Origin of the sequence: Burkholderia sp. MBR-1 (genome assembly GCF_013822785.1) — a bacterium.
GTDB classification, from domain to species: domain Bacteria; phylum Pseudomonadota; class Gammaproteobacteria; order Burkholderiales; family Burkholderiaceae; genus Burkholderia; species Burkholderia vietnamiensis.
In genome coordinates, this window is sequence record NZ_CP053611.1 from 737,992 (window position 1) to 795,662 (window position 57,671).

A 57,671-nucleotide genomic window follows, 5' to 3' on the forward strand; every position below is an offset into this window, starting at 1 on the left:
CACGCGCTGCCGAGCGTGTGCACGCGCAGCGCCTCCATCCGGCCGAGCCGCGCACGCGCGGGGTACAGCGGCGTGCCGCCGACCGAGCGCCCCGACACCATCCAGTACAGCGCGACGAACGGGTTGTAGCCGGCCGTCTGCGTCGCACCGGAGCCCGCGCCGACCGGCAGCCCGGCCGCGAGCATCGCGCGGATCGGCGGCGCGCGGCGCGCCGCGGTCGCGCCGTAGCGCGCGATGAACGCCTCGCCCTGGAACGCCATGCGCGGCTGCACGGTCACGCCGCCGCCGAGCGCTGCGATCCGGGCGATATTGGCGTCCGACAGCGTTTCACAACGGTCGAAGCACCAGCGCAAGCCGTCGAACGGCAGCTCGCGATTCACCGCTTCGAAAACGTCGAGGAAACGGCCGATCGACTCGTCGTAGGTCGCATGCAGCCGGAACGGCCAGCGGTGGCGCACCAGCAGCCGCACGACGGCCGCGAGATCCGCCTCGAGCGACGCCGGCAGCTCGGTGCGCGGCTCGAGGAAGTTGCCGAGATCGACCGCCGAGAACAGCAGCCGCTCGCCGGCGCCGTGCGTGCGCAGGAACGCGTCGCCATCGCCGGGCGCCGTCAGCGCGATCCATTTCGCGAAGTCGTCGACTTCGCGGCCCGCATGCCGCGCGCCGAGCGCGTAGGCGATGCGCGTCGTCAATTCGCCGCGCCGCGCGAGCGTCATGACGGCCGCATAGTCGTCCGGATAGACGAGGCCGTCGCCGCCCGCGTCGATCGCGCTCGTCACGCCGACGCGATTCAGCGCATGCATGAACTGTTGCGTCGAGTTGAGCCGGTCGCCGTCCGACAGCGCCGGCGCTGGGTCGAGCGCCGCGCTCAGCACGGCCGGGTCGGGCCGCGCGAGCAGCAGCCCGGTCGGTCGCCCGTAGCGGTCGCGCCGCAGTTCGCCGCCGCCCGGATCGGGCGTGTCGCGGTCGTAGCCGAGCGCGCGCAGCGCGGCCGCGTTCAGCCACGCGCTGTCGCCCAGGTGCTGGACGAACACGGGCGTATCGGGCGCGATTGCATTGAGCTCGGCCAGCGTCGGCCCGCGCTTTTCCGCGAACTGCAGCGCGCTCCAGCCGCCGGCGACGCGCACCCACTGCGGCGCAGGCGTGCGCCGCACCTGCCGGCGCAACCGGTCGAGCGCGTCGGCGAGCGACGGTATGCCGTCCCAGCGCAATTCGAGGTTGAAGGTCTGGCCGCCGCGGATCGCCTGCAGATGCGCATCTACGAGGCCGGGAATCACGGTGCGGCCGTGCAGGTCGATGCGCGTCGTGGCGACGTCGGCATGACGCAGCACGTCGCGATCGTCGCCGGTCGCGACGATGCGCCCGTCCTTCACCGCGAGCGCGCTGACGAACGCGCCCCGCTCGTCCTGTGTCGCAATCTTGCCGTTGAAGACGACGAGATCCGCCGAGTGCGCGGGTTCCGTCGCTCTAAGCACTGTCGGGCCTCCGGTGCGCGGCGCGCCGCGCGGTCCGCGGCTCGTACGCACTCGCCAATGCGGCCGGCACGCGCACGGCGGCACGCATGCCGCCGACGCACAGCGGCCCCGCCGCCCCGAATGCGCGCATCGTCATGCCCCCTGCTGCGCCGCGTCGACGGCGTCGTGTCGGGCGCGCGCGCGGGACGGCACGGGCGCCGCGTCCTGACGCACGAAACTCTGCACCCGCAGCAGCCTGCGCACGTCGTGCGCGCGCGAGCGCGGGTCGAAGTCCTGCACGATGCCGGCGACCAGCGTCGAAGCCTGCGCGGTACGCCCGCGCTCGATCAGGTGATCGGCGAGATCCAGCGAGCTGCGCAGCGCCCACATCCCGGCGCCCTGCGCGTTCGCGGTCTCGATCGCCATCTGCAGATGACGCTGCCCGTCCGCCTCGCACGCGACCGAGAGGTCGGCGCCGACGGTACGCGCGTGCTCGAGCATCGCGACGCCGCGCACGCGCAGCAGTTCGGGGACGAACAGGTGCTCGCCGTGCGCGCGGCAGCGCGCGAGCGTCGCGTCGAGCAGCGCGCGCGCCTGCGCCGCGCGGCCGGTGCGCACCAGCCCTTCCGCATACGCGACGTTCAGCGGCGCGAGCAGCCTGCGGAACCCGCTCGCGTCGACACGCTGCAGCGCCGGCTCGAGCCGCGCGAGCCCCGCGCCCGGATGGCCGGCCTGGATGTCGAACTGGCCGGTCAGGCATTCCGCGTGGCTGCGCCAGATGTCGAAGCCGTGCGCAGCGGCGCTCGCGCGCAGCGTCGCGAGATAGTCCGACGTGATGTCGTGATCGCCGTAGCGCAGCGCGATCGGCACGGCGGCCGCGCCGAGCACGATGCACAGCGCGAGCGGCGAGCCCGCGCGGCGTGCGCACTCGACCGCCTGCGCGGCGAAGCGCATCGCCGCTTCCGGCTCGCCCTGCATCCACACGAGCCGCGTGAGCATGGTGCGCGCGAGCGTCGCCACGTCGACGCCGAGCGCCGCCTGCGCGCACGGCGGTTCGCCGGCGTCCGCGAGGCCGGCCGTGGCCGCCTCCAGCCGCTCGCGCGCCTGCGCGTGCTCGCCGAAATAGTGCAGCGAGGTCGCGACCATCGCATGCGCGAGCAAGCGCTGCGACGGGTCGCCGCGCCGCTCGGCCGCGCGCTCGAAGCGCATCGCGTAGCGCAGCGATTCGTGGATGTCGGACAGCGTCAGCATCGTGTTCCACAATCCGACCAGCGCGCGCGCGTCGAACGCGTCGTCGCCGCTGCGGGCCGCGAGGCCCAGCGTGCGGTCCCACATCGCGGCCGCGGCCAGCGCATCGCCGTCGGTGTGCAGCACCGCCGACGCGCATGCAGCGCGCAACCGCATCTCGCGGCCCGCGTCGAGCGGGGCGGCGGCGCCTGCGTCCAGCGCGTCGAGCAGCTGTCTCGCGTGCGCGGCGGACTCGCGCATCCGCGCGGGCTCCTGCAATGCGTGCGTCAACAGGTCCAGGTCGGGGTCGGGAATGGCGGCGGCCGGCGGCGCCGGGTCGGTCGTGGCTTGGGCTTGGGCTTGGGCTTGGGCTTGGGCTTGGGCTTGGGCTTCGGCTTCGGCTTCGGCTTCGGCTTCGGCTTCGGCTTCGGCCGCTGCCATGATCCGGGCTTGCGCGTGGGCCTGCGCATGGACTTGCGCATCCGCCCGCGCATCGTCCGCGTGCGCCGCGCGCCCGTCCGCGTCCGTGTCCGTGCCCGCTTCAGCGCCGACACCCACACGCGCCGGCGCATGTTCGCGCTCGTACAGCGCGTGGCGCGCGGCGATCCGCTCGAACTCGCCCTCGTTGTGCAGTTTCTCCAGCGCATAGGCGCGCGTCGACTCGGTAAGCCGGTAGCACACGTATGCGCCATGGAATTCGACGCTCACCAGCGATTTCGCGACCAGTTCGCCGAGCACCGCGATCGTGTCCGACGCCGACGTGTCGGGCTCCGCGGCGACCGCGCGCGCGGCATCGAACGAGAACGGCCCGATGAAGCAGCCCATCCGGCGAAACAGCGCACGCGCGGTCGGATCGAGCAGCACGTAGCTCCAGTCGAACGTGGCGCGCAGGGTCTGATGGCGCGGCAGCGACGACCGCAGGCCGCCGGTCAGCAGGTTCAGCCGGTCGTCCAGCCGCGACGCGACGACCGCGAGCCCGAGCGTCGCCACCCTTGCCGCGGCCAGCTCGATCGCGAGCGGCAGCCCGTCGAGGCGCCGGCAGATGTCGCCCATCAGCCGCACGGCCGCTTCGTCGATCGGGCACTCCGGCGCGGCGGCGCGTACGCGTTCCAGGAACAGCGCGACGGCCGAGCACCGGGCGATTTCGTCGAACGACGCATCGCTTGCCGGCACCGCGAGCGGGCTCATCCGCAGCACCGCTTCGGCCGAGATGTGCAGCGGCTCGCGGCTCGTGACCAGCACGCGCAGCGACCCGGCAACGGAGGTGAGGGTTTCGACGAGCTTCGCGACCAGATCGACGATGTGCTCGGCGTTGTCGAGCACGAGCAGGCTGCGCGACTCGGCGAACGCGGCGCCGACGCACTCGACGGCCGGTACGCCGTCGACGCCGAGCGCGAGTTCGGCCGCGATCGCGATCAGCATGTCGTCGTGCGTCGACGCGGCTGCGAGCTCGACGAACAGCACGCGCTCGCGTCCGTGGCAGCGCGCATCGTGCGCCACATGCGCGGCGAGGCTCGTCTTGCCGATGCCGCCCGCGCCCACGAGCGTGACGACCGGCGTGCGCGCCAGCATGGCGACGATCTGCGCGAGCTCGGCATCGCGCCCGACCAGCGGCGGGGTCGGCACGGCGTGGGAGGCGTCGGGCAGCGCGGCGAGATCGGGGGCTGCGGACTCCACGAGCGCAACGGATCCAGCGGGCGCAGCGGCCGCGGACATGCCCTGCCCAGGCTCGCCGCCCTCTGGGACGTCCGGCGCCGGCCCGGCCGCGGCCGACGCGCTCGCGACGAGCAGATAGCCGCGCCCGGGAACCGTCTTGATCAGATCGCGATTCGCGCCGAGCGCCTTGCGCAGCGTCGCGACGTGCACCTGCAGCCGGTTTTCCTCGACGATCAGGCCCGGCCAGACCGCATCCATGATGTCGTCCTTCGACACGACCGAACCGCTCGCGCGGTGCAGCACTTCGAGGATGTCGAGCGCACGCGCGCCGATGCGCAGCGACGCGCCGTGACGACGAATGTCCCGCTGCTCGAAATCGACCGACAAAGTACCGATCTGGATCATGGCCGCCTCCGGGTACCTCAGGATGACCGCCGCATGAGCGCGGCAGCTCACGCGGCAGGAAGTCGGAGCCCGGCGCGCGATCGCGCCGGGCGGGGAAATATCGAATTGACGGCCCAGTGTAAAAGGACGGCCGGCGGAAATCTTGAAGGAAAATGCGCTGCGCGGGTGCCGGCGCGCCGCTCGGCGCGGTCACTTGCGTGTCGGGCAGCGCCGCTATACTGTGCCGGGCCCCGCGCACACGTGCCCCGCGCGGGCGTTCGGGCGTGCGGCCGTCGCGCCCGCGCATCGAAAGTCAATCGTCAGGGTCGCGAGCGGACCTTTGTACAAATTCATTTTGAATGCACGCGTGCCCGTATAAACTCGACTCGTCGTAACGCGCCACGAGTCACTCGCAGGAAAACAATCCATGCCCGACCTCGTCATCGCAGCGCCGGACGCCCCGGTCGCGCCAACGCCGAAAGACACGCTCGGCTGCGCGGCAAGCCTGCTGTCGAAGGACATCGAAACGGCCGCCGGCGGCCTGAAGCTGCACCGCAAATGCATGCGCGAGGCGCACGTCGAGCATATCGACATGCCCGCATGCGATCGCGGCTTCCTGGTCGGCGTATCGCTGAACGGCGGCCACCGCCGCACGCTCTACGGGCGCGCGGGCGCGAGCGAGCGCCGGTTCCAGCAACACTCGATCTACATTCGCGACTTCTCGCGCCATTTCCGCGCCGACCTGTACGGTAATTTCGACTTCGTGCTGGTCGAGCTGCCGCCCGCGTATCTCGAACGCGTCGGCCGGGAGCATGGCGGCAGCGCGGTCGGCGGCCTGACCTCGCGGCCCGACGTGCGCGACCCGGTGCTCGGCCATCTCGCGCACGCCGTCGCCGACAGCCTCGACGCGCCCGGTCCGCTCGATGCGCTGTTCATCGAGCAGATCGGGCTGGCGATGGGCACCCATCTGCTGCGCCGCTACGGCGCTGCGCGCGTGCGCGACCTCGAGCGCAAGGGCGTGCTGTCGCCGGCAAAAGTGGCGCTCGCGAAGGAACTGCTGATGGAGAAGGCGAACCTCGGCGTGTCGATCGAGGAAGTCGCGAACGAATGCGACCTGTCGCGCGGCTATTTCATCCGCGCGTTCTCCCGCACCACCGGCCGCACGCCGCACCAGTGGCTGCTCGAACAGCGCGTGACGCGGGCGCGCCATCTGATCGAGACGTCCGACATGACGCTCGCCGAGATCGCCGCCGATTGCGGGTTCTCCGACCAGAGCCATCTGAACCGCGTGTTCCTGCGCGTGATCGGCCATCCGCCCGGCGCGTGGCGCCGCGCGCGCTCGCGCTGATCGCGTCGGCCTGGCAACGGCGTCGGCGCGCAGCGCGCCATGCGAGGCTCATGAAACAGTTCAACGTCGACAGCGTGGCCGAGCTGCTGCGCCTCGCGCCGTCGAAGCAGCGGGCCTGACGTTGCGCGAAGCCGTCAGGCGTGCGCGTCGCAGAATGCACGCGCACACCTCACAACCCTCCTCCCACCCCGCCCCTGAATCGTCCTGAAGATCGCCCACGCCGCCGCTGCGCCCCACGCAGCCGACGCTAGAATGCGAACCGCATGCAACGCGACGTTGCGACACGCACGAGGGCGACCCGATGGACAAATTCTCCGCGCTGCGCGCGTTCGTTGAAGTGGCCGAAGCCGGCGGTTTCTCGAGCGCCGGACGGCGTCTCGAACTCGCCGCTTCGTCGGTGGTGCGCGCAGTGGACGCGCTCGAGGCATCGCTAGGCACGGTGCTGTTCAACCGCACGACCCGGCAGGTCACGCTGTCCGATGCCGGCGTCGTCTACTACGCGCGGGCGAAGCGCGTGCTGGAGGAACTGGCCGATGCGGATGCGCTCGTCGCCGACCGCGGCAGCGAGCCGTCCGGGCCGCTGCGCGTGTCGGTGCCGGTCGCCTACGGGCTGCGCCGCATCGCGCCGCACGTCGCGGCGTTGCTCGCGCGCCATCCGAAGCTCGACATCGACCTGCAGCTCACCGACGAACGCGTCGACCTCGTGACGAGCCGGATCGACGTCGCGATCCGGCTCGGCGACGCGGCGCCGAGCGCAGACGTCGTCGCGCGCCCGCTCGGCACGTTCCGGCGCCACGTGGTCGCCAGCCCCGGCTACCTCGACGCGCACGGCACGCCGGCCACGCCCGGCGACCTGGTCGACCACGCGTGCCTGCGCTTTCACTTCGGCGTCGACCAGCAGGCGTGGACCTTCGTCGGCGCGCAGGGGACCACGCAGGTCGTCGTCGCCGGCCGGCTCAAATCGAATCACAGCGAAGTGCTGCGCGAAGCCGCGCTCGACGGCGCGGGCATCGCGCTGCTGCCCGACTGGCTGGTCGATGCGGACGTCGAGGCCGGCCGCCTGCGGCGTCTGTTCGACGACTACGACGTCACGCCCGGCGCCGCACGCGCGGTGATCACCGCGCTGTACCTGCCGAACCAGCGCGGCTCGAAGCGCGTCGCCGCGTTCATCGACTTCATCGCCGCGCTCGCCCGCGCGCCGGCATGACGCGTCCCGCGTCACACGTCGGCCGTCACGCGCGTCACCAGCCGAACTTCGCTTCCATGCCGACGTAGTCGGCATTGCGCGCGCCGAGCGCGCGAATCGACGAGCCGAGCTCGAAGTGCACGGCCTCGAGCGCGAGCGCGAGGTTCGCGTTGACCAGCCAGTCGACGCGCGCCTGCGCGTACATGCCGGTCCACGCGCCGCCCTTGCCCGCCGTGCCCGGCACGGCCGACATCCCCTGCCCGTAGATCGCGTCGGCCGTGGTCTGCCGCCACTGGAAGCCGACGGCCGTGAGCACCGTCACCGAGCTGGACGGCTTGAACGTCAGCGACGGCTTCACGTGGATCAGGTTGCTGTACCCCGTGTAACCGGCGAGCGTGAAGTAATAGCCGTTCGGAAACATCGGGTTGAACGTGCCGACGCGGTGGTCGCCCGGATGCGCGTCGCCCGACGCGCCGTCGACCTGGATGCCGACGCGCGGCGTGCCGGGCGTCTTCGCGAACGTATAGCCGCCCAGTGCGCCGAACGCCCACGCGCCGACCGTGTCCTGTCCGACGTGACCGGTCTGCAGCATCGCCTCGACGTCCCAGTCGAGCGAGTCGGCCTTGCCCGCGTAGCGCACGTCGAACACGTCGCGGCGCTCGGTGCCCGCCGCGTCGGCGAAGCGCGCGTTGTCGCGCGTATAGCGCGACCAGTACGCGGACAAGTCGCCGGGCCCCGTGCCGTTGCGCTCGACGCGCACGCCGTCGAAGCGCAGATGCCGGTTCGACACGTCGTCGAACGCCGCGTCGTCGCGGTACTGCACGGGCCGCGTCACATAGCCGATCAGCCGCCACTTGCCGATTTCGTAATCGGCCCACAGGCCGTCGTAGGCCTGCCGCACGTTCGGACCGTCGCGCACCGACACGAAGCGCTGCAAGTCGAACGCCATCTCCTGCCGGCCGATGCGCGTCTTGATCGTGCCGGGCCCCACCTGATCGACGTACGCGACGAACGCCTGTTCGAGATCGAGCTGATCCTTGTCGACCGGGCCGACCGTGTTCTTGCCGAACGGCCGCGCGTCGACGAACTGCACGAACGCCTGCAGATGGCCGCGATAGCGCAGGTCCGCATGGACGTTCGCGCGCTGGATCACGTAGTTGTCGTCGTGCGCCGCGCCCAGCCCGAACAGCGGCGCGTTGTTCAGCTCGAAGCGCTCGCGCAGGCTCGCGCCGAGCGACAGGTAGGTCGACGGGTCGTCGCCGAGCGGCACGTATTTCAGCGAGTCGAACGGCTTGCGCGGCACGCACGGGTTCGCGAGCACCGACCAGTCTTCCTGCCAGCGGTTGAACAGCACGACGGGCCGCTTCGCGGTACACGTCGCAGCGGCCGCGGCTGCGGGTGTCGCAGGGGGCGTGGCGGCCGGTGCGGCCGCCGGGGCCGTCGCGTCTGCCGCTTCGGCGCCGGCCGCCGCGCCCGCGTGCAACGCGACGCCGCCCGCCAGCACGACGCACGGCAGCGCGCCGCGCCACGCTCGGTTCATCGGGCGGCGCACGGTTATTTCGTCCGCGCGTGGATCTCGGCGACGTAGCCGCCGGGGAACTGCACCAGCGCCGCCTCGCGGCCGTCCGATGCGAACGGCGGCACGAGCACGGTCACGCCGGCCGCTTCGGCCTTCTTCAGCGTCGCGGCGAGATCAGTCACTTCGTAGCCGGTCATCTCGCGGCCGAACGGATAGGGCAGATGGCCGTCGGTCGCCAGCACGGTCATCTTGCCGAAGCCCGATTCGATCCGGATGCGGCGATACGTGTCGTTCGGCCGGCCGATCTCGACGCCCGGCGCATGGCGCACGTCCGACACGATCTTGCCGTGCGAGAACGCGACGAAGTCGCGCGCGAGCTTGCTCGCGCTTTGCGGCGACACGTACACGCGATTCTCCGGCACCGTCTGCAACGGGTCGTAGTTCGGCGCCTGCGTGTGCCAGTAGAGCTGCATGTTCACGCCGCCCGGCCAGCGGACGATCGCGTCGCGCCCGATCGGATCGGGGAACGTCGCGACGATGACGTCGGCGCCGTGCGCGCGCGCCGACTTCACCGCCACGTCGATGTCGCTGACCAGATAGCCGGTGCGCTCGTCGCAGAACGGATACGGGATCGGCGTCTTGAAGCCGAACACCGAGATCGTGCCGACCGGCGTCAGCACGAGTTGCGACATCGTCTGGCTCGGCGTCGGCGTGACCTGGAACACGCCCTGCTGCGATTTCTTGCCGCCGAAGGTCGCGACGAAGCTGTCGGTGAAGCGGTCGAAGTCTTCCGGCGCCACGCACACATGGGTCGTGTCGTACTGCGGGCCTACGGCGACGGCCGGCAGGCGCGTCGAGGCGGCCGGCGACGCGATGTCGTCGAGATGGGTTTCGTCGGCATGGGCGGGCGCGCCGACCAGCAGCGCGGCGAGTACGGCCGACGCCGCGGCGGTCGAGCGCAGCATGCTGCGCAGATTCAGTGAACTCATCGGGTTTCTCCTTGATGGTGACGCGCGGGGCGTGGCGCCGCGCGCGGATTCGGATTCAGCGGGATGCGGGCCGCGCGTCGCGGCGGCCCGCGCGACAGGCAAGAAACACCAGCACCGCCAGCGGCAGCGCGAGTGCCCAGAATCCCGCATACAGATACGCGGTCGCACCGGCGCCCGCGCCGAGCGCAAAACCGGCGACCGGCGGCAGCGTGCGCCGCAACCGGGCGCGGGCGGCTTCCCGCTCCGCGGGCGCGGCGATCGGCACGAGCCAGTCGAATGCGTCGATGACGGCCTGCGTGACGTTGCCGGTCATCACGGTGTTCGCCACCACCGAGCGCGCGGTCAGCCGGCCGTGGGCGTTCTGCACGCCCATCGCCGCGGCGCCGAGCAGCCCGCAGAGGATCGTCGCGGGCGCATCGGCGCTCGCGATCGGCGACGCCGCCACCCCGGCCAGCATGAAGCCGGTCAGCAGGATCGCCTGCATCGCATACAGCGAGCACGCGCGCGGGCCGTGGCCGCGCACGCGCATCCGGTGATCGAGCAGGCGGGCGGCGACGATCCCGGCGATGAACGCGGGAAACGCGAGCCACTTGATCACGAGGCCCTGCCCGACGCCCGCGATGCCGGAGCCGATCAGGATGAAGTTGCCGGTGACGTGCGCGGTGAACAGCCCGAACAGCGCGACGAAGCCGAGCGTGTCGACGTAGCCCGCGATCGACGCGAGCATCACGTCCTCGCCGGCCACGTGATCGGGCGCGCTCGCGCCGCTTGCCGCTAGCTGGCCGGCTGGCATGACGCACCTTCCTTCATGTTCTGCGGCGCGCGCATCGGCGCGGCCATCAAGGGAAGCGCGGGCTCGCCCGCGACGATGACGATGTCGAGCGGCCCGGCGGGCGGGAGCGACGACGGCACGAGCGACGGCACGCGCGCCAGGTGGTACGGCGGGCCGGCTGCGATGCCGGCTCCCAGCGAGATCAGATGAGGCATGGTCCGTTTCGGTTGCGGCGCACGGGCCGGCGCCGGGCGGCGTCCGATGCGTGCGGCGATCACGGAGCAGCCTAAGGAACGCCATCCTTAAAGTCATGGCGGCGAACTTAAATCTTCTGAATCCGGCGGCCGGCTCGCCTTGCTATTTTTCGACCGATAAGTGCAGAATGGGCGCCACTCAGGAGCCGATGGATGACCGAAACCAAGCGCAAAGCAGCGTCCCGCCCGAGCCGGACGGCGGCCGCCGAACCGGCCGCCACGCCGGGCCGCCGCCTCACGCCGGAGGCTCGCGAGCGGCAGATCGTCGAAAAGGCGGTCGAACACTTCGCGACGCACGGCTTTTCCGGCAGCACGCGCGAGCTGGCGCGGCAGATCGGCGTCACGCAGCCGTTGCTGTACCGCTACTTCCCGAGCAAGGAAGCGCTGATCGATCGCGTGTACGACGAGGTCTACACGTGGAATCCCGATTGGGAAAAACTGATCGCCGACCGGACGATTCCGCTGCAACAGCGGCTCGTCGCGTTCTATCGTTCGTACGCGCAGACGATCCTGCGGCGCGCATGGATCCGCACCTTCATCTTCGCCGGCCTGAGCCGCGAAGGGTTCAATACGCGCTATCTGTCGCGGCTGCGCGAGCGCGTGTTCCTGCCCGTGCTGCGCGAGCTGCGCCATGAATACGACATCCCGACGCCGGCGTCCGACGCGCAGCGCAATGCGGAGATCGAGCTGGTGTGGAGCCTGCACGCGAGCATCTTCTATCTCGGCGTGCGCAAATGGGTGTACGGGCTGCCGGTGCCCGACGACGTCGACGCCGAGATCGAGCGGCAGATCGACGCGTTCCTGAACGGCACGCCGGCCGCGCTGAAGCGCGTGGCGGCGGACACGCCGCCGACGACGACTACACCCGCCCCAACGCCCACGCCCACGCCCACGCCCGCGCCCACACCCACACCGCGCCGCAAGCGCGGGTAGCGCAAACCCCGCCCGCCGTCCGAGCGCTTCAGAACGATTCAACTCGCGCACGCCCATCCTGCCCTAAGCTCGGTGCGATATCGGCGCTACGCCGCAGCGCGCGGCCGCCCGCCGTGCGCATGGATCTTCGTCGGGAGCACACATCATGGAACGCGCATCGGGCCGCAAGGCCGTCATCGTCGGCGGATCGGTCGGCGGCCTGTTCGCCGCGACTGCGCTACGCGCGCGCGGCTGGCACGTCCGCGTGTTCGAGCAATCGGCGCGCGAGCTCGACAGCCGCGGCGGCGGCATCGTGCTGCAACCGCCGATCGAGCGCGCGTTCGCGTTCGGCGGCGTCGCGCTGCCCGCCAACGCGGGCGTCGATTCGATCGAGCGCATCTACGTCGACGCGCAGGATCACGTCGTGCAACGCCTGACCATGCCGCAAACGCAAACCGGATGGAACGTGATCTATACGGCGCTGAAGCACGCGCTGCCGGACGACGTGATCCATGCCGGCGACGCGTTCGAGCGGTTCCAGCAGGACGGCGACCGGGTCGTCGCGCATTTCGCGAGTGGCCGCGTCGAGACGGCCGATCTGCTGATCGGCGCCGACGGCGCGCGCTCGACGGTGCGCGCGCAATTGCTGCCGGACGTGCGGCCCGCGTATGCCGGCTACGTCGCGTGGCGCGGACTCGTCGACGAACACGCGCTGCCCGAGCAGGTGCTGTACCTGCTGCGCGAGCGCTTCACGTTCCAGCAAGGCGGCGCGCACCTGTTCCTGACCTATCTGGTGCCCGGCGCGGACGGTGCGATCGAACCCGGCAAGCGGCGCGTGAACTGGGTCTGGTATCGCCGTCTCGCGCCGGAGCGGCTGACGTCGCTGTTCCTGACCCGCGACGGCACGCAGCGCGACGGGTCGCTGCCGCCGGGCGCGATGCGCGACGACAACCGCGCCGAACTCGTGGACGCCGCCGACCGCATGCTCGCGCCGACGCTCGCCACGCTCGTCGACACGACACCGGCCCCGTTCGCGCAGGCGATCTACGATCTGGCCGTCGAGCGCATGGCGTTCGGCCGCACCGTGCTGCTCGGCGATGCCGCGTGCGTCGTGCGCCCGCACACCGCGGCGGGCGTCGCGAAGGCGGCGGACAACGCGGTCGCGCTCGCCGCGGCACTGCACGACGTCGCGCCGGGCGCGGCGTTCGACGCCGCACTCGCGGCCTGGGATGCCGATCAGCGCGCGGCGAGCGCGCTGGTGTCCGCGCGCGGCATCGCGCTCGGCGCGCGCTTGATGGGCGCCGCCTGAGCATGCGCGACCCGAGCCTCGCCCGTCGCAGCCGAGCCCGAGCCCATGCCCGCGACCGCACGCTCGGGCGTCGCGTCGTGCTGCGGATTCAACGCGGCGAGCACGCTGGCGCGTCCGCCGTCGTCGTCGGGCAATTGCGGCTGGCCGCGCGCGAACGCCGGTGCGACGGCGGCCGCGAGCGCTGCGGCGAGCGCCAGCGCCGTCACGCGCGCCACGACCACACGGGCCTTCACAACGCACTCCCCGTCGACCCGGACTGCGCCGCCGCGGCGCTCTGCGTGTGCTGCTCGCCATGCCCGAGCGCATACAGCTCGCGGTTGCGCTCGATCGTCGGCGCGCTCGGCGGGTAATCCCAGCGCGACGTCGGCACCGTGCCGTCACGCTGGGCCTGGACCAATTCGGCGAGCACGTCGGCGCGGGTCAGGCCCGCCGAGGCGCTCTGGGCGAACGCGGCCACCGGCGTGCCGATGGTGAGCGCGAGCAAGGCGGCTGCAATCATCCTGCGGTTCATGATGGAACTCCCGGAAACGATTCGATGAAGACGCATCGTCGATGCGCCGCCGGCACGAGCCCCGATGCGACTCGCTGCCTGACGTCTTCATTCTGGCGATCGCGGTGCACGCGACGCTGACCGGAACATGACAAATTCGTCATCCGCCGCCGCCGCACGCGGATGACGGTTTCGTAATCTTCGCGACAGGCTCGGGTCAACGCCGCGCCGGCAGACTGCATGCTCGCCGCATCGAACGCGGCATCCGTGCCCTGCTTCGAGGAACAACATCATGTGGATCGTCCGGCTCGCATTGCGCAGGCCCTATACGTTCGTCGTGCTCGCGCTGCTGATCTTCATCGCGGGGCCGCTTGCGCTGCTGCGCATGCCGACCGACATCTTTCCGAACATCGACATCCCGGTCGTCAGCATCGTCTGGTCGTACAACGGCTTCTCCGCCGAAGACATGGCCAAGCGCATCACGTCGAACTACGAGCGCGCGCTCACGTCCGACGTCGACGACATCGAGCACATCGAATCGCAGTCGCTGAACGGCGTGTCGGTCGTGAAGGTGTTCTTCCACCCCGGCGCGGACATCAATCGCGCGATCGCGGAAGCCGCCAGCAACGCCGCGTCGATCCTGCGCATCCTGCCGCCCGGCACGCTGCCGCCGAACATCATCACGTACAACGCGTCGACGGTGCCGATCCTGCAGCTCGGGCTGTCGAGCGACACGCTCGCCGAACAGCAGCTGTACGACCTCGGCAACAGCTTCATCCGCACGCAGCTCGCAACCGTCCAGGGCGCGGCCGTGCCGCTGCCGTACGGCGGCAAGATCCGCCAGATCGTCGTCGATCTCGACACGCGCGCGCTGCAGGCGAAGGGGCTCGCGCCGATCGACGTGGTGAACGCGATCAACGCGCAGAACCTGATCCTGCCGGGCGGCACCGCGAAGATCGGCACGCACGAGTACGACGTGCAGCTGAACGGCAGCACGCAGACGGTGGTCGCGCTGAACGACCTGCCGGTGAAGACGATCGGCGGCAGCGTCGTCTATGTGCGCGACGTCGCCCACGTGCGCGACGGCTACGCGCCGCAGACCAACATCGTGCGCGCCGACGGCAAGCGCGCGGCGCTGCTGACCGTCGAGAAGACCGGCGGCGCATCGACGCTGACGATCATCGACCAGGTGAAGGCGATGCTGCCGAAGATCGCGGCCGGGCTGCCGAAGGCGCTGCACATTGCGGCGCTCGACGACCAGTCGGTGTTCGTGAAGTCCGCGATCCAGGGCGTCGTGCGCGAGGCGCTGATCGCCGCGTGCCTGACCGCGCTGATGATCCTGCTGTTCCTCGGCAGCTGGCGCGCGACGCTGATCATCGCGGTGTCGATTCCGCTCGCGGTGCTGACGTCGCTGCTCGCGCTCGGCGCGCTCGGCCAGACCATCAACATCATGACGCTCGGCGGGCTCGCGCTGGCGGTCGGCATACTCGTCGACGACGCGACCGTCGCGATCGAGAACATCACGCATCACCTCGAACGCGGCGAGCCGCTCGAAGACGCGATCCTCACCGGCGCCGGCGAGATCGCGGTGCCGACCTTCGTGTCGACGCTGTCGATCTGCATCGTGTTCGTGCCGATGTTCCTGTTGACGGGCGTCGCGCGCTACCTGTTCGTGCCGATGGCCGAGGCGGTGATCTTCGCGATGGTCGCGTCGTACTTCTTCTCGCGCACGCTGGTGCCGACGCTCGCGATGGTGCTGATGCGCGCGAAGGGCCAGGGCCGCCCGCCGCGCGGCGTGTTCGCGCGTATCGCCGGCCTGCAGGCCGCGTTCGAACGCCGCTTCGACGCGATCCGGCTCGGCTATCGCGCGCTGCTCGCCGCGGCGATCGCGCACCGGCGCCGCTTCGCGGCCGCGTTCGTGCTCGCGTGCGTGGCGTCCACGGGCCTGTTCGCGTTCGCCGGCCAGGACTTCTTCCCGGCGATCGACACCGGCGAAATCCGCCTGCATCTGCGCGCGCCGACCGGCACGCGGATCGAGCAGACCGCACGGCTGACCGACGAAGTCGAGGCCAAGGTGCGCAGCGTGATTCCGGCGCGCGAACTGGCCGGCATGCTCGACAACATCGGCGTGCCGGTGAGCGGGATCAACCTCACCTACGACTCGTCCGACCCGATCGGCACCGAGGACGCCGACGTGATGATCACGCTGAAGCCGGGCCACGCGCCGACCACCGCGTACGTCGCCCGGCTGCGCAACCTGCTCGCGCAGTCGTTCCCCGGCGTGACGTTCGCGTTCCTGCCGGCCGACATCGTGAGCCAGATCCTCAATTTCGGGCTGCCCGCGCCGGTCGATATCCAGATCGTCGGCAACAAGCTGGATCAGAACCGCGCGGTCGCGAACGCGCTGCTCGCGAAACTGCGCGGCGTGCGCGGTTTGGTCGACGCGCGCATCCAGCAGCCCGGCGACGAGCCGGCGATCGACGTGAACGTGGACCGCACCAAGGCGATCGAGGCCGGGCTCCAGCAGCGCGACGTCGCGCAGAACCTTTTGATCGCGCTGTCCGGCAGCTCGCAGACGACGCCGAACTTCTGGCTCGATCCGCGCAACGGCGTGAGCTACCCCGTGCTCGTGCAGACGCCGCAGTACACGATCGATTCGCTGCAAGCGCTCGCGAACGTGCCGTTGCCGACCAGCGGCGCGCCGTCGCCGCAGCGCCCGGCCGGCGGCCCGGCGGCCGGTGCGCCCGCGCAAAACCTGCTCGGCACGCTCGGCAGCTTCTCGCGCACGACGCAGCAGGCGGTCGTGTCGCACTACAACGTGCAGCCGGTGCTCGACATTTTCGCGTCGGTGCAGGGGCGCGACCTCGGCGCGGTCACGGCCGACGTGACGAAGCTCGTCGACGACGCGCGCGCGCAGCTGCCGCCCGGCTCGTCGATCGTGCTGCGCGGCCAGGTGCAGGCGATGCACGAGTCGTTCGCCGGGCTGCTCGGCGGTCTCGCGCTCGCGATCGCGCTGGTCTACCTGCTGATGGTCGTCAATTTCCAGTCGTGGCTCGATCCGCTCGTGATCGTCGGCGGCCTGCCGGCGTCGCTGGCCGGCATCGCGTGGATGCTGTTCGTGACGCGCACGACGCTGTCGGTGCCGGCGTTGACCGGGACGATCCTGTGCATCGGCATCGCGACCGCGAACAGCATCCTCGTCGTCAATGCGGCGCGCGAGCTGCTCGCCGGCGGCGCATCGCCGTGGCAGGCCGCGCTCGACGCCGGCTTCAGCCGCTTCCGTCCGGTCGTGATGACCGCGCTCGCGATGCTGATCGGGATGCTGCCGATGGCGCTCGGCCTCGGCGACGGCGGCGAGCAGAACGCGCCGCTCGGCCGCGCGGTGATCGGCGGGCTCGCGTTCGGCACGCTGTCGACGCTGCTGTTCGTGCCGGTCGTGTTCGGCTTCGTGCACGCGTGGCTCGAGCGGCGTCGCGACGCGGCGGGCGCGCGTGGTGCGTCCGATATGCGCAGTGCGCCCGGTGCGCCCGATACGCCGGCGCTGCGTTGAGCGCGGACGGCCGCTCCTTCATCCCTCGACTCGCCCCGACCCCGGACCCATCATGAACGACTCGATCGAACCCGCCCCGCCGCCGGCTGGCGAAGCCGGCACTTCAACCGCCGAGACTTTGACGCCGGCGACGTCTGGCGCGTCTGCCACGTCTGCTACGCCCGCCACGTCGGCCACGCCCACCGCGGCGCCCTATGCAGCACCCGACGCGCCGCCCGCCCGCGGCGACCGCAAGCTGGCCGTGCCGCTCGCCGGCATCGCGCTGGCGGCCGCGCTGCTCGCGATCGGCATCGTGCCGCGGCTCGACGCGCGCGCCGCGCAGCGTGCGCAGGTGGCCGCGCAGCAGGTGCTGCCGGTATCGGTGATCGTGCCGGGCGCGGCGCCGGCCGACCAGACGCTGACGCTGCCGGGTGCGGTGATGCCGTACGAGGAGGCGTCGATCTATGCGCGTACGAGCGGCTACATCGCGCACTGGAGCGCCGATCTCGGCGCGCACGTGAAGGCCGGCCAGCCGCTCGCGCAGATCGCCGCGCCCGACCTCGACGCGCAGTTGCGCCAGGCGCGCGCCGACGCGGCCACCGCGCAGGCGAACTACGACTATGCGAAATCGACCGCGCAGCGCTGGCAGCAGATGCTCGCGACGCAGTCGGTGTCGCAGCAGGACGCCGACACGAAGACCGCCGACATGAACGCCAAGCGCGCGATGCTCGCCTCCGCGCAGGCCAATGTCGCGCACCTCGCCGAACTCGTGTCGTACGAGTCGGTCACCGCGCCGTTCGACGGCGTGATCACCGCGCGCGACGTCGACGTCGGCACGCTCGTCACCGCAGGCGGCACGCCGGGCAGTGCGGGGCTGTCCGGCGAACTGTTCCATCTCGAGCAGACCGACACGCTGCGCGTGTTCGTCGACGTGCCGCAGGACAGCGCGACCGGCATCACGACCGGCACGCAGGTCTACCTGAGCACGCAGCAGTATCCGGGGCGCCGCTTCGCCGCGCGCGTCGCGCGCACCGCCGGGGCGATCGATCCGGTCACGCGCACGCTGCGCGTCGAGATCGACGTCGACAACCGCGACGGCGCGCTGCTGCCCGGCGCGTATGCGCAGGCGCATCTCGTCGTGCCGAGTGCGGCGCCCGCGCTCGAATTGCCGGTCAGCGCGCTGCTGTTCCGTCCGAACGGCGTGACGGTCGCGACCGTCGACGCGCACGGACGCACCTCGCTGAAAACCGTGCAGATCGGCCGCGATTTCGGCACGCGGGTCGAGATCGTCGCGGGGCTCGCGCCGACCGATCGCGTGATCGACAACCCGGGCGATGCGATCGCCGCGGGGGAAGCCGTGAAGATCGTGGCCCGCGCGGGTTCGGCAGTTGGCGCACCGGTTGCCTCACCCGCTGGCGCGTCGGTTGCGTCAGCCGTTGCCGCGCCGCTTGCCGCATCGTCCGCGCACGCCGTGCCGTCCCGGCCCACGACCGCCGCGTCACCGGCGTCGACATCGACACCGACCCATAGCTGATTCATCGACGACCACCCGCGAGATGCCCGCCATGCGCCTTCTTCGTCATCCGTTCCCGTTTGCCCGGCACATCGTCGCGCTCGGGGCCGCCGCCGCCCCACCGCCATCTGCGTCGACATCGACACCGACCCAAAGCTGATTCATCGACGACCACCCGCGAGACACCTGCCATGCGCCTTCTTCGTCATCCGCTCCCGTTTGCCCGGCGCATCGTCGCGCTCGGCGTCGCCGCCGCGCTGAGCGCGTGCTCGACGCTGCCGCCGTACGCGCCGCCGTCCGTCGCCGTGCCCGCCCGCTACGCGGGCGCCCCGGCCGCCGCAGCGGCCCAGGCCGGCTGGCACGTCGCGGTGCCGGCCGACGACGCCGCGCGCGGCGCGTGGTGGACCGTGTTCGGCGACGCCGACCTGAACGCGCTCGAAGCCCGCGTCGACGTGTCGAACCAGACGGTGAAGAAAGCCGTCGCCGATCTGCAGCAAGCACGCGCGATGGTCGACTACCAGCACGCGGGCTTCCTGCCGACGCTCACCGCGGGCGCCGCGCAAAGCCGCGCGCGCGTGTCGCAGAACCGGCTCGGCTCGTCGCTCGCCGGCAAGACCACGCCCGACTATCAGGTCGGCGTCGCCGCGAGCTGGGAGCCCGACGTGTTCGGCCGCGTGCGCGACGCGGTGGCCGGCGCGCAGGCCGATGCGGCCGCGAGCGCGGCCGACCTGCAGGCGGTGAAGCTGTCGGTGACCGCCGAACTCGCGACCGACTATTTCGCGCTGCGCTCGCTCGATACGCAGAAGCAGTTGCTCGACGACACGGTGCGCGCGTACGCCGACGCACTCACGCTGTTGCAGCAGCAGTTGGCGGCCGGCGCGATCGACGCGTCGGCGGTCGCGCAAGCCGACACGCAGCTCGAAGCGACGCGCACGCAGGACACCGACATCGACGCAGCGCGCGCGCAGCTCCAGCATGCGATCGCGACGCTCGTCGGCGAGAGCGCGTCGACCTTCGCGCTGCCGCCGCGCGTGACGCCGTTCGCGGTGCCGGCCATTCCGGCCGGCGTGCCGTCGCAGCTGCTCGAACGGCGGCCCGACATCGCGGCGGCGGAACGCCGCGTCGCGGCCGCGAACGCGCAGATCGGCGAGGCGCGCGCCGCGTTCTTCCCCGATCTCGTGCTGTCCGCGAGCGCCGGCCTCGAAAGCTCGTTCTTCGCGCCGTGGCTCACCGCGCCGAGCCTGTTCTGGTCGATCGGCCCGCAGCTCGCCGGCACGCTGTTCGACGGCGGACGCCGCAGCGCGTCGCTGCGCGGCGCGCACGCGCAATACGACGGCGCGGTCGCCGGCTATCGGCAAACGGTGCTGGTCGCGTTCCAGCAGGTCGAGGATCAACTGTCGACGATCGCCGCGCTCGCGTCCGAAGCGCGCAGCCAGCAGCGCGCGACCGACGCGGCCGACCTGTCGCTGCGGCTCACGACGAACCGCTTCAACGCGGGCGCGGTCAGCTATCTGGACGTGGTCACCGCCCAGACGATCGCGCTGACGAACCGCCGCACGGCCGACCAGATCGACGCGCGCCGCATGGAAGCCGAAGTCGGCTTGCTGAAGGCGCTGGGCGGCGGCTGGCAAGGCGCCGCGGGCCGCGACGCAGACGCGGCGGCCGGCGCGCAACCGGCGCCGTCAGCGGCGACGAACGACCGCGCGGCCGTCACGCCGGCGGCGGCGGGTTGAACGTGAGGATGAAACGCGTGCCGCGCGCATCGCTCTCGACGCGCACGCTGCCGCCGTGCAGCTCCATCACCGAGCGCACGATCGCGAGGCCGAGCCCGGCCGTGCCGCCCGGCGCACCGCCGCTGCGCGCGGGGTCGCCGCGCACGAACCGGTCGAAGATCCGCGGCAGCAGCGCCGGGTCGATCGGCTCGCCCGGATTCGCGACGACGACCTGCACGGCGTCCGCCGTTTCGTCGACCGCCAGCGTGATCACGCCGCCGGCCGGCGTGTAGCGCAGCGCGTTGGCGAGCAGGTTGCCGATCGCGCGGCGGAACAGCTCGACGTCGGCCGTCAGCCGGCCGTGCCCTTCGACGCGCAGCGTCGAGCCCGCTTCGTCGGCGAGCCCCTCGAAGTATTCGGCGATGCGATCGAGTTCGTCGCGCACGTCGAACGCGCGTTGCCGCGTGACGAAGCTCGGGTGCTCGGCGCGCGCGAGAAACAGCACGTTGTCGATCATCCGCGCGAGACGGTCGTATTCCTCGAGGTTCGATTCGAGCAGCGCCTGGTATTCGTCGGCCGAGCGCGGCCGCGCGAGCGCGACTTCCGTTGCGCCGCGCATGTTGTTCAGCGGCGTACGCAGGTCGTGCGCGAGATCCGCGCTGAACTGCGACAGGTGCGCGAACGCCTGCTGCAGGCGCGCGAGCATCGCGTTCTGCGCGTCGACCAGCGCGCGCAACTCGTGCGGCGCGCGCGACGCGTCGAGCCGCGTGTCGAGCTTGTCGACCGTGATCCGGCCGGTGTTCGCGACGATCTCGCGCAGCGGCGCAAGCGCCGTGCGGATCAGCCAGTAGCCGAACAGCAGCGCGAACAGCGCGCCTGCCGCTCCCGCAACCTTCAGCCGGTCTCGGTAGCCGTCGAGCAGCTGCGCGCGGTCGTGCATGTTGCGCGCGATCGCGATGCGGATCGGCGTGTGATCGCCGAGCGCCGCGGCGATCACGACGCCGCGCATCGGCGCGCCGCCGTCGACCGTCCACGTCTGCAGGCGCTCGGCCGTGATCCGTTCGTTGTCGGGCACCGGCACGGCGCGGGGTGCCAGCAGCTGCGCGTCGGTCGGTGCGCCCGGCGCGTCGTAGAGCGCCGCGTCGGGTGCGCTCAGCCGGACGTTGTGGCGCACCAGCACGTCGCCGTTGGCGTCGAGGACGACCATCGACAGCGCCTCGTTGCCGAGCACCTGACTCGTCAGACGCTCCGCATGCGCGCGCACCGCGTCGAGCGATTCGAGCTCGCCCGCGAGCCGGCGCGTGTGGCGCGCGGCCAGCACGATGTCGAGATCGTCCTGCGTGTTCACCTGCCGCTCGAGGCCCATGTACACGTACGCGCCGACGAGCGCGAACGCGGCGAGCGTGGTCGCGGCGAACGCGAGCGCGAGCGTCGCCGACAGCGATCGCAAGCGTGTCACGCGTCGTCCTTCGGTTCGAGCACGTAGCCGACGCCGCGCACCGTATGGATCAGCTTCACCGGGAAGGCATCGTCGATCTTCGCGCGCAGCCGCCGGATCGCGACTTCGACGACGTTGGTGTCGCTGTCGAAATTCATGTCCCAGACGTAGGACGCGATCTGCGTGCGGCTCAGTACCTCGCCCTGCCGGCGCGCGAGCAGTTGCAGCAGCGAGAATTCGCGCGGCGTCAGGTCGATCCGCACGGCGCCGCGCTTCACGCGGCGGCGCACCACGTCGATCTCCAGATCGCCGACCGCCAGATGCTCGGTTTCGCGCGGCGGGCCGCGACGCGCGAGCGTGCGGATGCGGGCCAGCAGCTCGACGAAGGCGAACGGCTTCACGAGGTAATCGTCGGCGCCGAGTTCGAGCCCATGCACGCGGTCCTGCACGTCGTCGCGCGCGGTCAGGAACAGCACGGGCGTGGTGTGCGTGTCGCGCAGCCGCTTGAGCACGCCCCAGCCGTCGAGCACGGGCAGCATCACGTCGAGCACGATCACGTCGTAGCGCTCTTCCTGCGCGAGCATCAGCCCTTCACCGCCGTCTTTGGCGAGATCGACGCTGAATCCGGACTCCTCCAGGCCCTTCTTCAGGTACGCGCCCGTCTTCGGTTCGTCTTCGACTATCAGGATGCGCATCGCCGGCTCCGTCGCATGGGGAAAGATGCGGCGATGTTACCGGGAAACGGCGATGGCGAGACGTTCCGTGCATGCGCCGGCAGCGTCGATGACGAAACTGTAATGTGCCGGTCATCATCGCGTTCGACGGCGACCGCGGCACGCGACACATGGCGTGCGGCACGCGGCCGGCCCGGCGGCGCGTCGGCGCCCGGCTGGGCGTTACACCATCGCCTGGCTGACGAGCGCGTACAGCCCGCAGTCCGGATCGTGCGGCGCGCCGTGCGCCGCGGCAGGCGCGTTGCGGACCATCTTCGAGCAGGTGTCGACGCGCTTCAGGCCCTGCGCATCGAGCCAGTCGGGCAGGCAGGTGCCGGACGGCACGTCGATGCGAACGAATTCGCCGTCGCGCGCGCGCAGCCAGTGCGCGATCAGCGCCTTCGCAAGCGCATCGTCGGGCGAACGCGGCGCGACGACCGGGCCGATCACGTGGCCGCGGCCGAAGCGGCGCAGCACCGCAAAGCCGGCGATCTCGCCGCCGCGCTCCAGCACGACGCCTTCGCCGCGCTCGAGCAATGCGGCCAGCAGCGCGGCGCGCCCGAGCCCGGACGCGCGCGTGTCGAGCGCCACCAGGCAATCCAGGTCGGCCGGCGTGGCGGCCCGCAGGCGCTCGCCGTCGGCGAGCGTCTGCGAGGCAGGCCGCTCGACGTTGCCTTGAAACTGATCCAGCGAGCCGCACACGGCGAAGCCGAGCTTTTCGTAAAGCGGCTGGCCGGCCGGCGTCGCGTGCAGGAAGGTGATGCGCGGCCCGAGCTCGTCGAGCACGATCTCCATCAGCGCGCGGCCGATGCCGCGGCCCTGGTGCTCGGACGACACGATCACGTGTCCGAGCGCAGCGCGATCCGCGCCGTACTTCCAGCACATCGCCGTACCGATCACCACGCCGTCTTCCTCGGCGACGAACGCGGTCGACGTGTCGGCGGAGAACTGCCAGTCTTCGGCCCTGAACGGCCAGCGCAGCGCCATCGACAGCGCGTGAGCTCCGCTCACGTCGGCGGCGGTGAAGCGTCGATAGTGCAGCGCCGTCGCCGGCGCGGCAGCGTTGGTCGCGTGTTCGTGTGTCATCGGGCGATCCCTCTTGTGTCGTGTGTCGAGCCGGCACGGACGACGGCCCGCGCCTGTGTTGCCGTATCGCCGGCGACATCGCGCGGCGTGTTCGCAGCGGTCACTATAGGAACAGACGTGTTTGCTGTGGCTAACGCACGCTTAAGCGTTCGTTAGCCGCCGTTTAATGCGGCGCGTTCGAAGCCGCGCACCGTCACGCCGCGCGCGCGAAATACCGCTGCGCCAGCGACACCCAGTAGCGCACGCCGGCCGGAATGATGTCGTCGTTGAAATCGTATTTCGGGTGATGCAGCGCCGGCGCCGCGTCACCGTCCGCCGCGTTGCCGATCAGCACGTACGCGCCGGGCCGCTCCTCGAGCATGAAGCCGAAGTCTTCGGACGTCATGTTCGGCGGCACCTCGCGGCGCAGGCGCTGCTCGCCGAAGGTGTCGCGAATCACCGCCTCGCACAGGGCCGTCTCGGCCGGCGTATTCACCGTCGCCGGGTAGTACTGAAAGAACTCGACGTCCGCGCGCGCGCCGCTCGCGCCGGCCAGCGCCTCGCACATGAGCCGGACGTCGCGCTGCAACTGCTGCTGCAACGCGGACGACAGCGTGCGGATCGTGCCGCGCAGCTCGGCGCTGTCGGGAATGACGTTGTCCGTGGTGCCGGCCTGGAACATGCAGACGGAGATCACGGCCGGGTCCACCGGGTCCTTCTGCCTTGCGGCGATCGTCTGGCACTGCAACACCATCGCGCAGGCGAGCGGGACGGGATCGATGCCGAGATGCGGTTGCGCCGCGTGCGCGCCCTTGCCGGTCACCGTGATGCGGAACCGCGAGCCGGCGGCCATGATCGGGCCGGTGCGCAACCCGAAGTGCCCGGCCGGCAGGCCGGGCCAGTTGTGCATGCCGAACACCGCTTCGGTCGGAAACTGCTCGAACAGGCCGTCGTCGATCATCTTGCGCGCGCCCGCGCCGCCTTCCTCGCCCGGCTGAAACACGAAGTGGACGCTGCCGGCCAGCTGCGGCAGCTCCCGGAGCACGCGCGCGGCGCCGAGCAACATCACCGTATGACCGTCATGCCCGCAGGCGTGCATCACGCCGTGCGTGCACGACGCATGCGCGAAGTCGTTGGCTTCGCGAATCGGCAACGCGTCGAGGTCGGCGCGCAGCACGATGCCGCGGCGCGGGTCGGCGCCGGGCAGGCTCGCGACCACGCCGGTGCCGCCGAGCCCGCGCGACACCGCGTAGCCGAGCGCCGCGAGTTCGCGGGCCACGACGTCGGCGGTCCGGTGCTCGTCGAATCGCAATTCGGGATGCGCATGCAGGTCGCGGCGCAAGCTCGCCCAGTGGGCACGATGCGCGCTCAGCGACGCTTCGGAGAGAATGGCGTGTTCCAAGTTCGACACCTTCGATGATGGACGGTCGGGATTGTGCATCGCCGCGCGGACGTCGCGCGGCCAAGGCTTCAGTCGTAGTAACCGAGGATCGACTTGACCTCCATGTACTCCTCCATCCCTTCGACGCCGTACTCGCGGCCGTTGCCCGACTGCTTGTAGCCGCCGAACGGCGCCTGCGGGTCCCACGCCGGGTAGTTCAGATGCACCTGCCCGGCCCGGATGCGGGCCGCGACGGCGCGCGTGCGTTCCCTGTCGGCGCCCTGCACGTGTGCGCCCAGCCCGTACACCGTGTCGTTGGCGATGGCGACCGCTTCGTCGATGCTGTCGTAAGGCAGGATCGCGAGCACCGGGCCGAAGATCTCCTGCTGCGCGATCGCCATGCCGGTGCGCACGTCGGAGAAGATCGTCGGCCGCGCATAGAAGCCGCGCTCGCATCCCGCCGGGCGGCCGGGGCCGCCGGCGATCAGCTTCGCGCCTTCGGCGACGCCCACGTCGATCATCTGCGCGACCCGCTCGAACTGCGCGCGATTGGCGAGTGGCCCGTGCGTCGTTGCGTCGGCGAACGGATCGCCGACCACGCAACGCTGCGCCGCGGCCACAGCGAGCGCCTCGACCGCGCCGAGCGCTCCGCGCGGCACGATCATGCGGGTCGGCGCGCTGCACGACTGCCCCATGTTGCGGAACGCGGCGGCCACGCCCGGCGCGATGGCGCGCTCCAGGTCGGCATCGGGCAGCACGACGTTCGGCGACTTGCCGCCGAGCTCCTGTGCGACGCGCTTGACGGTCGGCGCCGCGGCCTGCGCGACCAGCACGCCGGCGCGCGTCGAGCCGGTGATCGACACCATGTCGACCAGCGGATGCGACGACAGCGTGGCGCCCACCTCCGCACCGGTGCCGCTCACCAGGTTGAATACGCCCGCCGGCACGCCCGCATCGGCGAGCACGTCCGCAAACAGCAGCGCGCTGAGCGGCGACAGCTCGCTCGGCTTCAGCACCACGGTGCAGCCCGCCGCGAGCGCCGGGCCGACCTTCGCGGTGATCTGATAGATCGGCCAGTTCCACGGCGTGATCAGCGCGCATACGCCGATCGGCTCGCGCACGATCGCGGTCGTGCCGCGCTGCTTGCGAAACGGGTAATCGGTCAGGTTGTCGCGCGCGACCCGGATATGTTCGGCGGCGAGCGGCACGTGCGCGCTGCGCGCATAGCCGAGCGGCGCGCCCATCTCCAGCGCGAGCGCCGTCGCGAACCGCTCGGCGCGCTCGAGCAGCAGCCGATGCACGCGGTCGAGCAGCGCCGCGCGTTCCTGCGGCGACGTCGCGGCCCAGCCGGCGAATGCGTGGCGCGCGGCCTGCACCGCGCGATCGGCGTCGCGCGCGCTGCCGAGCGGGATCTCGCACAGCGTGTCTTCCGTCGACGGGCAGACGACCGCGAAGCGGCCGCCGCCGTCGGGCGCGACCCAGTCGCCGTCGATGAAGAAGCGCTCGAGCCGGCCGGCTTCGAGCAGGTGACGAACCGGTGATTGGTCGTAAGAAGTCATTGGAGTGTGTCCTTGAGTCGGTACCATGCGCCGACGAGCGGCAGAAACCACGGTTTGCCGAAGTGGCCGGGAATCGCCGGCCAGTCGAAACGTTGCCACGGGTTGAGATCGGCGCGTCCGTCCATGATCTCGGCCATCAGCGTCCCCATCAGCGTGGCCATGTGGGTGCCGTGGCCGCTGTAGCCCATCGAGTAATACACGCCGTCGCGCTCGCCGGCGCGCGGCAGCCGGTCGGCGGTCATGTCGACCATGCCGCCCCAGCAGTAGTCGACGCGCACGTTCGCCAGCTCGGGAAACACGGCGGCCATCTGACGGCGCAGGATCAGTCCGCTCTTTTCGTCCGAACGCGGGTTCGAGGTGGCGAAACGCGCGCGCCCGCCGAACAGCATCCGGTGATCCGGCGTCACGCGGAAGAAATTCACGAAGTTCTTGGTGTCGGTGACCATCCGGCGGGTCGGCAGCAGGCGGTCGAGCAGTTCGCGCGGCAGCGGCTCGGTGACGATGATGAACGCGCCGACCGGCACGATCCTGCGCCGGATCCAGCCGAACGGCCCCACCTGCGAGATCCCGCTCGCGAGCAGCACCTGACGCGCGCGGATCTCGCCGAGCGGCGTGCGCAGCGCGTATGCGCCGCCTGCGTCGCGCTTCATCCCGAGCACCGGCGCATGTTCAACGACGTGCGCGCCGCGCGCCTGCGCGGCGTTGGCGAGGCCGCGCACATACCGGCCGACGTGCATCCCGGCGCTCTTCTCGAACAGCAAGCCGCCGTGGTAGCGGCTCGATCCGATCTCGTCGCGCAGCTGCGCCCTGGTCACGATGCGCGTGTCGCGATCGACGTTCGCGGCGAGCAGCGCCTGGCTGCGCACGAGCTTGTCGTAGTGCGCGGGCTTCGCCGCGAGCTTGAGCTTGCCGCGCCGCACGAAATCGCAATCGATCGACTCTTCTTCGACCAGACGCTCGACCATGTCGACGCCCGCGTCGAACGCCTGATACAGCCGGTTCGCCAGCTCGGCGCCGATGCGCTGCGACAGCATCGCGTAGTCCTGCGCGAAGCCGTTGTTGCACATGCCGCCGTTGCGGCCCGACGCGGCGTGCCCGACGGTGCCGGCTTCGCACACCACCACGCGCGCGCCCTTCTTCGCGAGCGCGAGCGCGGCCGCCGAACCGGTGATCCCGCCGCCCACGACCGCCACGTCGCACATTCCGTCCGGCAGCTCAGGCGAGCGGCTCGCGAAGGGCTCGGACGTATCGAGCCAATAGGAACCGAAACGCATCACGCACTCCATTGTCGGCCGCACCATGCCGCGAGGCATGGTGCGCATTGTTCGCGTCGCATCGCGTCGCACCGTGTCGTATCGTCTGCCTGCGCGAACGGCGCGTGACGATGCGCAGCGTCGTCACGCCGCCGGCGTCGGCCTAGAAATCGGCGACCTTGCCCCACGCGGAATCGGCGAACCGGCTCGGCCGGTACGGCGTCGGGTCCACCAGCGGTTGCGCGCCCGTCACGAGATCCGCGATCAGATGCCCGGCGCCGGGGCCAATGCCGAAGCCGTGGCCGGAAAAGCCCGCCGCGAGCACGAGGCCCGGCACGCCCGGCAGTTCGCCGATCCCGGGGACGCCGTCCGGCGTGCTGTCGACGAAGCCGGCCCACGCGTGCGTGATCGTCGCGTCGCGCAGCTCGGGCAACAGCTCGACCGCGCGGCGATACGTTTCGTTGACCGTCGGCAGATCGGGCTTCGGGTCGAGGATGCGCACGGCCTCCATCGGCGTCGGCGCATCGAGACGCCAGCGCTTCAGCGTTTCGTGGCCGCCGCGCACGCCTTCGAGGCCGCCCGGCAGAAGATTGCGCCAGCGCTTCGCGAACATCGGCACGAACTGCGGCGCGAAGCGCAGGAACTGCGCGGTCGGGTCGACGCGCGCGCGGCCGCTGATGGCCAGCGCGTAGCGGCCGTCGCTGCGGCGCGTCACCGACACACCGGACGTATACAGCGCGCCCGGCAGCGCCTGCTCGACCGGCGACACGCTCAGGATCGACTGGCGGATCGACGCCTGCGGGAACCGGACGCTCAGCTGCCGGCAGAACGACGACGCCCACGCGCCGCCGGCGAGCACGACCTTGCGGGTCTTGATGACGCCGGCCTCCGTGATGACGCCCGCGACGCGCCCGGCCGCCAGTTCGATGCCGCGCGCGGCGCAGTGCTGGTGGACGCTGCCGCCGAGCTTCATCAGCGCGGCCGCGACGGCCGGCGCGGCCTTCTCCGGGTCGGCAGTGCCGTCGCTCGGCGAGAACACGCCGCCTTTCCACGCACGCCCGGTCGCGCGCCCGCGCTCGCCGGCCTGCTTGCTGTCGAGCATGTAGGTCGTCACGCCCGCCGTCTTCGCGAATTCGCCCCAGCTCGCCCAGCGCGACAGCTCGGCCTCGTCGTTGCTCAGGTACAGCAGCCCGCAGCGGTGAAAGCCGGTGTCCTCGCCCGATTCGGCAGCGAAGCGCTCCCACAGGTCGATGCTCTTGCTCGCCATCGGCAGCTCGCGCTCGTCGCGGTTCTGCTGCCGGCACCAGCCCCAGTTGCGGCTCGATTGCTCGGCGCCGATACGGCCCTTCTCGACCAGCGCGACCGACACCCCGCGCCGGGCGAGGTAGTACGCGGTGAAGACGCCGATGATGCCGCCGCCGATCACGACGACATCTGCTTCGGCCGGCAGCGTCGGCGACGTTTCTATTTGGCGCAGCGGAGGCGACATGTTCAGTTCCGTTCGGTTGATGCGTTGACGTTCTGCACGACGTAAAACTTGGCCACGTGCTCGCGGCTTTCCCACCCGATCGGCGCGCCGCGCGGCACGAACAGCGCGTCGCCGGCGCCGAGCGTCAGCACGCTGCCGTCGGGCGCGGCGAAGCGCACGCTGCCGGCCAGCAGGAACATGAATTCGTTGACGCGATGCGGCCGGACGATCCGGTGATACGGCGTCGAATCCCAGGTGCCCGCGCAGTGGCCGATGCCGTCTTCGACGAACACGTTGTCGCTGCGGCAGGCCGGCGCGGGGCCGAGCAGCACGTCGGGCGGCAGCGACGCCGACGGCTTGAAGTCGGCGTCGGCGCGCAGCGCGATCAGGCCGCGCCTGGTCGGTTGCGGGCACGCGGCGGCGCAGAACACGAGCCGCACCGGCGACGCCGCGCCGATGCGCAGCGCGGTGCCGGCGCCGATGACCGCACCCTGTCCCGGCCCCAGCACCAGGCGGGCGCTGCCCGCTGCGTCGAGCGTCAGCTCGCCTTCGACGACGACGATGCTTTCGACGTGCGGATAACGCGCGACGTCGAGCTCGCCGACGAAGCCGATCCGGCCGGCCGCCATCGCGTCGGGGCCTTCCCACGCGATCTCGCGCTGGCGCGCGAACGGGTCGTGCTCGCCGAACGCCTGCTGGTGAAACGCGGTTGTGTCAGCCGTGCCGTCGGCGCGGTGCAATACGTAAGCTGCGGTCATTTCTGCTCCAGCCGATGCGCGACGACGTGGCAGCCCAGCGGTCGCGCGTGTTGCAAAATATGCGTTTGCGGACGTCGGGTCCGCACACCCCTCGGCGCACTCGATCGCGGTTGCGCCACTTGCGAACCATTGTGTCGCGTCGGTTCGCCTCTCGGATTAACGCCTCACAAAACCATCGTTAAGCGCCAGTTAATGCGGCAGACGTGCCCGCACCTCCCGTCGCGACACGCGCCTATGCAACGTGACACGGCGTGTCGCGGCGCTCGGCGCGCGCGTGCCGCGGCGCCGCGCGCAGCGCCGCGCCGTCCTGCCGCGCGCCCACGTAGTCGCGCGGCGTGACGCCGAGCACGCGGCGAAAATGCCGGCACAGATGGCTCTGATCGAAGAAGCCGACGTCGGTCGCGACGACCGACGGCGCCAGCCCCGCGCGCAGCAGCTCCTGCGCGCGCCGCACGCGCACCAGGCACAGATAGCGATGCGGCGACAGGCCGACTTCGCCGCGAAAGCGCGCGGTGAAGCGCGACACGCTCAGGCCGGCGACGGCCGCGAGCGTGTCGAGGTTCAGCGGCTGCGCGAACGACGCGTCGATGGTACGCAGCACGTCGCCGATCGCGGGCGATACGGAACACGGCGCGGAATACGGCGCGCGCCGGGCGCGCGCTGCGTCGCGTTCGGGCGCAGCGGGAAACAGGGTCGCCATGCTCGCGGTCCTCATGCGGCCGCGCACGCGGCGGGCGGACAAACGAATCGTGCGGTCATATCCAGTCCTTGCGGCATTCGCTTCAGTGCAGGAAGTCCTGCATCCGGTAATAGGCGCCGACCAACGGCAGGAACCACGCGTGGCCGAAATGGCCCGGCATCGCCGGCCAGTCGAGCTCGCGCCACGGATTCGACGCGGCCGCGCCGTACAGCACGTCGGCCATCACGCGGCCCATGTGTACGGCCATCTGCACACCGTGACCGCTGTAGCCCATCGAGTAGTAGAGCCCGTCGTGCTGGCCCGCCCTCGGCAGCCGGTCGGCCGTGATGTCGACCAGCCCGCCCCAGCAGTAATCGAGCCGCACGGCCGCCAGCTCGGGGAAATAGCCGGCGAGGCCCGCGCGCAGGATTTCTCCGCTTTTCGCGTCGGAGCGCGGGCTCGACATCGCGAAGCGGGCGCGACCGCCGAACAGCAGCCGGTTGTCGGGCGTGACGCGGAAGTAGTTGCCGATCTGGCGCGACGTCACGTACGCGCGGCGATGCACGAACAGCCGGTTCAGCTGCGCGTCGGGCAGCGGCTCGGTGACGACGATGAAACTGCCGACCGGCGCGATGCGCCGCCGGAACCACGCGAACGGCCCGTGCTGCGATGCGCCGGTCGCGACCAGCACGCGGTCGGCGACGATCGTGCCGCGCGTGCTGACAATCGTGTGACGCTCGCCGCCGAGCCGCTCGATCTGCGTGACCGCCGCGTGCTCGTAGATGCGGGCGCCCGCCCGTGCCGCCGCCTGCGCGAGGCCGACGCCGAACTTGCCCATGTGCATCTGCACGCCGTTGTGCTGCAACAGCCCGCCGTGGAAACCGTCGGAGCCGATCTCGTCGCGCACCCGCGACGGCTCGATCAGCTCGATGTCGGCATCGACGTCGCGGCGCAGCGCGTCGTACGTCTTCGCCAGCGCCGCGAAATGCTGCGGCTTCGCGGCGAGCTTGAGCTTGCCGGCGCGCCGGAAATCGCAATCGATCGCGTGTTCGGCGACGAGCGCCTCGACGCTTTTCACGGCGCTCTCGTATGCCCGATAGAACTGCCGCGCCGGCTCCGCGCCGATGCGCGCGGCCAGCGACGCGTAGTCCTGCGCGACGCCGGTGTTGCACTGTCCGCCGTTGCGTCCCGACGCTTCGCCGGCGATCTGCGCGGCTTCCAGCACGACGACCGAGACGCCGCGCTGCGCCAGTGCAAGTGCCGCCGACAGACCGGTGAAGCCGCCGCCGATCACGACCACGTCGGCGCGCCCGTCGACGGGGCCTTCGCAGCCGGCATGAAACGGCGGACGAGTATCCAGCCAGTACGATTCGAATTTCATCCGATCCTTCTCGAACATTGCGGCGGACGCGATCGGCGATCGCTCACCGGAAACCATTTAATCACCGTCAAAAAGCGCATTTGCCGCGTATTCGTGCGCGGCACGCGCCGGTTGCATCGTTTTGCACGACCGCCGCAGCACACTGTGCGCAGCGTCCATCTGCATCGGCCATGAGCCGTGAGTCACGAGCCGCCGGCGCGACATACACATCGCTACAGCCGCACCGGCTGCCCCAGCACGGCGCCTTCGGGCTGCGGCTCGGCCTGGAATCGCGCGAGATCTTCCTCGCTGCGATGGCACAGCACCTGCGCGCCGTTGCCGAGCGTGCGCAGCGGCGGCGCGGCGAGGTTGCACACGCCGTCCACCCGCATCGCGCAGCGGGACAGGAACGGACACAGGCCGGCATCGTCGGCGCTCGCGCCGATCAGCACGAGCGGCCGATGGCAGCGCTCGGCAGCGACGTCGAGCCAGCCCGCGCGCAGTTCCGGCGCCGACGACACCAGCAGGTGCGAATACGGGTGGTACGGCGGCGCGCACAGCGCGTCGCGGCTGCCCGTCTCCACGCGCCGGCCCGCGTACAGCACGACGATGTCGTCGCTGATCGCGCGCACCTTCGCGATGTCGTGCGTGATGAACACGTACGACACGCCGAGCTTCGCCTGCAGATCGCGCAGCAAGTCGATGATCGCGGCGCCGACCACCGTATCCAGCGCCGACGTGACCTCGTCGCACAGGATCAGGTCGGGCTCGGCCGCCAGCGCGCGCGCGAGGTTCACGCGCTGCTTCTGTCCGCCGGACAGCTCGCCGGTGCGGCGCGCGGCGACCGCCGGCGGCAGCCGCACGAGTTCGAGCAGTTCGGCGACGCGCTGCCTCGCGCGCGCGCCCTTGATGCCGTGATAGAACGCAAGCGGCCGCGCGAGCGTCCGCTCGACGGTATGCACCGGATTGAGCGCGGTATCGGCGTTCTGGAACACGATCTGCACGCGCCGGTGCTGCTCCTTCGAGCGCTTGCCGATGTCGAGCGCGAGCGGCTGGCCGTCGAGCAGGATCTGGCCGGCCGTCGCCGGCACGAGCCCCGCGATCACCTTCGCGAGCGTGGTCTTGCCGGAGCCCGATTCGCCGATCACGCCGACCGTCTGGCCGCGCCCGATGCGCAGGTCGACCTCATGCAGGATCACCTTCGCGGGCCAGCCTTGCGCGTTACGGGCGCCGTAGCCGGCGATCGCGCCGCGCACGTCGAGCAGCGGCGCCGGCGCGGCGGCCGGCGCCTGCGGCTCGCGTGCGGCACCGTCGGGCGTGACGGCCGCGATCAGGCTTTGCGTATACGGATGGGCCGGCGCATGCAGGATCTGTTCGGTCGCGCCCGCCTCGCGGATCACGCCGTCGCTCAGCACGACGATCCGGTCGGCCATCTGCGCGACCACCGCCAGATCGTGCGACACGTACACCGCGCTCATCCCGCAATCCCGGATCACGCGCTTGAACGCCTGCAGCACGTCGATCTGCGTGGTCACGTCGAGCGCGGTCGTCGGCTCGTCGAGGATCACCAGCTCCGGATCGGTGATCAGCGCCATCGCCGCCATCAGCCGCTGCAACTGACCGCCCGACACCTGGTGCGGATAGCGTCTGCCGATCGTCTCGGGCTCCGGCAGCGCGAGCGCGCGGAACAGCTCGACCGCCTTCGCCTGCGCAACGCGCTTCGTCATCGTGCGGTGGATCAGCGCGCTCTCGATCACCTGATCGAGGATCGTGCGGGACGGGTTGAACGCGGCCGCCGCGCTCTGCGCGATGTACGCGACCTTGCGGCCGCGCAGCGCCGCGAGCGCCGGCGCGGACAGCGTGCAGACGTCGGCGCCGTCGAACTTCACCGAGCCGCCGGCGATCCGGCAGCCCGCGCGCGCATGGCCCATCAGCGACAACGCGATCGTCGTCTTGCCCGAGCCCGACTCGCCGATCAGCGCGAGCACCTCGCCGCGCCGGATGTCGAAGTCGACGCCGTGCACGATCGTCGTTTCCGCGCCGCCCGGACGTCCGCCGACCACGCGCAGCCCGCGCACCTCGACGAGCGGAGTCGATTCATCTCGCATCAGTGTTCTCCCGCGGCCGCGGCCGCGCCCTTGCGGCGGCCGCGGTGCGGCAGGCCGTCGATCAACAGGTTGACGCCCACCGTCAGGATCGCGATCGCGACCGCGGGCATGATGGCGACGGCCGAGCCGTCGCCGAGGCTCGCGATGTTCTCGCGCACCAGCGAGCCGAGGTCCGCGTACGGCGGCTGCACGCCGAGCCCGAGAAAGCTCAGGCCGCTCAGCAGCAGCACGACGAACGTGAAGCGCAGCCCGGTGTCCGCCAGCATCGGATGGATCATGTTCGGCAGCATCTCGACGCACGCGATGTACAGCGCGCTTTCGCCGCGCGCCTTCGCCACCTGCACGAACTCGAGCGTGCTGATGTTGACGGCCAGCGCGCGCGCGATCCGGTACGAGCCCGGCATGTAGCTGACCGCGGCGGTCAGCACCAGCAGCGGCAGCGACGAGCCGAACGCGGCCACCAGCATCAGCGCGAACATCTTCGACGGAATCGACGTGAGCGCATCGAGCAGGCGGCTCATCGTCTCGTCCACCGCGCGGCCCGACACGGTCGCGAGCAGCCCGAGCGTCGTGCCCGTCAGCGCGGCGAGCAGCACCGCCGCGAGCGCGAGCAGCACGGTCAGCCGGGTGCCGTACAGGATGCGGCTCAGCATGTCGCGGCCGAGGAAGTCGGAGCCGAACGGCAGCTTCGCGCTGAACGCCGCGAACACGTCGGGCGTGACGATCGTGCCGACGTCGTGCGGCGCGAGCAGCGGCGCGAACACCGCGATGAACAGCATCAGCGCGACCATCGCGAGGCCGGCGCGGCCGCCGCCGGTCAGGGCGAGGCGCGGCGCGCGACGCTTGCGCGGCGCGCCGGGCGTCGGCGCGGCAGGCGGCGGGCCGCCGCGCGACGGGCGCGGGTCGCCGGACGGCGGCAGCGTGCTGCTGCGTTGAACGGAGTCGGTCGGTTGCATGATCGGCATCTCGGAAGAAAGCGAAACACTCAGGTGCGCAGGCGCGGGTTCGACACGATCGAGCACAGATCGGCCAACAGCACGAGCAGCAGATAGGCGACGCAGAAGATCAGCGTGCACGCCTGCACGAGCGGGAAGTCGCGGTTGCCGACGGCATCGACCATCAGGCTCGCGAGGCCCGGATAGTTGAAGATCGTCTCGACGACGATCACGCCGCCGAGCAGATACGACAGGCTCAGCGCGATCGCATTCGCGATCGGGCCGATCGCGTTGGGCAGCGCATGGCGCAGCACGACGCGCGCGGGGCTCGCGCCCTTCAGCACGGCCATCTCGACGTACGACGCGCTCAGCTGCTCGATCACCGCGGCGCGCGTCATGCGCGCCATCTGGGCGATCACGACCGCGCACAGCGTCAGCACCGGCATCGCGTACGCGCGCAGGAAGTCGTGCATGCCGTCGATCGGGCCGCCGTACGACAGCGCGGACAGCCAGTGCAGCTTCACCGCCAGCACGAGCACGGCCACCGTCGCGATCAGGAATTCCGGCGTCGCGACCAGCGCCAGCGTGCCGAGGCTGATCACGCGATCGACCACCGACTCGCGCTTCACCGCCGCGACGATGCCGAGCAGCAGCGCGATCGGCACCGACACGGCCGTCGTGATCGCGGCGAGCGCGAGCGACTTCGGCAGGCGTCCGCCGATCATCTCCGACACCGGCAGGTCGCCCGACAGCGAGCGGCCGAAATCGCCGTGCAGCAGGCCGCCGAGCCAATGCAGATAGCGCACGTGCGCCGGCATGTCGAGGCCGAACTGCTGGCGCAGCGCCGCGACCGTCTCGGGCGTGGCGGACTGGCCGAGCGCGGCCTGTGCGGCGTCGCCCGGCAGCAGGTTCGTGATCGTGAAGATGATCGCGGACACGATCAGCAGCGTCAGCGCGGTGACCGCGATGCGCCGGCCGATCAGCCCGAGCAGGATTCGGTTCATGGGCTTGCGTTCCCGGAAAGGCCGCGTGCGGCCGGCGCGCTCAGCGGCGCCGGCCGCACGGCGGCGGCAGGCAATGGCGTCAGGCGTTCCACCAGACGTGCTCGGCGAACATGCCGCCCATCATCGGACCGGTCGGGATCGAGCCGAGGCCCGAGAGCCGCTTGTCGTAACCGTCGAGGAAGCTGATGAACGACGGAATCCCGACCCGGCCCTGCTGCGCGACGAGCACCTGCATCTCGCCGTACATCTGCTTGCGTTTCGCGTCGTCGGTTTCCGAGCGCGCGGCGAGCAGCAACTGGTCGAACTTCGCGTTCTTCCAGCCCGACTCGTTCCACGGCGCGTCCGACTTGAAGAACTGCGTGAACAGCACGTCGGCGCTCGAGCGCGGGTTGATGTTGCCGAAGCCGAGCGGATGCTTCATCCAGTGGTTCGACCAGTAGCCGTCCGGCGACACGCGGTTCACCTGCAGGTTCAGCCCGATCTTCGCGCCGGCCTGCTGGAGCAGCACGGCCATCTCGATCGAGCCGTTCGCGTCGGAGGTCGCGTAGATCGGCGGCAGCGTGGCGCCGAGCGCGCCGGCCTTCTGGAACAGGAACTTCGCCTTGTCCGGATCGTGCGGGCGCTGCGGCAGCGACGCGTTGAAGTAGCGATGCCCCGGCGGGATCGGCTGATCGTTGCCGATCACCGCGTAGCCGCGGAACACCGCCGAGCGGATCTGCTCGCGATCGAACAGGTACTTCATCCCTTCGACGAAATCGGGATTCGCGGTGATCGGGTTCTCGCTGCGCATGATCAGGTCGGTGTACAGGCCCGACTTGGTTTCCTTCAGCGCATAGCCGGGCGTCGACGCGACGCGCTGCGTCGAGCGCGGATCGATCGCGTTGATCAGGTGCACGTCGCCCGACAGCAGCGCGTTCAGGCGCGCGGCGCTGTCGCTGATGCCGATCATCTCGATCTCGTCGAGGTACGGCATGCCCGGCTTGAAGTAGCTGTCGTTGCGCACGCCGATGGTCGATACGCCGGGCTTGAACGACTTCAGCTTGTAGGGGCCGCAGCCGATACCGGCGCTGAAGTCGGTGGTGCCGTCCTTGACGATCACGAGCTGCGGCGTCGCGAGGATCACCGGCAGGTCGGCGTTCGCGCTGGCGAGCGTCAACGTGACTTCGTCGGGGCCGCTCGCCTTCACGTCGGCGAACTGGTCGGCGAGCGGCTTGACCTTCGATGCGGTCGCGGCGTTCTTGTGGCGCAGCAGCGAGAACACCACGTCGGCCGGGCCGACCGGTTTGCCGTCGTGGAACGTGACGCCCTTGCGCAGCTTGATGATCCAGGTCTTCGCGTCGGTCGTCTGGAGCGACTCGGCGAGGTTCATCTGCGGCGTGAGGCTCGCGTCGAGCTGCGTGAGGCCGCTGTAGAACATGAAGAAGCGAATGTAGTCGGCGCCTGTGGAGCCCTTGGCCGGGTCGAGCGTATCGGCCGTCGAGCTGGATTCGTTCGCAACCCGGATCTTGCCGCCGCGCTTGGGCGCCGGCGCGGCGAACGCCGACTGCGCGTCGAGCAGCAGTCCGCCGCCGCCGACGGCCATCATGCCGCTCGCCGCCATGACCCGCATCATGTCGCGGCGCGTGAAGCCGCCCTTGCCGCTGCCGTTGTCGATATCGTCGTTCATCCGAACTGCTCCTGACTGTGGAAAGTGGGTCCTGGGGTCCAGCGTGGTTGTCGAATCCCGCCGCGCCCGCATGCTGGTGGCGGGTACGACGTCGTGCAGTTGCAATTCATTTAAGCACCGCCAAAATGCGGTTTGTCGCGATTCGGGCCGGCCGCACGATACGAATCGACCGTTTTGGACCGCCCGCGCAGCATGAATTGCTGCATGCCTGCGCGCGTCGCCGGGTGATGGGCGCCCGGGCGTCGCGCTCGCGCCGCGCATGCCGATGAAGGGAATCGTAAAGCGGCACGCGCGGCAGATTGCACCGACAAAATTGAGGATTCGGCGTCCGAAACGCGTTTGGCGCGCGCAAACGGCATGTTTGAGTGGAATGTGCGGGCGGGCGGCGGTGCGGCGGCGGGGGGAGATTCAGCAGACGAAAATGGGGCTTCGGGCGAGGCGGGTTTGGCCGAGGGCGGGGGCGACGTGGTACCGGGCCTGGATACGGGCTTGGTCTCGGGTACGGGCTGAATGCGTGCGGGATACGCACGAGATGCGAGCGTGACGTGCCTGATCGCGTCAATCTGGATCGAGGACGGCACCGCGCGTCACATCATGGACGCACAGCTTGCTGAATTCGCGCGCGCCAGGATCCGGCGTGCATGTTCGTATGGCTTGAGTTGCCGCCGCCGTGGCGTGCTGACGATTTCGCCGCCAACGCGAAGGCGCGCGGCGTGGTGGTGATGCCGTCGTCGGCGTTTGCCGTGGACCGTTCGGAGATCGAGCACGGCGTGCGCATCAACCTCGCGTGCGCGACGAGCCGTGATCAACTGGTGAGTGCGTCAAGGTTGTTGACTGCGACGCTCAAAGACCGTCCGAGAGCGCTGTTCGGGACGATCTGATGCTGGCTGACCGGTGTTGCGGAGGGCGGTCGTCGATTCACGAGTTGCACGTCGCGAATTAAAGTCGTCACCGGTCACCGCCGCATCCAGATCTGTCTCGAGCGGCAGGGTCATGTTTGTAGCCGGAAGAAGCCGACCGTCGCGTGCAGGTCGCGTCCCTGCACGCTCAGCGATTCGGACGCCGCCGCGATTTCCTCGACGAGCGCCGCGTTCTGCTGTGTGTTCTGGTCCATCGACGCGACCGCCTGGTTGACCTCGTCGATGGCGCGGCTCTGCTCCTCGGCCGCAGCCGAAATTTCGGTGGTGATCTGGGCGACGTTGCCCACCGCCGCGTTAAGTTCCGCGATGGTCTTGCCGGCCAGCCCGATCTGGCTGGCGCCTTCGCGCACGTTGCTGACCGAGGTTTCGAGCAGCGCCTTGATCTCCTTCGCCGCGCTGGTCGAGCGCTGCGCGAGGTTGCGCACTTCGGAGGCGACTACCGCGAAGCCGCGGCCGCTCTCGCCGGCCCGCGCGGATTCCACTGCTGCGTTGAGCGCCAGGATGTTGGTCTGGAACGCGATACCCTCGATGATCCCGACGATGCCGATGACGCGCTCTGATTCGTTCACGGCCGCCAGCATGGTTTTCGCGGCATCGGCCACCGCCTCGTCGCCGCGGCACGCGGTGGCGACGGCGCCGGACGCGATCGCGTTGGCGTGCTTGGCGCGATCGGCGGCCTCCCGCACCGTGCTGGCCAGTTGCTCCATGCTGGCCGCGGTCTGCTGGATCGAGGCGGCCTGCTGCTCGGTTCGGGCAGATAGGTCGTTGTTGCCAGAAGAGACTTCGCGCGAGGCGGTTTCGAGATGATTGATGCTCGACGACACCTTGACGAGCACGCCGTGCAGCTTCTCGACGAATGCATTGAAGCGGCCCGCGAGCAGCCCGACCTCGTCGCTGTTGACGACCGGCAGACGCCGCGTCAGGTCGCCGTCGCCGACCGCGATCTCGTGCATCGAATCCGCGAGCGTGCGCAGCGGTACCACGATTTGCCGGCTCAGCACGACCATCGCGAACAGCGCGATCACGATCACCAGCGCGCCCGTGCCGACCAGCTGGAAGGTTAGCCGGTTCGCGGCAGCCATCATCTCCGCCTCCGGCTCGAGCGCGTAGTAACGCCACCCGTTTTTGCGCGACGTGTAGGCATAGGCCTGGTAGCGGGTCGAGTTGATCGTCACGACAGCGCGGCCGTCGGCGGCGGACGCGAGTTGGTCGTAGCCACCGCCGAGCGACTTGAATTCCTTGAATTCGTGGCTCTTGTCGCGCGGATCGATCAGCACCTTGCCGTTGTTGTCGGTCACGATCAGATAACCACTCTGGCCGAAGCGGATGCCGCTGGTGAGCTTGGCGAAGCCTTCGAGGGAGAGGTCACCCTCGAGCACGCCCAGCACTTCGCCGCCGGCGTTTTTGACCACCCGCGCGAACGGAATGATTGCGCCGCCGGAGCCCGCCGCGCTCAGGTACGGCGCGGGCCGCGCCACGCGGTCGGGGGTTGCCATGGCGGCGGTATACCACGGCCGCTGACGGGGATCGTAGTGGTCGCCGTTCATGGTTTCCAACGGCCACTGCACGTAACCGCCCCAGTGCGTGCCGATATCGAGGTAGCGCATGTTGGGGTGCGCGTCGCCGAACTGCTTGAGTACCGTGAAGATGCGCTGCTCGACGCCACCGTTGCTGTCAGGCGTCATCTTGCCGGTGTGGGTCAGATAGTTCGTGATGGTGGCGTCGGCCGACGTCAACTCGGGGGTTTGTGCGAGATACGTGAGGTTTTGCTCGACTTCGCTGAAGGTTCCGTCGAGCGAGCCGTCAGCCTGTGTGATGCGCGCTTGGCTCGATTGCTCGAACTCGCTGACGGCCTGGTGGCGCACATTCAGCGCGCCGACGGTCGCCAGCACGGCGACGCTGAGAACCAGCGCAGTACCGAACGCAAGGTTGATCTTGAAACCGATCGAATTCGATACTTTCATTCCGATTCTTCAGAGGATTGGTTTGACGGCCCCGGAAACAGCATCAACAGCCCACCCGGCAGACGTATTTTCGACAAGGCCTTGAATTTTCTTGAGGGGCGGGAAAACCCTTACAGAGATGTTCCGGGTGCAATGGCTCGTAGTCGGCATAGATGCGACGGAGGTCCCGATTCATGCCCCCGTGGAGCATGATATGAAAGGTCGAGGGAACCCCATGTCGAAGACCGAAGCAGTGAAAGTGAAGCAGCGCCCGTGATTGACGTAGTGCTCGAGCGCCCCGTTCTTCTGTTCTTCCGAGCGACCTGCTCCCGGCGTTTAGTACGGTGACGCGGTGTAGGGTCCGTTCCAGAGAGGAACTGCAATGAAAAAGCGATTCACCGAAGAGCAAAATCATCGGCATCTTGAAGGAAGCCGAGGCTGGCCTGAAGCGGGCGGAGCCGTGCCGCTACGAATCACGTCGCCGAGTTGACGACGAAGCGCTGACTGGCCGGATGATGGCCATCGCCGCGCAGAAGCGCCGATATGGCTATCGCCGGATGCACGTGCTAGCCGCACGCAGCACCCGCCCCACCCCCATCAAGCCGCCACCCTAAACACCGCCACCGCCGCCCTGAGCCGCGCCGCCTGTTCGTCGAGCGACGACGCGGCCGCAGCTGCCTGCTCGACCAGCGCCGCATTCTGCTGGGTGACTTCGTCCATTTGCGCGACGGCCAGGCCGACCTGTTCGATGCCGGTGCTCTGCTCCGCAGATGCCGCGGATATCTCGCCCATGATGGCGGCCACCCGGTCGATCGACCGCACGATCTCCGTCATGCGCGTGCCCGCCGCCTCGACGAGCCGGCTGCCGCTACCGGCCTGCTCGACCGACGCGTCGATCAATCCCTTGATGTCCTTCGCGGCCGCCGCGCTGCGCTGCGCCAGCGAGCGGACCTCCGCCGCCACGACCGCGAACCCGCGCCCTTCCTCGCCGGCCCGCGCCGCTTCCACCGCGGCATTGAGCGCAAGAATGTTGGTCTGGAACGCGATGCTTTCGATCACGACGGTGATGTCGGCGATCCGCACCGACCCATCGGCAATCTGCCGCATCGTTTCGACGACTTCCTGCACGGCCGCGCCGCCCAGCTCGGTCGCCTCCTTCGCGCGGGTCACCAGCGCATCGGCCTGCCGCGCGTTGTCGGCGTTCTGTTTGACCGTCGACGTGAGCTGTTCCATGCTCGCGGCCGTTTGCTGCAACGACGCCGCCTGCTCCTCGGTGCGCTGCGACAGGTCCAGATTGCCTTGCGCGATCTCGCCGGTGCCAACGGCGATCGAATGGGTCGTCGCCTGGATGTCGGCGATGGTCTCGGTCAGCCGTGCCTTCATGTCGCCGAGCGCGACGAGCAGGCTGCCCGGCGCCGCGTCGGCGGTGTCGAACTGCACGTCCAGCTCGCCGGCGGCGATGCGCGCGGCGATCTGCGTCGCATGGGCCGGCTCGCCGCCCAGCGTGCGCCTGACACTGCGCAGCACGCCCCACGCGATCGCCGCGAGCGCGGCGGCGATCACCAGCGTGATCCCGCCCAGCACCCACGCGAGCCGGCTGAACACGGTGTTGATGTCGTCGTAGAAAAAGCCCGTGCCGATCCACCAGTTCCAGTCCGGAATGGCCACCACGCCCTGAAGTTTCGGCTCAAGGTCGGCGTCGGGGCTGCGCTTGATCAGCACGTCGACGAGCGCGAAGTGGTCGCGCGCCATCCCCTCGCGGTAGGCGTCGCTGTCCGACAGGCCGCCGGTCGTGCGATTGCCCTTGGCGCGGGTGCCGATGAACTTCGCGTTCGGATGCACGAGATTGACGCCGTCCGACGTCGTGACCCAGAAGTAGCTCTTCGAATTCGCATTCAGCGCCGACAGCGCGGCCTTGGCCTGCTGCTGCGCCTGCTCCGCGGTCAGCGTGCCGTTCGCCTGCATCGCGCGGTACGAATCGACCAGATGCTCGGCCTTCGTCAGAAGAATCACGATCTCGTCGCGGCGGCTGTCGATCAGCGCGTCGCGCAGCGTGTACAGCGACATCGCGGCGAGCAACACGACGCCGAGCAGCGCCGCGGCGACCAGCAGCAGCAGTTTCGTGGACAACTTCATGCGGGGGCCTCGATATATTAACCATCTGGTACATATATCGGCTCGACCGGCCCCATCTTGAATGAGTCCTTATCGGTATTTACCCTCGATCCGTGCGTTGAGCGCACGCGCCATGCAAGCGGCCGCCTGCATGGCGCGCCGCCTGCCGGCGCAGGCGCGCGCGTCGCTCACAGGCCGAGCTGCGTCGCGAGATGGCCGATGTCCGAGACTTCGTAGTAGTTGTAGAACGGCGTGCCCGGCTCGTGGCCGCGGTTCACGAACGCCTTGTGCTTGATGCCGAGATCCTCGGCCGTCATCAGGTCGTAGCGCAGGCTCGACGACACGTGCAACACGTCCTCGGGCTTGCAGCCGAGCTTGTCGAACATGTATTCGAAGCCCTGCATCCGAGGCTTGTACGACTGCGCCTGCTGCGCGGTGAACACCGCATGGAACGGCGCGCCGAGCTTGTCGACGTTGCTCATGATCTGGTCGTCCGACGCATTCGACAGGATGACGAGCTTGTATTTGCTCGCCAGCCGCGACAGCCCGGCCGGCACGTCCGGATGCGGGCCCCACGTCGGCACGGCCAGATAGAAACTTTCGGCCTCGGCTTCGTCGAACTTCACGCCGATCCGCGCACAGGTGCGGCGGATCGCGTTGACGACGACGTCGCGATACGGCTTCCATGCGCCCAGCACCTCGTCGAGCCGATACGCGGCGAACGCGCGCACGAAGTCCTCGAGCGCGACCGGCGAAAGCCGGTCCCCGTAGACCTCGCGCGCCATGTCGGCCATCCGGAAACGGGTCAGCGTGCCGTAGCAGTCGAAGGTGATGAACTTGGGTTCAAACTGGATCATGGTGACGTCCTGTCGGTGTGAAGCCCCGGCAGGGCCGGGGACGGGCTGGGTTCAACGAAATTGAATCAAGGCAAAAAGTCGTTCGCGCATCGTTCGGCGCCGCTCAAAAGGCAGAATCGCCGCGTGTTGCCGGGCGCGTGCAGCACGATCTGCGGCGCGGCCGGCAGGCGGGCGGTTCGGCGAGCCGTTCTGCAAGCGGCAGCGCCACCATGCCGTCATCGTAGTGGCATTCGCACAGCAGGAGCTGTCGGATTGGCGGCCCTCGCCGGCACGCTCCGCGCGTTCGTTAGCACGGATCGAGCGGGTTTGCGTCGATCTCGCGGGCGCGGCGGCCGTCGCCGCAAAACAGGCGAATCGTCCTATCCGCGCGGCAACCGCGCTGGCAGAGTGAGCGGGTCATTCCCATCCATCCGGAGTCCGGCGTGTCCGACCTCAACCCTTCCAGCACGCTTACCTATCGCCCCTTCGCCGAAACCGACCTGAGCGCCGCGCACCGGCTGTCGGAGGCGGTCAAGTGGCCGCACCGCGTCGAGGACTGGCGCTTCGCATTCCAGCTCGGCAGCGGCTTCGTCGCCGAGGACGAATCGGGCGTCGTCGGCACCGCGCTCGGCTGGCGCTTCGACGACGCCTGCGCGTCGCTCGGCATGGTGATCGTGTCGCCCGAGCAGCAGGGCCGCGGCATCGGCCGCGAGCTGCTCGCACGCGTGATCGACAGCCTCGGCGCGCGCACCATCTTCCTCCATGCGACGCCGTCCGGCGAACCGCTCTACGTGAAATTCGGCTTCGCAGCGATCGGCACCATCGACCAGCATCAGGGCGCCGCGTTCCAGCCGCCGCTGATCTCGCTGCCGCCCGGCGAACGCCTGCGCCCGCTCGGCGTCAACGACGGGCCGCGCCTCGCGGCGCTCGCGTCGCGCGCCGCCGGCCATGCGCGCGGCACGGTGATCGACGCGCTGCTCGACGTCGCCAACGGCATCGCGCTCGACCGCGACGGCGAACTGCTCGGGTTCGCGCTGTTCCGCCGCTTCGGCCGCGGCCACGTGATCGGCCCCGTGATCGCACCCGATGCGCTGCGTGCGCAGGCGCTGATCAGCCACTGGCTCGCGCTGCACGAAGGCATGTTCGTGCGCCTCGACGTACCGGGCGATAGCGGGCTGTCGGACTGGCTGCAGGGGCTCGGCCTGCCGCGCGTCGATACCGTCGTCGCGATGGCGCGCGGCGCGGCGCCCGAGCGCGACCCGGCGCTGCGCGCGTTCGCGATCGTCAATCAGGCACTCGGCTGAGCCGCGCGATGAGCTTCCTGTACAAAGCCGACCCGGTGCGCGGCGCGCAATGGGCGCAGCGCTTCGCACAACGGGCGCCGGACCTCGCGTTCCGGATCTGGCCGGACCTCGGCGACGCCGCGGCCGTCCGCTATCTCGCCGCCTGGCAGCCGCCGGACGACCCGGCCGCGCTGCTGCCGAATCTCGAGGTCATCTTCTCGGTGGGCGCCGGCATCGACCAGTTCGACCTGTCGCGCGTGCCCGCGCATATTCCGGTCGTGCGGATGATCGAGCCGGGCATCGTCGAAGGGATGGTCGAATACGTGACGCAGGCCGTGCTGACGATCCATCGCGACCTGTTCGACTACGCGGCCCAACAGCGCGCGCAAGTGTGGCGCGAGAAGCCCGTGCGCGCGGCCGCGTCGCGGCGCGTCGGCGTGCTGGGCCTCGGCACGCTCGGCCAGGCCGTGCTCGACACGCTGCGGCGCTTCGGCTTCCCCTGCGCGGGCTGGAGCCGCACGCCGCGCGCGCTCGACGGCGTCGACTGCTACGCGGGCGACGCGGCGCTCGATGTGTTCCTGGCCAGCGCCGACATTCTGATCTGCCTGCTGCCGCTCACCGACGCCACGCGCGGGCTGCTGGGCGCGCGCGTGTTCGACGCGCTGCCGGCCGGCGCGTCGCTCGTGCAGGTCGGCCGCGGCGAGCAGCTCGACGCGAGCGCGCTGCTCGACGCGCTCGACGGCGGCCGCCTCGACAGCGCGATCCTCGACGTGACGGACCCCGAACCGTTGCCGGCCGGCCATCCGTTCTGGACGCACCCGCGCATCCGGATCACGCCGCACATCGCCAGCGCGACGCGGCCCGACGGCGCGGTCGACGCCGTGCTCGCCAACCTCGCGCGCCATCGCGCGGGACAACCGATGATCGGCGTCGTCGATCGTGCGCGCGGCTACTGACGCGCGCCTGCCCCGCGGGGCGCGCAGCAGAAAATGCCGAAGCGCCCCGCGCAAACGCCGTCTCCATACGTTTCCGCCCGCAAATTGAAGACGCATGTGGAATTCTCGCCCGGTAGCATGAACTCATCGCTGACACCCGACGAGAACCCCGCCCCGCCATGAACCAAGCCGCGCTGATCGAAGCCGATCGTCAACATCTGATCCATCCCGTCGTCAACTATCGTGCGCACGAAGCGCGCGGCGTCACCGTGCTCGAATCCGCCGACGGCGTGTTCCTGCGCGATGGCGACGGCCATACGCTGCTCGACGCGTTCTCGGGCCTGTGGTGCGTGAACGTCGGCTACGGCCGCGAGAGCATCGTGAAGGCCGCCGCCGAGCAGATGGCGAAGCTGCCCTACGCGACCGGCTATTTCCATTTCGGCTCGCAGCCGGCGATCGAACTCGCCGAACGGCTCGCCGCGCTCGCGCCGCCGTCGCTGAACCGCGTGTACTTCACGCTCGGCGGCTCGGACGCGGTCGACTCCGCGGTGCGCTTCATCACGCATTACTTCAACGCGACCGGCCGCCCGTCGAAGAAGCAGATGATCGCGCTCGAGCGCGGCTATCACGGCTCGTCGTCGATCGGCGCCGGCCTGACCGCGCTGCCCGCGTTCCACCGTCATTTCGATCTGCCGCGCGCCGATCAGCACCATATCCCGTCGCCCTACCCGTACCGCCATCCGCTCGGCAACGACCCGCAGGCGCTGATCGCCGCCTCGGTCGCCGCGCTCGAGGCGAAGGTCGCGGCGCTCGGCGCCGACAACGTCGCCGCGTTCTTCTGCGAGCCGATCCAGGGCTCGGGCGGCGTGATCGTGCCGCCGGCGGGCTGGCTGAAGGCGATGCGCGACGCGTGCCGGCGCCTCGGCATCCTGTTCGTCGCCGACGAGGTGATCACGGGCTTCGGCCGCACCGGCCCGCTGTTCGCGTGCGAAACCGAATCCGTCGAGCCGGACCTGATGACCGTCGCGAAGGGGCTCACCGCCGGCTACGCGCCGATGGGCGCGGTGCTGATGTCCGACGAAATCTACGAGGGGCTCGCCGGCAGCCGTACCGAATCGGCCGTGGTCGGCCATGGTCATACGTATTCCGCGCACCCGGTCAGCGCGGCGATCGGCCTCGAGGTGCTGAAGCTCTATCACGAGGGCGGGCTGCTCGCGAACGGCCGCGCGCAGGCGCCGCGCTTCGCCGCGGGGCTCGACGCGCTGCGCGCGCATCCGCTCGTCGGCGACGCGCGCTCAGCCGGTCTGCTCGGCGCGCTCGAGCTGGTGGCCGACAAGGCGCGCAAGACGCGCTTCGACCCGGCGCTGAACGTGCCGGACAAGATCGCCGCGGCCGCGTACGCGAACGGCGTGGTGTTTCGCGCGTTCGGCGACGGCGTGCTCGGCTTCGCGCCGGCGCTGAGCTTCACCGCGGGAGAATTCGACCTGATGTTCGAACGCGTGCGCAAGACGCTCGACGACGTGCTGGCCGACCCGGGCGTGCAACGCGCGCTCGACGCCGCCCACGCGCAGCCGGCCTGAGCCGGACGAGGGAAAGCCGGGCTTGTGGCGGCCATCGTTCGACTCTAAAGTAACCGGACATTCCATTTTTGCCCTCTCACGTGAACATGACGGACAGCAAGCTGGATCGCATCGACCTGCGCATCCTCACCCAGTTGCAAAAGCGCGGTCGCATGACCAACGTCGAGCTCGCCGATGCGGTCGGGCTGTCGCCCAGTCCGTGCCTGATCCGCGTGAAGCGGCTCGAGAAGGCCGGCTACATCGGCGGCTACGGCGCACACATCCAGCTCGAGAAGCTCGGCGACGTGCAGGTGGTATTTACCGAAGTCACGCTGGCCGACCACCGGCGCGAAGACTTCGACCGGTTCGTCGCGGCGATCCGCAACGTCGATGAAATCGTCGAGTGCCACCTCGCGAGCGGCGGCTACGACTATCTGCTGAAGTTCATCACGCGCAGCGTGAGCCATTACCAGACGATCGTCGAAGGGCTGCTCGAGCAGAACATCGGCATCGAGAAGTATTTCAGTTACGTGATCATCAAATCGCCGTTCGTCAAACGGCACTACCCGCTCGAATCGCTGTTCGGCGAACGCCACTGACGGCGGGCGCGCAGCAGCCTCCAACGCGGCAGTACGCCGGCCGAGGCGGGTCGTTGCGCGCGCGCCGCCGGCGCCGAACCGTTTCGCCTCATTGCAAGGACCTGTCATGCCGCTTACGCTGTCACGCACCGAACTCGTTCGCACCGCCAACCTCGTCGACGGCAGCTGGCGCGTCGCGCTCGATGGCCGTTGCTTCGATGTCACCAACCCGGCGACGCTCGACACGATCGCTTACGCACCCGACAGCGGCGCGGCCGACGCACGCGCCGCGACCGATGCGGCCGCCCGCGCGCTACCCGCGTGGCGCGCGACACCGGCGCGCGAGCGCGCGGCGATCCTGCGCGCGTGGCATGCGGCGATCGTCGCGCACACCGACGATCTCGCGAAACTGATGTCGCTGGAACAGGGCAAGCCGCTCGCCGAAGCGCGCGGCGAAGTCGCATACGGCGCGTCGTACGTGCTGTGGTTCGCCGAGGAAGCGACGCGCACCTACGGCGATCTGATTCCGCAGCAGCAGCGCGGCAAGCAGCTCAGCGCGGTGAAGGAGCCGATCGGCGTCGTCGCGGCGATCACGCCGTGGAATTTCCCGCTCGCGATGATCGCGCGCAAGATCGCGCCGGCGCTCGCGGCCGGCTGCACGGTCGTCGCGAAGCCGGCCGAGGACACGCCGCTGACCGCGCTCGCGCTCGGCTTCCTCGCGATGGAAGCCGGCGTGCCGCCCGGCGTGCTGAACCTGATCGCCGCGTCGCGCGAGCGCGGCATCGACGCGGTGGCCGACTGGCTCGCCGATGCCCGCGTGCGCAAGATCACGTTCACCGGCTCCACGGCGGTCGGCAAGCTGCTCGCGCGCGAATCGGCGGCGACGCTGAAGAAGCTGTCGCTGGAGCTGGGCGGCAATGCGCCGTTCATCGTGTTCGACGATGCGCAGCTCGACGCCGCGGTCGACGGCCTGATGGCCGCCAAGTTCCGCAACGGCGGCCAGACCTGCGTGTCGCCGAACCGCGTGTACGTGCAGGCCGGCGTCTACGATGCGTTCGCCGCGAAGCTGGCCGCGCGCGTCGCCGCGCTGAAGGTCGCGCCGGCGACCGATCCGGCCGCGCAGATCGGCCCGATGATCAACGCGCGCGCGGTCGACAAGATCGCGCGCCACGTCGGCGACGCGCTCGAACGCGGCGCGCGCGTGCTGACCGGCGGCAGGCGGCTGTCGCAGCTCGGCCCGAACTACTACGCGCCGACGGTGCTGGCCGACGCCACCGCCGACATGCAGCTGAGCTGCGAGGAAACCTTCGGGCCGGTCGCGGCGCTGTTCCGGTTCGATACCGAGGAACAGGCCGTCGCCGCCGCCAACGACACGCCGTTCGGGCTCGCCGCGTATTTCTACACGCAGGACGTGCGGCGCATCGCACGCGTGTCGGCGCGGCTCGAAACCGGCATCGTCGGCATCAACGAAGGCGCGCTGGCTAGCGAGGCCGCGCCGTTCGGCGGCGTGAAGGAGTCGGGCTACGGCCGCGAAGGCTCGAAGTACGGCCTCGACGACTACCTGTCGATCAAGTATCTGTGCCAGGGCGGGCTCGACTGATCGGTTGGGCGGCGCCGATTCGCCAAGCGCAACCAGCGCGACGATTGCCGCGATTGTCACGATCGCATCGCGTAAACGCCCGCAGCCGGCCCATAGCCGGTTGCGCCGCCGCCATCATCGCCCCGCATGCCGGCCTCGATTTCTGGGCAGTCCTGCCGTTAACACGGATTTGACCCGGCCGCGTCAGTCGCGGCCGGCTTCCGGAACGAGCGCGACCAATGCCTGCAACTCTTTCGATCGAGAAAATTGCCGACTGGGCCGGCCGCCACCATCTCGCCGTCGGCGTGCTCGGCACGCTGATGTCGGTCGCGGCGCTCGGCATCAGCGCGGCGACGCTATGGGCCGCGCGCAGCGAGGTCGTGGAGCACGCGCGGGAAAACTCGCGCAACGTCGCCGCCGTGCTCGCGAGCGAGGTCGCACGCACCGTCGAGACGTCGAACAGCGCGCTCGCGTCGCTCGCGACCAATATTCGCAACCCGGCGATGGCCCGCATGAATGCCGGCTTGCGCCATGATCTGCTGTTCGAGCGCACGGCCGCGCAATACGTGACCGGCATGGGCGTGACCGACCGCTACGGACGACTGATCGACGGCTGCTGCGGCCCGTCGCACCGCTGGGATTTCAGCGATCGCGACTACTTCAAGGTCCATCGCGATTCGGACAGCGTGGGCCTCTACGTATCCCAGGCGTACCGTGCGCGCTCGCGCGGCGGCACCGAATCGATCGCGCTGTCGCGCCGTATCGAACGGCCGGACCATACGTTCGAGGGCATCGCGGTGGTCGCCATCGACCTCGCGTATTTCGACCGGCTGCTGTCGCGCCTGAACGTCGGGCCCCACGGCATCAGCGCGATCCTGCGCGCCGACGGCACGATACTCGCGCGCAACCCACCGCTGAGCGATGGCCAGATGGTGCGCCTGCGTCGCTCGAAGGCGTTCGAACGGATGGTGCAGCACGAATCGGGCTTCTACGCGGCGCGCTCGAGCATCGATGGGACCTTGCGACTGTATACGTACCAGCAGGTGCCGGGCACGCCGCTAATCGCGGTGGTCGCGCCGGCCGAACAGGACGTGCTGGCCGACATCACGCGGCTGTCATGGAAGGTCGGCGTGTCGGCGTCCGTGATCGGTGCGCTGTTCTGCGCGGTCATGTGGCTGCTCGCGTTCGCGCTGCGCGACAACCTGCGCAAGCAGACGCTGCTCACCGACCTCACCCGCACCGATCCGCTGACCGGCCTGCACAATCGCCGCGCGCTCGACGCAGCGCTCGCCGACGAATGGCAGCGCCTGCAGCGCGGCAACGACGGCAGCCTGTCGATGCTGTTCATCGACGCCGATCACTTCAAGCAGTACAACGACCGCTACGGCCATGCGCAAGGCGATACCGCGCTGCGTTTTCTCGCCGAATGCATCCGCGCCCATACGCGACGGCGCGGCGATCTGGCCGCGCGCTACGGCGGCGAGGAATTCGTCGCCGTGCTGCCCGATACTGACGAAAGCGGCGCGGCGACCGTCGCGGAAGCGATTCGCGGCGCGGTGGAGCGCAACTGCCTCGACGGATTCGACGCGACGATGCCCGCGTTCACGGTCAGCATCGGCTGCGCGACCGCGCATCGCGGCCACCCGAAGTCCGTGCAGGCGCTGTCGCATCACGCGGACCTCGCGCTCTACACGGCGAAGCGCCAGGGCCGCAATCGCGTGTGCCGCGCGGACGCGAAATCGTTTGCGCAACCGGCTTGACCGTACCGCTTCGATCGTTCGTTTGAGCATACGCGACCCGCAAACGATTGGGCGATTCACACCCCCATATCCTTCATGTACCGTGCGCGCCATCCGGAACGCTATCGAATTACATGACAGGATGTGCAAGATGAGTAACAAGCCGTTGACCATTCGCGCGAAGTTGATGCTCGCGTTCGGGGTTCTGACCTGCGTCGTGCTGCTGGTGTCGGTGCTCGGCATCGTCTCCCTCAGCCGCGCGCATGGGAGGTTCTCGGACTACGTGAACGGCATCAACGCGCGCGCGACGCTCGCCGACCGCGTGCACGTCGCGGTTGACCGGCGCGCAATCGCCGCGCGCAACATCGTGCTCGCAGGCTCCGCGGCCGACGTCGAACACGAAAAGGAGGCGGCGCTGCAGGCGGACCGCGACGTCGGCACCCTGCTTCGCCAGTTGAGGCTCGCCGTCGGCCCGGGCACCGACGCGACCGACAAGGCGCGCGAACTCGTCAGACAGATCGACACGGTCGAGACCAGCTACGGGCCCGTCGCGCGCGCGATCGTCGATGCCGCCGTGAACAACCGGCGCGATCAGGCGATCACGATGATCGACGAACAGTGCCGCCCGCTGCTGGTCCGGCTCGTCGCCGCGACCGACGCCTTTGCGACCTATTCGCGCGAGCGGGCCGCGCAGCTCGTGACCGATTCGGGCGACCGCTATACGTCGCAACGGCTGCTGCAGATCGCCATCTGCCTCGCCGCGGCGGTCGGCGCGATGGTGGCCGGCTGGGCCATCGCGCGCGACCTGATCCGCTCGCTCGGCACCGAACCAGTGATGCTCAACGGCATCGCGCAGCGCATCGCGGCCGGCGACCTCGCCGGCAACGCCGCGAGCGCCGCCGCACCGCGCGGCAGCGTGCTGGCGTCGATGCACGAAATGCAGGCGAACCTCGTGCGGCTGATCGCGCAGGTCCGCGCCGCGTCGAGCAACGTCGCGGCGGGAGCGAGCCAGATCGCGTCCGGCAACGTCGACCTGTCGTCCCGCACCGAACAGCAGGCCGCATCGCTGCAGGAAACCGCGTCGAGCATGGAGCAATTGACGTCGACCGTGCGGCTGAACGCCGACAACGCCCAGCAGGCCAGAGCGCTGGCCGACAACGCGTCGCAAGTCGCACAGCGCGGCAACGTCGCGGTCGGATCGATGGTCGAGACGATGACCGACATCAGCGCCGGCTCGGCCAAGATCGCCGATATCACCGGGATCATCGAAAGCATCGCGTTCCAGACCAACATCCTCGCGCTGAACGCGGCCGTCGAGGCGGCCCGCGCCGGCGAGCAAGGGCGCGGCTTCGCAGTGGTCGCGAGCGAGGTCAGAAGCCTCGCCCAGCGCTCGTCGAGCGCCGCGAAGGAAATTCGCGAGCTGATCTCGCATTCGGTGGAGAAGATCGAAGACGGATCGCGCCTCGCGAACCACGCGGGCGACACGATGAGCCAGGTGACGCAGGCCGTCGCGCGGGTAACGGACATCATGGGCGAGATCGCGGCGGCGTCCAGCGAGCAAAGCCGCGGCATCGAGCAGGTCACGCTGGCGATCACACAGATGGATGAAGTCACGCAGCAAAACGCCGCGCTCGTCGAGGAAGCGGCCGCCGCATCCCGATCGCTCGAAGAACAGGGCAGCCAGCTGGCCAACGCAGTCGCGCTGTTTCGACTCGATGAGAGCGCAGCCCACGCGTAGCCGCACGCGGCCGGTTCATACTGGCCGCAAACGTTTTGCAGCACGAATTCACCAAATAGTGAGCATTCGGCCGCGTCGACCGCGACGCGCCACAATTCCTTAACGGCCGCGTCACGATCGCGCTCGACAATCCGCCATCTTCGACCTTCAGGATGGAGTCCGCATGATCGTGTCACCCCGCCGTTTTCCGCTGCACGTCGCAGCACTCGCGAGCGCGCTCGCACTGGCCGCCTGCGGCGGCGGCGACGACGTCGCATCGACCCCGGCGACCAGCGCCGCGATGCCGGCGCCGCCCGCCGACCCCGGCTTCGTCGACAGCGCACCGGTGCCGAGCGTGCCGGCGTTCGTCGACAACATCGCGACCAACCAGCGCGGCGACGCGCGCTATGCGACGTTGTCGACCAACGCCGCGGTGCGGGTCGTGAGCCGCTTCCTCGATCTGTGGCAGCCGTCGACGATGATCGTCGACGCGGGCGTGAACGCGCCGGCCAACGGCGCGTTTCCGGCGGTGGTGGCGTCGACGTGCTCGGGCCTGCCCAGCAGCGGCACGCCGTGCGGCACGATTCTGAACGGCACGGTGCTCGCCGCCAACGTTCAATACGTGGTCGACGCAACGACCGCACGCACGCAGCAGCAGGCCGATGCGGCCTACTTCGACGACCGGCGCGGCAAAGGCTACAGCGTGACCGACGGGATGGGCCCGCTCACCGACGCGTGGCGCACGGCCGCGCAGCAGACGACCAGCATCACCAGCGTGCCGGCCGATGCGACCACGGTGCTGTACAACGACGCCGGCAACAACACCGGCGTCGGCAGCAGCACCAACGCGAACTTCGGCAAGGTCGTCGATCTGCTCAACGAAATGGGCACCAACGCGTCGACCGAACCGTCGAAGCGCTTCTATAAATATGCGCGTCCGTACCGCTGGAGCGCCGCGGTCGTCGTCGCGCCGACGCTCGTGCCCGCCGAAAGCGCGACGCCCGCCACCGACGGCGGCTTCATCAGCGGCCACGAGGCCGAAGCGATGCGCGACGCGACGACGATGGCGTGGCTCGTGCCGGAGCGCTTCCAGGAGATGGTGAGCCGCGGCCTCGAACTCGGCGAGAACCGGATCCTCGCCGGCATGCATTCGCCGCTCGACGTGATCGGCGGCCGCATGCTCGCGCTGGCCATCAGCGCGGCGAACCTGACCGCCTACGCGAGCGACGCGCAGGCCGCGTACGGCCAGGCGCACCAGGCGCTGCAGCAGCTCACGGGAACGACCGACGCGACGTTCGCCGCGTTCGCGCATTCGGGCACCACGGCGACCGACCGGTTCGCCGATTACACCGCGAACCGGGCCGCGTTCCTGCGCCGCCTGACGTTCGGCTTCGGCGCGATCGAATCGACCGACGCGCCGCCCGTCGTGCCCAAGGGCGCCGAGGTGCTGCTGCAGACGCGCTTCCCGTACCTGAGCGCGGACCAGCGGCGGGTCGTGCTGAAGACCACCGAGCTGCCGTCGGGCTACCCGGTGATGGACGATGCGGAAGGCTGGGGCCGCCTGAACCTGTTCACCGCGGCCGACGGCTACGGCACGTTCAACGGCAACGTGGTCGTGTCGATGGACGCGTCGCGCGGCGGCTTCTACGCGGCCGACCAGTGGCGCAACGACATCGGCGGCGCCGGCAAGCTGACGCTGCAAGGCACCGGCACGCTGACGCTCGCCGGCAACAACAGCTACACGGGCGGCACGCAGGTGAACGGCGGCACGCTCGCCGCGGCGTCCGCGAGCGCGTTCGGCAACGGCGACGTGTACGTCGGCGCGGGCGGCGGCGTCCGGATCGCGGCGGCCGCGCCGGTCACGATCGCGACGCGTTACACGCAGCTCGCGAACACGACGCTCGAACTCGACGTCGACGGCCACGGCGGCGGCCGCCTGCGCGTCGGCGGCCCGCTCACGGTCGCTGGCGGCACGCTTCACGTGAAGTTCGTGAACGGCTATGCGCCGAAGGCCGGCGACACGATCGCGCTGATCGACGGCGCGGCGCTCGCCGCGAAGTTCGCGACGGTGACGGTCGACGGGTTCAAGGCGACGCCAGTTTATACGGCTACGGGCGTGTCGGTGATGTTGTCGGCGTCCTGATCGGCGGTCCAGCCTCAGCGTGCCGCGCGGCCGTCGCGAGCACGCTGTGTGCGGGTCCCCATTTCATACCGGCCGGCACGCGCCTTGCTCGTCGCGACACGATCCACGGCATCTCCGAGGTATCGACGTGACGAGCCCATCAGCGCGCATCCATATCGGCATTTCCGGCTGGCGCTACGCCGGCTGGCGCGGCACCTTCTACCCGCAAGGGCTGAAGCAGGCCGACGAGTTGCGCTACGCAGCGAGCCGGCTGCAGACGATCGAGATCAACGGCACGCATTACAGCCTGCAATCGCTCGCTAGCTTGCGGCGCTGGTACGACGAAACGCCGCCCGGTTTTACGTTCGCGGTGAAAGGCGCACGCTATCTGACCCACATGCTGCGGTTTCGCGACGAAACCGCGACGGTCGCGTGCGCGAACTTTTTCGCGCAGGGGCTGCTTGCGCTCAACGACAAGCTCGGCCCGCTCCTCTGGCAATTTCCGCCGCCGCTGCGATTCGACCCCGACCACATGGAACACGTCCTGGGCCTGCTGCCGCACGATACCGAAGCGGCGCTGGCGCTCGCGCAACGGCACGACGGGCGGGTCAGGACGCCCTATCTCGAGATCGACCGCAAGCGCGCATTACGACACGCTATCGAAGTGCGTCACGCGAGCTTCGTCGACCCGGCGTTCGTGGAGCTGCTGCGCCGGCACGCGGTCGCGCTGGTCGTGTCGGATTCGACGGAACCGTGGCCGCAGTTCGAGGACCTGAGCGCCGACTTCGTCTACATGCGGCTGCACGGCACCGAGACCAAATATTCGGGCGAGTACTCGGACGAGTCGCTCGACCGCTGGGCGCAGCGCATCGAAACGTGGAGCCGCGGCGCGCAGCCGGCCGACGCGCGCCTCGCCGCACCGGACCTCGCGCCGCCGCGCGCGCATGCGCGCGCCGTCTACTGCTACTTCGACAACGATACGAAGACGCGCGCGCCGTTCGATGCGCGGCGCCTGATGGCGCGCCTCGGCGTGCGGGCGCACGACGCGGCCGCCGCAGAAGACAGCGCGCCGCAGGCTGAATCGCAACCGCAAGGAGAAGAACGATGACCCTGCTCATCTATCTGGTCGGATGGATCATTTTCATCGGCGGCGTCGCGTGGGGCTTGATCGCGCTGCACGTGTCGCAGCATGTCGTCGAGATCGTCGCCGTGATCCTGTTCGGCATCGCGGTGATCACGGGCGCCACGCGCGCGCGCAGCCGCGATCGCACCTAGGCGCGCGCGTCACGCGGCGTCGAGATAGGCGGCGAGCGCGTCTGGGCTCGCGGACGGAAACGCATCGGACAGATGCGCGAGAAACGCGGACACGCGCGCTCCCAACAGCCGCCGCGACGGGTACAGCGCCCATAGCGCGATGTCCGGCCCCGGCACGTCGCCCCAGCTGACGAGCGTGCCGGCCGCGAGGTCGCCGCTCACGAGCGACACCGGCAAGCACGCCGCGCCGAGCCCGAGGCGCACCGTATCGCGCACCATCACCAGCGACGACAGCCGCGCCACCGGTTCGAACGCGATGCGGGCGGGCCCGGCCGGCCCGATCACGTCCCACGCGGTGCGCAGGTCGTCGGCGGTGCGCACGACGGCCGGCGCGGCCGCGCCGTCGCCGGGCCGCGCGAGCGCCGGCGTCGCGACGACCGCCAGCCGGTCGCGCAGGAACACGCGCCCGATCAGCGTTGCGTCCGGGTCGGGATTCACGCGGATCACGAGGTCGTAGCCTTCTTCGATCATGTCGACCGGCCGGTCGTCGGTCGTCACTTCCAGTCGCACATCCGGATACTTCAACGCGAACGTCGCGACGAGCTTGCCCATCGCCAGCTGCGAGAACAGCATCGGCGCGCTGATGCGCAGCCGGCCGCGCGGCCGCTCGCCACCCGACGCGATCGCGGCGGCGCTGGCTGGGTGAGTGGGGAGCGTTGGGGGCGGTGCTGGCGCGCTAGCGCCTGCGCCGATGCGGCGATACGCCGGGACGCACTGGCATGCGATGCGCGGTAAGGCGATGCGCCGTGCTGCGACGCGGTGCGGGTGGTCTGATGCGGCTGAACGCTGTCGAGCCGGTCGTCATCGGCAGCCGGTTCGCGGCGATCGCCGCGACCGATCCACCACCGCGATGGGCGCGATCGCCGCCATCACGGCAAAACGCCCCGCGCATCGACCACCCCACATCGCCGCATTCGCGACCCAAGCAGCCGCGTGACGGCCTCCCTATAATCGGACCTTTCGCCGCGTTCGCGCGCGATGACGCAGCACTTCCCATTCCGAGCAACACCCTTCTCCTCTGGAGACGAGATGACCCTCCCCGCCGTTCCGTTCGCCGAATCGTTCGATCTCGAAGCCGCATTCGACGACGTATCCGAATACTGGTCGCCCAAGGTGGTCGCGCAGGTCAACGATCAGTACGTCAAAGTCGCGAAGGTGCGCGGCCGGCTCGTGTGGCACGACCATGTCGGCGAAGACGAGCTGTTCTTCGTCGTGCGCGGGCACCTGAAGATCGAGTATGAAGGCGGCCGCGTCGTCGATCTGCCCGCCGGCTCGATGCACGTGGTGCCGCGCGGCACGCTGCACAACCCGATCGCCGAAGAAGAATGCTGGATCGTGCTGATCGAGCCCGTGCAGACGAAGCACACCGGCGACGTGCAGTCGCCGTTGA

43 protein-coding genes and 2 pseudogenes (2 of these 45 only partly in view) are annotated in these 57,671 nt (G+C 70.0%); 19 read left to right on the top strand and 26 right to left on the bottom strand.

Annotated features, from left to right (window positions below):
* Positions 1–1,475 carry the 5' portion of an amidohydrolase gene (locus MBR110_RS27780; protein ID WP_181709550.1) on the bottom strand. It extends 433 nt beyond the left edge of the window, so 1,475 of the gene's 1,908 nt are visible here — the first part of the coding sequence; the start codon lies at positions 1,473–1,475; its stop codon lies beyond the left edge, outside the window.
* Positions 1,476–1,607: 132 nt separating this feature from the next.
* Positions 1,608–4,742, bottom strand: a complete 3,135-nt coding sequence (locus MBR110_RS27785) for an ATP-binding protein (protein WP_181709551.1) — start codon at positions 4,740–4,742, stop codon at positions 1,608–1,610.
* 406 nt (positions 4,743–5,148) lie between these two features.
* On the opposite strand from MBR110_RS27785, the gene MBR110_RS27790 reads away from it, so the two are divergent.
* Together MBR110_RS27790 and MBR110_RS27795 are read left to right on the top strand one after the other, a co-directional pair.
* Positions 5,149–6,069 carry a helix-turn-helix domain-containing protein gene (locus tag MBR110_RS27790; RefSeq protein WP_011880448.1) on the top strand — a complete coding sequence of 307 codons (921 nt, stop codon included), beginning with the start codon at positions 5,149–5,151 and terminating at the stop codon, positions 6,067–6,069.
* A gap of 301 nt (positions 6,070–6,370) precedes the next feature.
* Positions 6,371–7,276, top strand: coding sequence for a LysR family transcriptional regulator (locus tag MBR110_RS27795; protein WP_014726112.1), 906 nt, complete (start codon positions 6,371–6,373; stop codon positions 7,274–7,276).
* A 34-nt stretch (positions 7,277–7,310) separates the two neighbouring features.
* Here MBR110_RS27795 and MBR110_RS27800 read toward each other — a convergent pair whose 3' ends face one another.
* From MBR110_RS27800 to MBR110_RS27815, 4 genes are read right to left on the bottom strand one after another with little or no spacing between them, the layout of a single operon-like run.
* The gene (locus tag MBR110_RS27800; RefSeq protein ID WP_034193671.1) at positions 7,311–8,795 is read right to left on the bottom strand and encodes an alginate export family protein; all 1,485 of its coding nucleotides are present in this window, start codon (positions 8,793–8,795) and stop codon (positions 7,311–7,313) included.
* 14 nt (positions 8,796–8,809) lie between these two features.
* Positions 8,810–9,763 carry a lactoylglutathione lyase gene (locus MBR110_RS27805; RefSeq protein WP_011880451.1) on the bottom strand — a complete coding sequence of 318 codons (954 nt, stop codon included), beginning with the start codon at positions 9,761–9,763 and terminating at the stop codon, positions 8,810–8,812.
* A gap of 55 nt (positions 9,764–9,818) precedes the next feature.
* Positions 9,819–10,556: a YoaK family protein gene (locus MBR110_RS27810; RefSeq protein ID WP_034193615.1), complete on the bottom strand. Its 738-nt coding sequence runs from the start codon at positions 10,554–10,556 to the stop codon at positions 9,819–9,821.
* The gene (locus MBR110_RS27815) at positions 10,538–10,750 is read right to left on the bottom strand and encodes a hypothetical protein (protein WP_051974428.1); all 213 of its coding nucleotides are present in this window, start codon (positions 10,748–10,750) and stop codon (positions 10,538–10,540) included. The genes MBR110_RS27810 and MBR110_RS27815 overlap by 19 nt, the downstream gene beginning before the upstream one ends.
* 192 nt (positions 10,751–10,942) lie before the next feature.
* On the opposite strand from MBR110_RS27815, the gene MBR110_RS27820 reads away from it, so the two are divergent.
* Entirely contained in the window at positions 10,943–11,722 is a 780-nt protein-coding gene (locus tag MBR110_RS27820) for a TetR/AcrR family transcriptional regulator (protein WP_181709552.1), read from the top strand.
* Between the two features lie 145 nt (positions 11,723–11,867).
* On the top strand, positions 11,868–13,010 hold the full coding sequence (locus MBR110_RS27825) for an FAD binding domain-containing protein (protein WP_181709553.1): 1,143 nt from the start codon (positions 11,868–11,870) through the stop codon (positions 13,008–13,010).
* Here the strand turns inward: MBR110_RS27825 and MBR110_RS27830 are convergent.
* A complete protein-coding gene (locus MBR110_RS27830; RefSeq protein ID WP_034193619.1) occupies positions 12,938–13,243 on the bottom strand; it encodes a hypothetical protein in 306 nt (101 codons plus the stop codon). The two genes, MBR110_RS27825 and MBR110_RS27830, sit on opposite strands and share 73 nt — an antisense overlap.
* Positions 13,240–13,521, bottom strand: a complete 282-nt coding sequence (locus MBR110_RS27835) for a DUF4148 domain-containing protein (protein WP_034193620.1) — start codon at positions 13,519–13,521, stop codon at positions 13,240–13,242. The genes MBR110_RS27830 and MBR110_RS27835 overlap by 4 nt, the downstream gene beginning before the upstream one ends.
* A gap of 271 nt (positions 13,522–13,792) precedes the next feature.
* Between MBR110_RS27835 and MBR110_RS27840 the strand changes: the two genes are divergently transcribed.
* From MBR110_RS27840 to MBR110_RS27850, 3 genes are all read left to right on the top strand, one after another.
* Positions 13,793–17,050: an efflux RND transporter permease subunit gene (locus MBR110_RS27840; protein WP_181709554.1), complete on the top strand. Its 3,258-nt coding sequence runs from the start codon at positions 13,793–13,795 to the stop codon at positions 17,048–17,050.
* A 52-nt stretch (positions 17,051–17,102) separates the two neighbouring features.
* Positions 17,103–18,563, top strand: a complete 1,461-nt coding sequence (locus MBR110_RS27845) for an efflux RND transporter periplasmic adaptor subunit (protein WP_181709555.1) — start codon at positions 17,103–17,105, stop codon at positions 18,561–18,563.
* Between the two features lie 170 nt (positions 18,564–18,733).
* Positions 18,734–20,275 (top strand): efflux transporter outer membrane subunit, encoded by a 1,542-nt coding sequence (locus MBR110_RS27850; protein ID WP_181709556.1) that lies wholly within the window; start codon positions 18,734–18,736, stop codon positions 20,273–20,275.
* On the opposite strand, the gene MBR110_RS27855 is transcribed toward MBR110_RS27850, so the two are convergent.
* The 14 genes from MBR110_RS27855 to MBR110_RS27920 all read right to left on the bottom strand — a co-directional run bounded on the left by MBR110_RS27855 (position 20,253) and on the right by MBR110_RS27920 (position 37,641).
* Complete coding sequence (locus MBR110_RS27855) at positions 20,253–21,713, bottom strand: heavy metal sensor histidine kinase (RefSeq protein ID WP_181709557.1); 1,461 nt, start codon at positions 21,711–21,713, stop codon at positions 20,253–20,255. The two genes, MBR110_RS27850 and MBR110_RS27855, sit on opposite strands and share 23 nt — an antisense overlap.
* Positions 21,710–22,387: a heavy metal response regulator transcription factor gene (locus tag MBR110_RS27860; protein ID WP_011880461.1), complete on the bottom strand. Its 678-nt coding sequence runs from the start codon at positions 22,385–22,387 to the stop codon at positions 21,710–21,712. The genes MBR110_RS27855 and MBR110_RS27860 overlap by 4 nt, the downstream gene beginning before the upstream one ends.
* Before the next feature lie 201 nt (positions 22,388–22,588).
* On the bottom strand, positions 22,589–23,491 hold the full coding sequence (locus MBR110_RS27865) for a GNAT family N-acetyltransferase (protein WP_181709558.1): 903 nt from the start codon (positions 23,489–23,491) through the stop codon (positions 22,589–22,591).
* A 193-nt stretch (positions 23,492–23,684) separates the two neighbouring features.
* Entirely contained in the window at positions 23,685–24,911 is a 1,227-nt protein-coding gene (locus MBR110_RS27870) for a M20 aminoacylase family protein (protein WP_404842413.1), read from the bottom strand.
* 29 nt (positions 24,912–24,940) lie between these two features.
* Positions 24,941–26,410 (bottom strand): aldehyde dehydrogenase family protein, encoded by a 1,470-nt coding sequence (locus tag MBR110_RS27875; protein ID WP_181709559.1) that lies wholly within the window; start codon positions 26,408–26,410, stop codon positions 24,941–24,943.
* Positions 26,407–27,684 (bottom strand): NAD(P)/FAD-dependent oxidoreductase, encoded by a 1,278-nt coding sequence (locus tag MBR110_RS27880; protein ID WP_059990740.1) that lies wholly within the window; start codon positions 27,682–27,684, stop codon positions 26,407–26,409. Before MBR110_RS27880 ends, MBR110_RS27875 begins: the two co-directional genes overlap by 4 nt.
* Positions 27,685–27,826: 142 nt before the next feature.
* Positions 27,827–29,152, bottom strand: coding sequence for an NAD(P)/FAD-dependent oxidoreductase (locus MBR110_RS27885; RefSeq protein ID WP_181709560.1), 1,326 nt, complete (start codon positions 29,150–29,152; stop codon positions 27,827–27,829).
* 2 nt (positions 29,153–29,154) lie between these two features.
* Positions 29,155–29,889, bottom strand: coding sequence for a cupin domain-containing protein (locus MBR110_RS27890; protein ID WP_181709561.1), 735 nt, complete (start codon positions 29,887–29,889; stop codon positions 29,155–29,157).
* A gap of 232 nt (positions 29,890–30,121) precedes the next feature.
* Positions 30,122–30,589 (bottom strand): helix-turn-helix domain-containing protein, encoded by a 468-nt coding sequence (locus MBR110_RS27895; protein WP_226184336.1) that lies wholly within the window; start codon positions 30,587–30,589, stop codon positions 30,122–30,124.
* Between the two features lie 82 nt (positions 30,590–30,671).
* A complete protein-coding gene (locus MBR110_RS27900; protein WP_059457773.1) occupies positions 30,672–31,949 on the bottom strand; it encodes an NAD(P)/FAD-dependent oxidoreductase in 1,278 nt (425 codons plus the stop codon).
* 212 nt (positions 31,950–32,161) lie between these two features.
* Positions 32,162–34,036 carry an ABC transporter ATP-binding protein gene (locus MBR110_RS27905; RefSeq protein ID WP_176300101.1) on the bottom strand — a complete coding sequence of 625 codons (1,875 nt, stop codon included), beginning with the start codon at positions 34,034–34,036 and terminating at the stop codon, positions 32,162–32,164.
* Positions 34,036–34,992 (bottom strand): ABC transporter permease, encoded by a 957-nt coding sequence (locus MBR110_RS27910; protein ID WP_014726135.1) that lies wholly within the window; start codon positions 34,990–34,992, stop codon positions 34,036–34,038. The genes MBR110_RS27905 and MBR110_RS27910 overlap by 1 nt, the downstream gene beginning before the upstream one ends.
* A 29-nt stretch (positions 34,993–35,021) precedes the next feature.
* The gene (locus MBR110_RS27915) at positions 35,022–35,975 is read right to left on the bottom strand and encodes an ABC transporter permease (RefSeq protein WP_011880472.1); all 954 of its coding nucleotides are present in this window, start codon (positions 35,973–35,975) and stop codon (positions 35,022–35,024) included.
* Between the two features lie 79 nt (positions 35,976–36,054).
* Positions 36,055–37,641: an ABC transporter substrate-binding protein gene (locus MBR110_RS27920; protein WP_014726136.1), complete on the bottom strand. Its 1,587-nt coding sequence runs from the start codon at positions 37,639–37,641 to the stop codon at positions 36,055–36,057.
* A gap of 534 nt (positions 37,642–38,175) precedes the next feature.
* On the opposite strand from MBR110_RS27920, the pseudogene MBR110_RS27925 reads away from it, so the two are divergent.
* Positions 38,176–38,522 (top strand): annotated as a pseudogene (locus MBR110_RS27925) (PLP-dependent aminotransferase family protein); the annotation flags it as partial.
* A gap of 110 nt (positions 38,523–38,632) precedes the next feature.
* Here MBR110_RS27925 and MBR110_RS27930 read toward each other — a convergent pair.
* The 3 genes from MBR110_RS27930 to MBR110_RS27940 form a co-directional block, all read right to left on the bottom strand.
* On the bottom strand, positions 38,633–40,525 hold the full coding sequence (locus tag MBR110_RS27930; RefSeq protein ID WP_011880478.1) for a methyl-accepting chemotaxis protein: 1,893 nt from the start codon (positions 40,523–40,525) through the stop codon (positions 38,633–38,635).
* Between the two features lie 576 nt (positions 40,526–41,101).
* A complete protein-coding gene (locus MBR110_RS27935; RefSeq protein ID WP_045579826.1) occupies positions 41,102–42,640 on the bottom strand; it encodes a methyl-accepting chemotaxis protein in 1,539 nt (512 codons plus the stop codon).
* Positions 42,641–42,807: 167 nt separating this feature from the next.
* Positions 42,808–43,476: a haloacid dehalogenase type II gene (locus MBR110_RS27940; RefSeq protein WP_011880480.1), complete on the bottom strand. Its 669-nt coding sequence runs from the start codon at positions 43,474–43,476 to the stop codon at positions 42,808–42,810.
* 422 nt (positions 43,477–43,898) lie between these two features.
* Here MBR110_RS27940 and MBR110_RS27945 point away from each other — a divergent pair, with 422 nt between their 5' ends.
* The 10 genes from MBR110_RS27945 to MBR110_RS27990 all read left to right on the top strand — a co-directional run bounded on the left by MBR110_RS27945 (position 43,899) and on the right by MBR110_RS27990 (position 56,242).
* Positions 43,899–44,759 carry a GNAT family N-acetyltransferase gene (locus tag MBR110_RS27945; protein WP_011880482.1) on the top strand — a complete coding sequence of 287 codons (861 nt, stop codon included), beginning with the start codon at positions 43,899–43,901 and terminating at the stop codon, positions 44,757–44,759.
* Between the two features lie 8 nt (positions 44,760–44,767).
* Complete coding sequence (locus MBR110_RS27950; RefSeq protein WP_181709562.1) at positions 44,768–45,694, top strand: 2-hydroxyacid dehydrogenase; 927 nt, start codon at positions 44,768–44,770, stop codon at positions 45,692–45,694.
* Between the two features lie 158 nt (positions 45,695–45,852).
* Positions 45,853–47,253: an aspartate aminotransferase family protein gene (locus MBR110_RS27955; RefSeq protein ID WP_176043965.1), complete on the top strand. Its 1,401-nt coding sequence runs from the start codon at positions 45,853–45,855 to the stop codon at positions 47,251–47,253.
* Between the two features lie 86 nt (positions 47,254–47,339).
* Complete coding sequence (locus tag MBR110_RS27960; protein ID WP_011880485.1) at positions 47,340–47,831, top strand: Lrp/AsnC family transcriptional regulator; 492 nt, start codon at positions 47,340–47,342, stop codon at positions 47,829–47,831.
* 106 nt (positions 47,832–47,937) lie between these two features.
* Entirely contained in the window at positions 47,938–49,410 is a 1,473-nt protein-coding gene (locus tag MBR110_RS27965) for an NAD-dependent succinate-semialdehyde dehydrogenase (RefSeq protein WP_181709563.1), read from the top strand.
* A gap of 218 nt (positions 49,411–49,628) precedes the next feature.
* Positions 49,629–51,149: a GGDEF domain-containing protein gene (locus MBR110_RS27970; RefSeq protein ID WP_059605106.1), complete on the top strand. Its 1,521-nt coding sequence runs from the start codon at positions 49,629–49,631 to the stop codon at positions 51,147–51,149.
* A gap of 130 nt (positions 51,150–51,279) precedes the next feature.
* Entirely contained in the window at positions 51,280–52,866 is a 1,587-nt protein-coding gene (locus tag MBR110_RS27975; RefSeq protein ID WP_175992417.1) for a methyl-accepting chemotaxis protein, read from the top strand.
* A 163-nt stretch (positions 52,867–53,029) separates the two neighbouring features.
* The gene (locus tag MBR110_RS27980; protein WP_059494721.1) at positions 53,030–54,988 is read left to right on the top strand and encodes a phosphatase PAP2 family protein; all 1,959 of its coding nucleotides are present in this window, start codon (positions 53,030–53,032) and stop codon (positions 54,986–54,988) included.
* Positions 54,989–55,115: 127 nt separating this feature from the next.
* Positions 55,116–56,075, top strand: a complete 960-nt coding sequence (locus MBR110_RS27985; protein ID WP_181709564.1) for a DUF72 domain-containing protein — start codon at positions 55,116–55,118, stop codon at positions 56,073–56,075.
* Positions 56,072–56,242 carry a hypothetical protein gene (locus MBR110_RS27990; RefSeq protein WP_014726148.1) on the top strand — a complete coding sequence of 57 codons (171 nt, stop codon included), beginning with the start codon at positions 56,072–56,074 and terminating at the stop codon, positions 56,240–56,242. Before MBR110_RS27985 ends, MBR110_RS27990 begins: the two co-directional genes overlap by 4 nt.
* 9 nt (positions 56,243–56,251) lie before the next feature.
* Here the strand turns inward: MBR110_RS27990 and MBR110_RS27995 are convergent.
* A pseudogene (locus MBR110_RS27995) lies at positions 56,252–56,917 on the bottom strand (substrate binding domain-containing protein); the annotation flags it as partial.
* 393 nt (positions 56,918–57,310) lie between these two features.
* Between MBR110_RS27995 and MBR110_RS28000 the strand changes: the two are divergent.
* Positions 57,311–57,671: the 5' portion of a cupin domain-containing protein gene (locus tag MBR110_RS28000; protein ID WP_011880494.1), read on the top strand. The gene runs 44 nt beyond the window's last position; the window shows 361 of its 405 coding nt (coding positions 1–361); its start codon is at positions 57,311–57,313; its stop codon lies off the right edge, out of view.

What these genes read in the sequence shown, in the direction of transcription:
- MBR110_RS27990 (WP_014726148.1), top strand. Translation starts at nt 56,072, where the DNA reads ATGACCCTGCTCATCTATCTGGTCGGATGGATCATTTTCATCGGCGGC.
- MBR110_RS27820 (WP_181709552.1), top strand. Translation starts at nt 10,943, where the DNA reads ATGACCGAAACCAAGCGCAAAGCAGCGTCCCGCCCGAGCCGGACGGCG.
- MBR110_RS27930 (WP_011880478.1), bottom strand. Translation starts at nt 40,525, where the DNA reads ATGAAAGTATCGAATTCGATCGGTTTCAAGATCAACCTTGCGTTCGGT.
- MBR110_RS27920 (WP_014726136.1), bottom strand. Translation starts at nt 37,641, where the DNA reads ATGAACGACGATATCGACAACGGCAGCGGCAAGGGCGGCTTCACGCGC.
- MBR110_RS27805 (WP_011880451.1), bottom strand. Translation starts at nt 9,763, where the DNA reads ATGAGTTCACTGAATCTGCGCAGCATGCTGCGCTCGACCGCCGCGGCG.
- MBR110_RS27940 (WP_011880480.1), bottom strand. Translation starts at nt 43,476, where the DNA reads ATGATCCAGTTTGAACCCAAGTTCATCACCTTCGACTGCTACGGCACG.
- MBR110_RS27865 (WP_181709558.1), bottom strand. Translation starts at nt 23,491, where the DNA reads ATGACACACGAACACGCGACCAACGCTGCCGCGCCGGCGACGGCGCTG.
- MBR110_RS27970 (WP_059605106.1), top strand. Translation starts at nt 49,629, where the DNA reads ATGCCTGCAACTCTTTCGATCGAGAAAATTGCCGACTGGGCCGGCCGC.
- MBR110_RS27975 (WP_175992417.1), top strand. Translation starts at nt 51,280, where the DNA reads ATGAGTAACAAGCCGTTGACCATTCGCGCGAAGTTGATGCTCGCGTTC.
- MBR110_RS27885 (WP_181709560.1), bottom strand. Translation starts at nt 29,152, where the DNA reads ATGTCGCCTCCGCTGCGCCAAATAGAAACGTCGCCGACGCTGCCGGCC.
- MBR110_RS27950 (WP_181709562.1), top strand. Translation starts at nt 44,768, where the DNA reads ATGAGCTTCCTGTACAAAGCCGACCCGGTGCGCGGCGCGCAATGGGCG.
- MBR110_RS27910 (WP_014726135.1), bottom strand. Translation starts at nt 34,992, where the DNA reads ATGCAACCGACCGACTCCGTTCAACGCAGCAGCACGCTGCCGCCGTCC.
- MBR110_RS27795 (WP_014726112.1), top strand. Translation starts at nt 6,371, where the DNA reads ATGGACAAATTCTCCGCGCTGCGCGCGTTCGTTGAAGTGGCCGAAGCC.
- MBR110_RS27905 (WP_176300101.1), bottom strand. Translation starts at nt 34,036, where the DNA reads ATGCGAGATGAATCGACTCCGCTCGTCGAGGTGCGCGGGCTGCGCGTG.
- MBR110_RS27790 (WP_011880448.1), top strand. Translation starts at nt 5,149, where the DNA reads ATGCCCGACCTCGTCATCGCAGCGCCGGACGCCCCGGTCGCGCCAACG.
- MBR110_RS27840 (WP_181709554.1), top strand. Translation starts at nt 13,793, where the DNA reads ATGTGGATCGTCCGGCTCGCATTGCGCAGGCCCTATACGTTCGTCGTG.
- MBR110_RS27800 (WP_034193671.1), bottom strand. Translation starts at nt 8,795, where the DNA reads ATGAACCGAGCGTGGCGCGGCGCGCTGCCGTGCGTCGTGCTGGCGGGC.
- MBR110_RS27875 (WP_181709559.1), bottom strand. Translation starts at nt 26,410, where the DNA reads ATGACTTCTTACGACCAATCACCGGTTCGTCACCTGCTCGAAGCCGGC.
- MBR110_RS27915 (WP_011880472.1), bottom strand. Translation starts at nt 35,975, where the DNA reads ATGAACCGAATCCTGCTCGGGCTGATCGGCCGGCGCATCGCGGTCACC.
- MBR110_RS27860 (WP_011880461.1), bottom strand. Translation starts at nt 22,387, where the DNA reads ATGCGCATCCTGATAGTCGAAGACGAACCGAAGACGGGCGCGTACCTG.
- MBR110_RS27895 (WP_226184336.1), bottom strand. Translation starts at nt 30,589, where the DNA reads ATGGCGACCCTGTTTCCCGCTGCGCCCGAACGCGACGCAGCGCGCGCC.
- MBR110_RS27810 (WP_034193615.1), bottom strand. Translation starts at nt 10,556, where the DNA reads ATGCCAGCCGGCCAGCTAGCGGCAAGCGGCGCGAGCGCGCCCGATCAC.
- MBR110_RS27870 (WP_404842413.1), bottom strand. Translation starts at nt 24,911, where the DNA reads ATGCACAATCCCGACCGTCCATCATCGAAGGTGTCGAACTTGGAACAC.
- MBR110_RS27980 (WP_059494721.1), top strand. Translation starts at nt 53,030, where the DNA reads ATGATCGTGTCACCCCGCCGTTTTCCGCTGCACGTCGCAGCACTCGCG.
- MBR110_RS27815 (WP_051974428.1), bottom strand. Translation starts at nt 10,750, where the DNA reads ATGCCTCATCTGATCTCGCTGGGAGCCGGCATCGCAGCCGGCCCGCCG.
- MBR110_RS27880 (WP_059990740.1), bottom strand. Translation starts at nt 27,684, where the DNA reads ATGCGTTTCGGTTCCTATTGGCTCGATACGTCCGAGCCCTTCGCGAGC.
- MBR110_RS27835 (WP_034193620.1), bottom strand. Translation starts at nt 13,521, where the DNA reads ATGAACCGCAGGATGATTGCAGCCGCCTTGCTCGCGCTCACCATCGGC.
- MBR110_RS27785 (WP_181709551.1), bottom strand. Translation starts at nt 4,742, where the DNA reads ATGATCCAGATCGGTACTTTGTCGGTCGATTTCGAGCAGCGGGACATT.
- MBR110_RS27965 (WP_181709563.1), top strand. Translation starts at nt 47,938, where the DNA reads ATGCCGCTTACGCTGTCACGCACCGAACTCGTTCGCACCGCCAACCTC.
- MBR110_RS27825 (WP_181709553.1), top strand. Translation starts at nt 11,868, where the DNA reads ATGGAACGCGCATCGGGCCGCAAGGCCGTCATCGTCGGCGGATCGGTC.
- MBR110_RS27845 (WP_181709555.1), top strand. Translation starts at nt 17,103, where the DNA reads ATGAACGACTCGATCGAACCCGCCCCGCCGCCGGCTGGCGAAGCCGGC.
- MBR110_RS27935 (WP_045579826.1), bottom strand. Translation starts at nt 42,640, where the DNA reads ATGAAGTTGTCCACGAAACTGCTGCTGCTGGTCGCCGCGGCGCTGCTC.
- MBR110_RS27955 (WP_176043965.1), top strand. Translation starts at nt 45,853, where the DNA reads ATGAACCAAGCCGCGCTGATCGAAGCCGATCGTCAACATCTGATCCAT.
- MBR110_RS27900 (WP_059457773.1), bottom strand. Translation starts at nt 31,949, where the DNA reads ATGAAATTCGAATCGTACTGGCTGGATACTCGTCCGCCGTTTCATGCC.
- MBR110_RS27850 (WP_181709556.1), top strand. Translation starts at nt 18,734, where the DNA reads ATGCGCCTTCTTCGTCATCCGCTCCCGTTTGCCCGGCGCATCGTCGCG.
- MBR110_RS27960 (WP_011880485.1), top strand. Translation starts at nt 47,340, where the DNA reads ATGACGGACAGCAAGCTGGATCGCATCGACCTGCGCATCCTCACCCAG.
- MBR110_RS27890 (WP_181709561.1), bottom strand. Translation starts at nt 29,889, where the DNA reads ATGACCGCAGCTTACGTATTGCACCGCGCCGACGGCACGGCTGACACA.